The 57671-nt window shown below is 34.4% G+C and carries 52 protein-coding genes and 3 riboswitches (2 of these 55 only partly in view); of the genes, 12 read left to right on the forward strand and 40 right to left on the reverse strand.

Translation table 11 applies throughout. The features are described from left to right. The 4 genes from purK to BN1058_RS08040 form a co-directional block, all read right to left on the reverse strand. Nucleotides 1-914: the 5' portion of a 5-(carboxyamino)imidazole ribonucleotide synthase gene (gene purK, locus BN1058_RS08025; protein WP_090855393.1), read on the reverse strand. Its footprint begins 211 nt before the window's first position; 914 of the gene's 1125 nt are visible here — the first part of the coding sequence; its start codon is at nt 912-914; the stop codon falls past the left edge of the window. Next, nucleotides 901-1392 (reverse strand): 5-(carboxyamino)imidazole ribonucleotide mutase, encoded by a 492-nt coding sequence (purE, locus tag BN1058_RS08030; RefSeq protein WP_090855396.1) that lies wholly within the window; start codon nt 1390-1392, stop codon nt 901-903. The genes purK and purE overlap by 14 nt, the downstream gene beginning before the upstream one ends. Before the next feature lie 211 nt (nt 1393-1603). Next, a riboswitch (purine riboswitch) is annotated at nt 1604-1703 on the reverse strand. A gap of 81 nt (nt 1704-1784) precedes the next feature. Beyond that, complete coding sequence (locus tag BN1058_RS08035; protein ID WP_090855399.1) at nt 1785-2006, reverse strand: NETI motif-containing protein; 222 nt, start codon at nt 2004-2006, stop codon at nt 1785-1787. Continuing rightward, nucleotides 1966-2547, reverse strand: coding sequence for a DUF2179 domain-containing protein (locus BN1058_RS08040; protein ID WP_090855402.1), 582 nt, complete (start codon nt 2545-2547; stop codon nt 1966-1968). The genes BN1058_RS08035 and BN1058_RS08040 overlap by 41 nt, the downstream gene beginning before the upstream one ends. Nucleotides 2548-2744: 197 nt before the next feature. On the opposite strand from BN1058_RS08040, the gene BN1058_RS08045 reads away from it, so the two are divergent. Beyond that, nucleotides 2745-3179 (forward strand): Hsp20/alpha crystallin family protein, encoded by a 435-nt coding sequence (locus BN1058_RS08045; protein WP_090855405.1) that lies wholly within the window; start codon nt 2745-2747, stop codon nt 3177-3179. 245 nt (nt 3180-3424) lie between these two features. On the opposite strand, the gene BN1058_RS08050 is transcribed toward BN1058_RS08045, so the two are convergent. The 11 genes from BN1058_RS08050 to BN1058_RS08095 form a co-directional block, all read right to left on the reverse strand. Further along, a complete protein-coding gene (locus tag BN1058_RS08050) occupies nt 3425-4726 on the reverse strand; it encodes an NCS2 family permease (protein ID WP_090855408.1) in 1302 nt (433 codons plus the stop codon). Nucleotides 4727-4911: 185 nt separating this feature from the next. Then, nucleotides 4912-5012, reverse strand: a riboswitch (purine riboswitch). 258 nt (nt 5013-5270) lie between these two features. After that, nucleotides 5271-5723, reverse strand: a complete 453-nt coding sequence (locus BN1058_RS08055; RefSeq protein WP_090855411.1) for a NanQ anomerase/TabA/YiaL family protein — start codon at nt 5721-5723, stop codon at nt 5271-5273. 69 nt (nt 5724-5792) lie between these two features. Beyond that, the gene (locus BN1058_RS08060; protein ID WP_090855414.1) at nt 5793-6629 is read right to left on the reverse strand and encodes a MurR/RpiR family transcriptional regulator; all 837 of its coding nucleotides are present in this window, start codon (nt 6627-6629) and stop codon (nt 5793-5795) included. Between the two features lie 29 nt (nt 6630-6658). Then, nucleotides 6659-7555 (reverse strand): ROK family protein, encoded by an 897-nt coding sequence (locus tag BN1058_RS08065; protein ID WP_090855417.1) that lies wholly within the window; start codon nt 7553-7555, stop codon nt 6659-6661. 66 nt (nt 7556-7621) lie between these two features. Further along, nucleotides 7622-8902, reverse strand: coding sequence for a TRAP transporter large permease (locus BN1058_RS08070; RefSeq protein WP_218054210.1), 1281 nt, complete (start codon nt 8900-8902; stop codon nt 7622-7624). Continuing rightward, the gene (locus BN1058_RS14395; protein WP_218054211.1) at nt 8903-9370 is read right to left on the reverse strand and encodes a TRAP transporter small permease; all 468 of its coding nucleotides are present in this window, start codon (nt 9368-9370) and stop codon (nt 8903-8905) included. Between the two features lie 25 nt (nt 9371-9395). Continuing rightward, nucleotides 9396-10421: a sialic acid TRAP transporter substrate-binding protein SiaP gene (locus BN1058_RS08075; RefSeq protein WP_090855421.1), complete on the reverse strand. Its 1026-nt coding sequence runs from the start codon at nt 10419-10421 to the stop codon at nt 9396-9398. Between the two features lie 246 nt (nt 10422-10667). After that, nucleotides 10668-11534 carry an N-acetylneuraminate lyase gene (locus tag BN1058_RS08080; RefSeq protein ID WP_090855424.1) on the reverse strand — a complete coding sequence of 289 codons (867 nt, stop codon included), beginning with the start codon at nt 11532-11534 and terminating at the stop codon, nt 10668-10670. A gap of 39 nt (nt 11535-11573) precedes the next feature. Then, entirely contained in the window at nt 11574-12260 is a 687-nt protein-coding gene (locus BN1058_RS08085) for an N-acetylmannosamine-6-phosphate 2-epimerase (RefSeq protein ID WP_090855427.1), read from the reverse strand. Nucleotides 12261-12497: 237 nt separating this feature from the next. After that, nucleotides 12498-13928 (reverse strand): polysaccharide deacetylase family protein, encoded by a 1431-nt coding sequence (locus tag BN1058_RS08090; protein ID WP_090855430.1) that lies wholly within the window; start codon nt 13926-13928, stop codon nt 12498-12500. 244 nt (nt 13929-14172) lie between these two features. Then, a complete protein-coding gene (locus BN1058_RS08095) occupies nt 14173-16119 on the reverse strand; it encodes a DUF5107 domain-containing protein (RefSeq protein ID WP_090855433.1) in 1947 nt (648 codons plus the stop codon). A gap of 154 nt (nt 16120-16273) precedes the next feature. On the opposite strand from BN1058_RS08095, the gene BN1058_RS08100 reads away from it, so the two are divergent. Continuing rightward, the gene (locus BN1058_RS08100; protein WP_090855436.1) at nt 16274-17116 is read left to right on the forward strand and encodes an AraC family transcriptional regulator; all 843 of its coding nucleotides are present in this window, start codon (nt 16274-16276) and stop codon (nt 17114-17116) included. Nucleotides 17117-17399: 283 nt separating this feature from the next. Further along, nucleotides 17400-17567, forward strand: coding sequence for a hypothetical protein (locus BN1058_RS14320; protein WP_176694469.1), 168 nt, complete (start codon nt 17400-17402; stop codon nt 17565-17567). A gap of 803 nt (nt 17568-18370) precedes the next feature. On the opposite strand, the gene BN1058_RS08105 is transcribed toward BN1058_RS14320, so the two are convergent. From BN1058_RS08105 to BN1058_RS08135, 7 genes are all read right to left on the reverse strand, one after another. Next, nucleotides 18371-19183 carry a hypothetical protein gene (locus BN1058_RS08105; RefSeq protein WP_090855439.1) on the reverse strand — a complete coding sequence of 271 codons (813 nt, stop codon included), beginning with the start codon at nt 19181-19183 and terminating at the stop codon, nt 18371-18373. Between the two features lie 12 nt (nt 19184-19195). Beyond that, a complete protein-coding gene (locus BN1058_RS08110) occupies nt 19196-20104 on the reverse strand; it encodes an endonuclease/exonuclease/phosphatase family protein (protein WP_090855442.1) in 909 nt (302 codons plus the stop codon). A gap of 396 nt (nt 20105-20500) precedes the next feature. Beyond that, on the reverse strand, nt 20501-20977 hold the full coding sequence (locus BN1058_RS08115; RefSeq protein ID WP_090855444.1) for a hypothetical protein: 477 nt from the start codon (nt 20975-20977) through the stop codon (nt 20501-20503). A gap of 88 nt (nt 20978-21065) precedes the next feature. Continuing rightward, nucleotides 21066-22673 (reverse strand): TIGR04141 family sporadically distributed protein, encoded by a 1608-nt coding sequence (locus tag BN1058_RS08120; RefSeq protein WP_090855447.1) that lies wholly within the window; start codon nt 22671-22673, stop codon nt 21066-21068. 148 nt (nt 22674-22821) lie between these two features. After that, complete coding sequence (locus BN1058_RS08125; protein ID WP_090855450.1) at nt 22822-24483, reverse strand: AlwI family type II restriction endonuclease; 1662 nt, start codon at nt 24481-24483, stop codon at nt 22822-22824. Between the two features lie 15 nt (nt 24484-24498). After that, a complete protein-coding gene (locus BN1058_RS08130; protein WP_090855453.1) occupies nt 24499-26403 on the reverse strand; it encodes a Dam family site-specific DNA-(adenine-N6)-methyltransferase in 1905 nt (634 codons plus the stop codon). A 48-nt stretch (nt 26404-26451) separates the two neighbouring features. Next, nucleotides 26452-26670, reverse strand: coding sequence for a hypothetical protein (locus tag BN1058_RS08135; protein WP_090855456.1), 219 nt, complete (start codon nt 26668-26670; stop codon nt 26452-26454). Between the two features lie 311 nt (nt 26671-26981). Here BN1058_RS08135 and BN1058_RS08140 point away from each other — a divergent pair, with 311 nt between their 5' ends. The 7 genes from BN1058_RS08140 to BN1058_RS08170 all read left to right on the forward strand — a co-directional run bounded on the left by BN1058_RS08140 (nt 26982) and on the right by BN1058_RS08170 (nt 34400). After that, the gene (locus tag BN1058_RS08140; protein WP_090855459.1) at nt 26982-28052 is read left to right on the forward strand and encodes a hypothetical protein; all 1071 of its coding nucleotides are present in this window, start codon (nt 26982-26984) and stop codon (nt 28050-28052) included. A gap of 604 nt (nt 28053-28656) precedes the next feature. Next, nucleotides 28657-29286, forward strand: coding sequence for a hypothetical protein (locus BN1058_RS08145; RefSeq protein WP_090855462.1), 630 nt, complete (start codon nt 28657-28659; stop codon nt 29284-29286). Nucleotides 29287-29418: 132 nt separating this feature from the next. Beyond that, on the forward strand, nt 29419-30033 hold the full coding sequence (locus tag BN1058_RS08150; protein ID WP_090855465.1) for a recombinase family protein: 615 nt from the start codon (nt 29419-29421) through the stop codon (nt 30031-30033). An 860-nt stretch (nt 30034-30893) separates the two neighbouring features. Then, complete coding sequence (locus tag BN1058_RS08155; protein ID WP_090855468.1) at nt 30894-31391, forward strand: helix-turn-helix domain-containing protein; 498 nt, start codon at nt 30894-30896, stop codon at nt 31389-31391. Next, nucleotides 31388-32038, forward strand: a complete 651-nt coding sequence (locus BN1058_RS08160; protein WP_090855471.1) for a DNA-methyltransferase — start codon at nt 31388-31390, stop codon at nt 32036-32038. The genes BN1058_RS08155 and BN1058_RS08160 overlap by 4 nt, the downstream gene beginning before the upstream one ends. A gap of 723 nt (nt 32039-32761) precedes the next feature. After that, complete coding sequence (locus BN1058_RS08165; RefSeq protein WP_090855474.1) at nt 32762-33169, forward strand: DUF3173 family protein; 408 nt, start codon at nt 32762-32764, stop codon at nt 33167-33169. Between the two features lies 1 nt (nt 33170). After that, entirely contained in the window at nt 33171-34400 is a 1230-nt protein-coding gene (locus BN1058_RS08170) for a site-specific integrase (RefSeq protein ID WP_090855476.1), read from the forward strand. A gap of 81 nt (nt 34401-34481) precedes the next feature. On the opposite strand, the gene guaA is transcribed toward BN1058_RS08170, so the two are convergent. The 6 genes from guaA to BN1058_RS08200 all read right to left on the reverse strand — a co-directional run bounded on the left by guaA (nt 34482) and on the right by BN1058_RS08200 (nt 43094). Continuing rightward, nucleotides 34482-36002 (reverse strand): glutamine-hydrolyzing GMP synthase, encoded by a 1521-nt coding sequence (gene guaA, locus BN1058_RS08175; protein ID WP_090856091.1) that lies wholly within the window; start codon nt 36000-36002, stop codon nt 34482-34484. 102 nt (nt 36003-36104) lie between these two features. Continuing rightward, nucleotides 36105-36206, reverse strand: a riboswitch (purine riboswitch). Between the two features lie 158 nt (nt 36207-36364). Beyond that, nucleotides 36365-38569, reverse strand: a complete 2205-nt coding sequence (locus BN1058_RS08180) for a transglutaminase TgpA family protein (RefSeq protein WP_090855478.1) — start codon at nt 38567-38569, stop codon at nt 36365-36367. Further along, the gene (locus BN1058_RS08185) at nt 38569-39828 is read right to left on the reverse strand and encodes a DUF58 domain-containing protein (protein ID WP_090855481.1); all 1260 of its coding nucleotides are present in this window, start codon (nt 39826-39828) and stop codon (nt 38569-38571) included. Before BN1058_RS08185 ends, BN1058_RS08180 begins: the two co-directional genes overlap by 1 nt. Further along, nucleotides 39825-40787 (reverse strand): AAA family ATPase, encoded by a 963-nt coding sequence (locus BN1058_RS08190; protein ID WP_090855484.1) that lies wholly within the window; start codon nt 40785-40787, stop codon nt 39825-39827. The genes BN1058_RS08185 and BN1058_RS08190 overlap by 4 nt, the downstream gene beginning before the upstream one ends. A 231-nt stretch (nt 40788-41018) precedes the next feature. After that, nucleotides 41019-42386, reverse strand: coding sequence for a TrkH family potassium uptake protein (locus tag BN1058_RS08195; RefSeq protein ID WP_090855487.1), 1368 nt, complete (start codon nt 42384-42386; stop codon nt 41019-41021). Between the two features lie 267 nt (nt 42387-42653). After that, nucleotides 42654-43094: a Dps family protein gene (locus tag BN1058_RS08200; RefSeq protein ID WP_090855490.1), complete on the reverse strand. Its 441-nt coding sequence runs from the start codon at nt 43092-43094 to the stop codon at nt 42654-42656. A gap of 158 nt (nt 43095-43252) precedes the next feature. Between BN1058_RS08200 and BN1058_RS08205 the strand changes: the two genes are divergently transcribed. After that, on the forward strand, nt 43253-44029 hold the full coding sequence (locus BN1058_RS08205) for a YtvA family blue-light photoreceptor (protein ID WP_090855493.1): 777 nt from the start codon (nt 43253-43255) through the stop codon (nt 44027-44029). 86 nt (nt 44030-44115) lie between these two features. Here BN1058_RS08205 and BN1058_RS08210 read toward each other — a convergent pair whose 3' ends face one another. Together BN1058_RS08210 and gdhA are read right to left on the reverse strand one after the other, a co-directional pair. Further along, nucleotides 44116-44796 (reverse strand): uracil-DNA glycosylase, encoded by a 681-nt coding sequence (locus BN1058_RS08210; protein ID WP_090855495.1) that lies wholly within the window; start codon nt 44794-44796, stop codon nt 44116-44118. A gap of 170 nt (nt 44797-44966) precedes the next feature. Next, the gene (gene gdhA, locus BN1058_RS08215) at nt 44967-46340 is read right to left on the reverse strand and encodes an NADP-specific glutamate dehydrogenase (protein ID WP_090855498.1); all 1374 of its coding nucleotides are present in this window, start codon (nt 46338-46340) and stop codon (nt 44967-44969) included. A gap of 165 nt (nt 46341-46505) precedes the next feature. Between gdhA and BN1058_RS08220 the strand changes: the two genes are divergently transcribed. Next, nucleotides 46506-47411 carry a LysR family transcriptional regulator gene (locus tag BN1058_RS08220; protein ID WP_090855500.1) on the forward strand — a complete coding sequence of 302 codons (906 nt, stop codon included), beginning with the start codon at nt 46506-46508 and terminating at the stop codon, nt 47409-47411. Between the two features lie 184 nt (nt 47412-47595). On the opposite strand, the gene BN1058_RS08225 is transcribed toward BN1058_RS08220, so the two are convergent. The 10 genes from BN1058_RS08225 to BN1058_RS08270 all read right to left on the reverse strand — a co-directional run. Then, entirely contained in the window at nt 47596-49050 is a 1455-nt protein-coding gene (locus tag BN1058_RS08225) for an ABC transporter ATP-binding protein (RefSeq protein ID WP_090855503.1), read from the reverse strand. A 21-nt stretch (nt 49051-49071) separates the two neighbouring features. Continuing rightward, nucleotides 49072-49896, reverse strand: coding sequence for an ABC transporter permease (locus tag BN1058_RS08230; RefSeq protein WP_090855507.1), 825 nt, complete (start codon nt 49894-49896; stop codon nt 49072-49074). Then, nucleotides 49893-50882, reverse strand: coding sequence for an ABC transporter permease (locus BN1058_RS08235; protein ID WP_090856094.1), 990 nt, complete (start codon nt 50880-50882; stop codon nt 49893-49895). The genes BN1058_RS08230 and BN1058_RS08235 overlap by 4 nt, the downstream gene beginning before the upstream one ends. An 18-nt stretch (nt 50883-50900) precedes the next feature. Then, nucleotides 50901-52499, reverse strand: coding sequence for an ABC transporter substrate-binding protein (locus BN1058_RS08240; protein ID WP_090855510.1), 1599 nt, complete (start codon nt 52497-52499; stop codon nt 50901-50903). A 32-nt stretch (nt 52500-52531) separates the two neighbouring features. After that, nucleotides 52532-52996, reverse strand: coding sequence for a nickel pincer cofactor biosynthesis protein LarC2 (gene larC, locus BN1058_RS08245; RefSeq protein WP_090855513.1), 465 nt, complete (start codon nt 52994-52996; stop codon nt 52532-52534). Then, a complete protein-coding gene (gene larB, locus BN1058_RS08250) occupies nt 52971-53753 on the reverse strand; it encodes a nickel pincer cofactor biosynthesis protein LarB (RefSeq protein WP_090855516.1) in 783 nt (260 codons plus the stop codon). Before larB ends, larC begins: the two co-directional genes overlap by 26 nt. 67 nt (nt 53754-53820) lie before the next feature. After that, nucleotides 53821-54642, reverse strand: coding sequence for a nickel pincer cofactor biosynthesis protein LarC (locus tag BN1058_RS08255; protein ID WP_090855519.1), 822 nt, complete (start codon nt 54640-54642; stop codon nt 53821-53823). Between the two features lie 123 nt (nt 54643-54765). Continuing rightward, nucleotides 54766-55605 (reverse strand): ATP-dependent sacrificial sulfur transferase LarE, encoded by an 840-nt coding sequence (gene larE / locus BN1058_RS08260; protein WP_090855522.1) that lies wholly within the window; start codon nt 55603-55605, stop codon nt 54766-54768. Nucleotides 55606-55683: 78 nt separating this feature from the next. Continuing rightward, on the reverse strand, nt 55684-57168 hold the full coding sequence (locus BN1058_RS08265) for a lactate racemase domain-containing protein (protein ID WP_090855525.1): 1485 nt from the start codon (nt 57166-57168) through the stop codon (nt 55684-55686). A gap of 25 nt (nt 57169-57193) precedes the next feature. Beyond that, on the reverse strand, nt 57194-57671 hold the 3' portion of the coding sequence (locus BN1058_RS08270; protein WP_090855531.1) for a triose-phosphate isomerase family protein. Its footprint extends 359 nt past the window's final position; only the last 478 of its 837 coding nucleotides appear in the window; the start codon falls outside the window, past its right edge; its stop codon occupies nt 57194-57196.

The raw sequence follows: 57671 nt of genomic DNA on the forward strand, positions 1-57671 counted from the left end.
ACAGGAATTGGTGTCAATCCGCAAATTGCCCGAATGTGCTGTTCAAATTGTGATACATTACATGCTTCAATCGTATAATGACCGGAATTATGTGGACGAGGAGCTAATTCGTTCATATAAATCTCGTCTCCCTTAGCGAACATTTCAATCGTAAATGTTCCAATCACTCCAATTGTTTCTGCTATCGCTCGTGCAGCTTCTTTTGCCTCTTGAGTAAGCTCTGGTGAAACGCTTGCGGGTGCAACCGTCATGTATAAAATATGATCACGATGAATGTTCTCAGCAACAGGAAAAAAGCATATCTCTCCATTAGCGAAACGTGTAAATACAATAGAAATCTCTTTATCAAAAGGAATCCACTGCTCAACAATTAGCCGTTCTTGCTGATAAAGTAATTCAATTGCTTCTGCCCTGTCCTTTTCACCTTGTAACTTCACTTGTCCTTTTCCATCATATCCCCCACGACAAGTTTTAACTACACATGGATAACCTATATCAGCTAATGCTTGATCGAGTTCTTTCTCTGTATGAATAATAGCATATGGTGCAACACGTTGATTGCTTTTAACTATCGTACTTTTTTCTTTTTCTCGATCTTGTGTAATGGCTAGTGACTCTGCTCCTTGTGGTAATAACCCTTTTTTCTCTAGAAAGCGAGCCGCAGGTAGATCAACATTCTCAAATTCATACGTAATTACATCACATTTTTCTGATAGCTGTGTAATAGCATGTTCTTCGTCATAAGCTGCCACAATCTGTTCATCTGCCACTTGAGCTGTCGGACAATCAGGGGTAGGGTCTAGCACGATAATTCGATAACCCATATGCTTAGCAGCAGTTGCCATCATTCTGCCTAATTGTCCACCGCCAATAATACCAATGGTTGCTCCATAGAGATATCTATTTATTTGCAAGATCTTCCCTCATTTCTACTACCTTTTGTTTCAATTGTTTTTGATAGCTTTCTAATCGATTTGCCACATTTGTATCAAAGGTACCAATGATCTGCGCTGCTAATATGGCAGCATTCTTTGCTCCTGCTTTACCAATGGCAACAGTTGCAACAGGGACACCGCCAGGCATTTGTACAATAGATAAAAGAGAATCCATTCCATCTAACGCTTTGGATTCTACAGGAACACCAATCACCGGAAGGGTCGTTTTCGCTGCAACCATCCCAGGTAAATGCGCAGCACCTCCAGCTCCCGCAATAATAAGCTTCAATCCTTTATCACGTGCCGAATCGGCATAGTCAAACATGTCCTCTGGTGTTCGATGTGCTGATATGATTTGCTTTTCATAAGCTATGTTTAATTCATCTAACGTATCGCATGTGTGGCGCATGGTTTCCCAATCAGAAATACTTCCCATTATTACTCCGACGCTTGCCATGTTTCCCCCTCATTTCATTTTTAAATGTTGTTTTAGCAAATAAAAACCTATTCATCTCTCATTTGAGAGAAGATGAATAGGTTGATCGCATAGGAAAAACTACATCAGCATCCTTTAGTGTTTGTTATTTCTAAGGAGAAGATCTACCTATTCCATTTTAACTGAATAGTGGATTACTCATCCTTTTTAAACACCTACTAGTCTGAACGCATCATGTATCATCTTCCCTCATAGTCCGTCATTTACGGTGACAGGTAGAAACAGTCAGGCCTTATCCCTGAAATTATATGAGGTACTTTCATTCAATTGTTATATTTAATAATCTATGTTTAGCATAACAAGGAATGATTAAGACGTCAATATAAAATCGAACGTTTTTCTAACCAAAACATTTATTGTTCGTTTTTAGACAATATTGTATCAAACATGATTTCACGACCTACAGGTTCAATACCAGTCTGATTCTCCTTAAAAATTGGTTTCTCTGTCCGTCTGACTGGTTGGTAACCATTAGCTTTAATCCGTTCTAAACACTCTTGAATTGTTTCATTTTCTTGCACAACAAATCGCCTCTTATTCGGCTTTTTTCTCTGCTTCTTGTTGTTTTTTGGCACTTTTCAAAATTCGCCCCCTTCTTACTTGCTTCACCCAGAAGCCACCATGAATTTGTTTTGGCTCATAAGCAATAATAAATGCTTTAGGGTCTATTGATTTTATGGTTTCATAAAGGCTTAATTCATATTTTCTAGGCGTAAGGATTTGCATAGACAGTCGATCTCCGTCCATACCATAGGCGTACCAACTCGTAACACCATACCCTTTTTCTCTCAATTGTTTAGTAAATGAAATATCAGGATCAGATGAAATAACATTTACAGTAATATAACCTAGTGCTAGTTTATCCTCAATTTTCGAACCGACAATGACACCAATACCAAAACCTAATGCATAAGCAATTAAATTTTCAATTCGATCTAGATTATCCAACACTAACCCTAGACCTAGTACATAGATGGTTATCTCCATCATACCAATAATCGCAGCGATATAACGCCGCCCTTTTAAAGTTAAAATCATACGAATTGTTAAGAATGATACATAGCAAATATTAATTATTAGAATAATTGTTACCATCACTAAAGCATTATCTAACAACTTGCATCCTCCCTTTGTAACTGTTTTATCTTTTGCTCAAAAGATTCCACACCATTTTATTTCCTATAATACTATACTATTTGTTATGCGAACCTAATGATAAAAAAATACATATAGTGTAATACCTATATTAGCTGATTTTACTTCACATGAAAAAGAAAAAACAAGTAAGTTGATAAAAAAGTGAGGGATATGTGATGAATCCTTTTGAACAAATGCAAGGTTGGAAGCAAAATATGGATCATTTTTTTGGTGAAAACTTTTGGGATGGATTTGAAGACGTCTTAAAACCACCTATTCCACAAGTAAATATGTATCAACGAGAAAAAGAAATTATTTGTTATGTGAACTTGCCTGGTATTCAACAAATAAAGGATATTGATGTTCATGTTACCCCCTCGCACTTAGTTATTAGTGGAGAAATCAATCTTGAACATCATCATGGGCAAGTGATTAAAGAGGAGATTATTCATGGTACGTTCGATCGTAAGTTGGAGTTACCTTTCGCAGTACGCAAGGATAAAATAGATGCAACGTATCGCCATGGATTACTTGTGCTTCGCTTACATCGACAAATGCAAGAAAAGGAAGATAGAAGACGTATCGCTATTAAGCAATTAGATGAAGAATAAAATTGCATGGTAGGGAGTGGTTCGCCGGATTATTTGCGCGTTCGCCGGATTATTTGCGCGTTCGCCGGATTATTTGCGTGTTCGCCGGATTATTTGCGTGTTCGCCGGATTATTTGCGTGTTCGCCGGATTATTTGCGTGTTCGCCGGATTATTTGCGATCATCTCCAGCAAAGCTGTCGATGATCTATTTTTTTATTAAAAAAAAGTGTTGACGTGTAATAATCACACATCAACACTTTATCTACTAACTTAAGAAAATCAAATATAAAATAAACACGATAAATAAGAACCACATAATCGGATTAATTTCTTTCATTTTACCTTTTGCTACCATTGTAATTGGATAGAATACAAACCCTACCGCAATACCTGTTGCAATACTGTAAGTAAGTGGCATCATAATTAACGTTAAGAAAGCCGGTACTGCAATTTCAAATTGATCCCATTCAATCTCTTTTAATGAGCTTACCATCATCACACCAACAATAATTAATGCTGGAGCGGTAACTGCAGAAGTTACCACACCTAATAACGGCGAGAAGAATAATGCTAATAAGAACATAATCGCTGTTACAACAGCTGTAAAACCTGAACGACCACCTGCACTAACACCAGTAGTAGATTCTACATAAGAAGTCGTTGTAGATGTACCTAACGCCGCACCAACTACTGTCGCAGTGGAATCAGACATTAATGCTTTTCCTGCTTTCGGTAATTTATTATCTTTCATTAAACCAGCTTTTGTAGCAACTGCAACAAGTGTCCCAGCAGTATCGAAGAAGTCAACAAATAAGAACGTTAAGACAACACCGATCATTTGTACTGTAAAAACATCACCTAAATGTGTAAAAGCTTGCCCAATTGTTGGAGCTAAACTTGGTGGTGCATCAAAAATCATAGTTGGTGGGTCAATTAAACCTACAATTATTCCGGCAATTGACGTAATGATCATACCATAAAATACCCCACCCTTAATATTAAGCGTAATTAAAATAACCGTTACAAACACACCAAATATAGCAAGTAATGTATTCCCATTCGTCAAATCACCAAGCCCTACCAGTGTTGCTGGGTTAGATACTACAATTCCTGAATTTTGGAAACCGACAAATGCAATAAATAAACCAATACCTGCACCAACAGCCATTTTCAAGCTAGCGGGAATCGCATTAATAATTTTTTCACGCAAACCAGAAATGGTAAGTACGATAAAGAAAAGTCCTGAAACAAGCACACCACTTAACGCTGTTTCCCAAGGTATACCATAGCCAAGTACGACAGTATAAGCAAAGAATGCATTTAAGCCCATACCAGGTGCTAATGCAATTGGATACTTCGCTACCAATCCCATAATTAATGTACCAACAGCTGCAGCTATACCAGTTGCAGTAAATACTGCACCAGCATCCATGCCTGTGCCTTCAGCAGCCAATGTTGCTGGATTTACGAATAAAATATAAGCCATAGATAAGAACGTTGTGATTCCAGCAATTGTTTCTGTACGAAAATTTGTACCAAGTTTGTCAAATTCAAAAAACTTCTTCACTTTACTTCCCCCTCTTTCGTCTTGCCTTGCATAATTCTTGATTCAGCTAACAAAATACAAAAAACACCCTTACCTTTGATTGGCAAGAGTGTTCTATAACTAGTCAGAAGAGTAGAATGTATCTATTTGTTATCAATAACAAATAGATTTTACAAGAGAATAATAGATAGTCTTCTCCTATAAAAATAGTAATTATTCTTCTTCGTAGCCAGACCATTTACGGTGGTCAGTAGAAACTCTAGAGCCCTATTCTCAAGATTATACGACGAATTACCTATAAAATTATTTTTAATACATTTCTTATCATACAAGGGAATCAGGGAGCAGTCAAGCTAAAAACGAATGTTAATAATTTTTACACAATTATTGTTCGTTTTTGGGATTTATTTCCGATGTTGTTCGGTTCCTTTTTTATACATTAGCTTGCAATTAAATTAATATGTGTACGTAAAATACCAACAACTAAAACATAACAGGTTTAGAATAAAAAAATTCTTCCCCCTTTTCAGCGAGAAGAATTCTATATTTGTTTCCTAAGTATGTCCTAATCGATACGTACTTTTATTACCGCTTTCTTCACAGGCTTTGATTCTTGTACAATTAATGATGTCATATGTACATCTTGCGGGAAGAAAATCGCAAACATCCCTTTGTCTAAAGTGATTGAATCACCTTCACCGGAAAATAACCAACAATCGTCTTTCTCGTCGTATGGCTGACTCACTTTTAGTTTATCTATATTTGCAAAACCAATTAACTCTGAACCATCTATCATATAATGGATATCTATATATTTTTTATGTGCTTCCCAGACACCTTCTTGTATGTCTTTTGTATGATAGTTTTGAATGATCAAAAAGACATCATCGCCATCAATGTCATGTCTTCCCATTTCTAATTTACTAAGATCATTTTTTCCAATATAGTCCAAAGCCATTTTAATCTTACCATTTATAGCACCATATACATTTAGATTACTATAACTATCCAGAATCATATTCAATTCATCCCTTTCTACACTTCTATATGAAGAAACATCACTGTGTTGTGATGTAAAGTGTACGCTTTAATATAATTTTTTGGCTATATTTTTAGTTATTTCCATTCTCACTTTTTCTGAATTTTTATAATTGTTAATGGTTACGCCTGTACAAATAAGGTCAATCAAAAATAATTGCGTAACTTTAGATACTAGCGAACCACTATCTAATGGATTTTCCTTCGCTGAAGTAAGTAAAACATAATCAGCGTATTTCGTTAATGGTGATTTCACATAGTTTGTTAGTGCAATTACTGTTGCGCCTCTCTCTTTTGCAATGGATACAGTATCAACAATATCTTTTGTACCTCCCGTTAGACTAATAGCAATTACTACTGTGTTTTCATTCATTGAAGAAGCACGCATAGCCATAAAATGAGGGTCAATTGTGACATGAATATGTTTGCCTATTCGCATTAATCGTGTTTGCATATCCAATGCTGCTATACCTGAAGAACCTACTCCAAAAACAACCACATCTTCAGAAGAATTAATAGCATCTACAGATTTCTGTAATGTTTCTTCATCTATTATCTCGTAGGAATCCTCAACTGCATGCAAAATGTTATTTTTGATCTTCTCCATATACGTATTTTCATGATCATCTGTCGAAATGACCGAAACCTCTTGAGCAAGTAGGAATTTGAAATCTTGAAATCCTTTGAAACCAAGCTTTCTAAAAAAACGCAATACAGTTGCCTCGGCAACTTCACTCGCTTCCGATAATTCTGTTAAAGAGTGGTAAAGCACTTCTTGAATATGCTCTTTAATGTAATGATAGATCTTTTGTTCAGATTTCGTGAAATTTTGCTTATATTGTTCCATTAACAAGGTTGGTTTCATTCCGTTGTGTGGATTTAGCATAATCACACTTCCTTTTAAAACTTTTGACTTCATTCTACTATAAAATGTTTGATTGCACCCAGTAAATTAGCTTTATTTTCATATTCAGCCATTTTTATTGATAAATTACGTTGATGATTAGGCATTATTTTTTTAAATAAAGAATCGCGAATATAACTTAATAGAAAATCACCTTGAGCAGATATCCCACCACCAATCACAATCATTTCTGGATTAAACATGTGTACAAGTGATTGCAAGCCAGTGGTCAACTGATCCACCCATTTCTCTAAGACCTGTTTTGCTACTTCATCACCATTTCTTACATTATCAAAGAAAAGTTTTAAATCCTTTTTTTCATGAAACGCATCATTAACCATCTCTTCTAACGCTAAGCTAGAAGCATACCTTTCAAAACACCCTCGATTACCACATGTGCACGCTTTTCCATTTGGATACAAATTGATATGCCCAATCTCGCCAGCTGAAAATCTTGAACCTGTAAACAGTTGACCGTTTATAAATATTGCCCCACCAATTCCAGTTCCAATTGTTACACAAATAAAATTTTCCACATTTTTTGCCGCGCCTTTCCAATACTCACCGAGCGCAGTACAATTCACATCATTTTCAACTTTGACTGGTAAGCCAGTTGCAGAGCCAATGTTTTTGGAAATTTCCATCCCAGTATAACCTGGAATATTATCTGTTGCATAGACAACCACACCATTTTTGTTATCAATTTGACCAGCAGAACTTATGGTAATCCCTTCAATTTCCCAATTATCCTTTAATTCCAAATTTGTTGCAATTAATTTATCAATAATAGCCTTTCCACCTTGAGAAGCTTTTGTAGGATATGAATCTTGAAATAAAAAATTACCGTTATCATCGGAAACACCATATTTAATGGATGTTCCTCCAATATCAAAAACCGCAATTAACATAGATCTTTTTCTCCTTTACTGAAAGTTGAAGGAGAGAAAAACCGAACGGCTTTCCTCTCCTTCATTTTATGGACTAAAAAGACTTGGCAAGAATAGTACAACATCCGGAAATATCGTGATGATGATCAATGTTATAACTAACGGAATCCAAAATGGAATTACACCTCTTGTAATTGTGTGTATTGGTATATTACCAACTTTCGATACAACAAACAGTGCCATACCCATCGGTGGAGTTAAAATTCCAATCATTAAGTTTAGTATAACAATAATACCGAAATGTACTGGATCAACTCCCGCCGCAACAACAACTGGTACTAGAATCGGAATCAATAAAATTAGCAATGCTAAGGATTCGATAAAAGTTCCTAACAAAATAAGTAATAAGTTGATCATTAGAAGTAAGATGACAGGATCATTTGTTACAGCCAAGAAAAAGTCAGCTATAGTGATTGCTATTCTTTCGTGTGCAATCATTTGACCAAAGAACTCTACTGCCATAATCATAAGGACAGCGACACCTGTTAATTTTAATGAATCTACTACATTATCAAAAAACTTTTTCAATGTAAGTTCACGATATACAAAGAAACCTAAAATCATAGCATAAACAGTTGCAACAACTGCTGCTTCTGTCGGAGTAAATTCCCCTGAGAAGATCCCGCCAATAATAATAACCGGCGTTAACAATGCTAAGAATGCTTTCTTAAAATAATATACACGTTGTTTGAATGTAGCTTTCTCTTCTTTTGGAAAACCGCGCTTTTTAGCAAAGGAATAAGCAACAATCATTAAACTAATTGCCATAATCAACCCTGGAACAGCACCTGCTAAGAATAGTCTAGCAATTGACTGATCCGATACCACACCATAAATAATTAATGGAATACTAGGCGGAATGATTGGACCAATAATTGCAGATGCTGCAGTTAATCCACCAGCATAGTCATCATCATATTTTCCATCACGCATTGATTTGATTTCTAGTTGACCTAACCCACCAGCATCCGCTAAAGCTGAACCAGACATTCCAGAGAATAATACACTAGCCATGATATTTACATGACCAAGTCCACCTGTAAAATGGCCTACTAAAGATTTAGCGAAACTAAATATTCGTTCCGTAATACCCGAAGAATTCATCAGAGTTCCAGTTAGTATAAAAAACGGAACAGCAAGTAAGGAAAAGACATCAATACTATCAACCAATTTTGCACCTGTAAAGAATACTAAGTTCCAATCGTTGGTGATGAAATAAACGAATGTAGAGACCAACAGAGTAAATCCTACTGGCATTCCTAACAATAACAATACAATCCATAACAATAATATTAAGAATACATCCATTTATTTCACCTCCATCTTCTGTCTTATTTCTTTAATATTTCTTTCTATTAATCGATAAAGCATAAGAGTGGACAATACAGGCAACGCCATATAGAGATATAAATAAGAGATTCTTAAAGAAACTATCTCAACTGGTATTTTGCGAACGGACATTTCATAGCCTATATAGATAATTAATACGAGCACTATAGCAATTAATAGTTGAAAGATATAATAAATGACTGTACGTACTTTTGCAGGAAACTTATCAAAGAAATATTCTATTCTTACATGCCCATCATTCTTAATTTCAGAAGCTACCGCAAGATAGGCTACATAGACAAATAAAAATCTAGCTAGTTGTTCTGACCAAGTTATCGGACTATCTAAAATCTGTCTTGAGAAAATCTGTGCAACCAAAACAACTAGCATAACAATGAATAATGACCCACCGACGATCTCTTCAAAATTCTTCAGAAACTTTTTCATAGTTCTCACCTAAATTATTGTGATTTTATCGTGCGTCTTCTATTTGTTGTAAATATGCTTGTCCATCTCCTTCAATATCCTCTAGATATTTAGGGTAAGCTTCAGATACAGCTTCTCTGAATGGAGCTAAATCAGGCTCAGTAACTGTAACGCCTTCTTCTTCAAATTTAGATATTAAATTAGCTTCTTCTTCTTCAAATAATTTTGTGTGTTCTTCAGCAGCTTTATCCAATCCATCTTGTAAAATTGTTTGTAGATCTTCAGGAAGTGATTCCCAAGTATCTTTACTTACCACATAGTTAGCATCGTTAACCACATGATTCGTTAATGCTAGATAATCTTGTACTTCGTAAAATTTCTGTGCATCAATTGTTGATAACGGATTTTCTTGCCCATCAACAGAACCAGTTTGTAAAGCTAAGTAAACTTCAGTAAATGCCATTGGTGTTGGAGATGCTCCAGTAAATTTCGCATAATCCAGTAATGTATCCGCTTCCGGAACACGTAATTTTAAATCCTTCATATCTGCTAATTTTTCAATTGCACGATTAGAAGTCGTTTGTCTTGTACCATTATATGCAGTTGCAGCTATTTTCCAATTATGCTCATTTAATAATTCTTCATGTAATTCTTTACCAAAATCAGTTTCATAAATAGCACGTTTTAAGTGATCAAAATCTTCAACGATATAAGGTAATCCTAACAATGATGCACGTGGCACCCAGATACCAAAACGTCCGGACTCAGCAAGTGTAATATCTAACGTGTTTTCTCTTACCTGTTCAAGCATTGCGCGGTCATCACCTAATTGTGAATCAGCATAAATATCCAAAGTAAGTTGTCCATCACTCTCAGTTTCAATATAATCTGCTAATACTTCTGCTGCCTTATATTCATTTTGAGCAGTACCTGCAACCATACCAAATTTCAAATTGTAAGTTTTAGATTCATCTCCAGCATCATCACCAGATGCAGTATCATCGTTAGAGCAAGCAACCATTCCAATAAGTAAAGCTAGTAAAATCCCTACATATCCAAACTTCTTTTTCATAAAACAAACCCCTCTCTTGTTTATATATTAAAACCAGTTAGTTTTAATAATGAAATACTCCTACGATATTACATATACTTACTTAGACCTTTACCTAACACTCATCCTCTTGATTGATCCACCCCCCTAACAGAATAAAATATAAAGCGTTTTCATTAATGTAAGCATAAGATATCACGATGAGTGTTAGTAGTCAATATTTTTTTAAAAATGATTTTTAGTTGTCATTATTATTTTTAAGTTTTCTTACAAATATTTTTCAGAAATTTCCTTCGCAGTATGCACGCCATCTGATGTCAAAGCTTTCATTGGTTTTCTACATAGACCTGCGTCTACGCCTTTTGTTTTCAAAATTTCTTTTATCGTTTGATAAAGGCCATTTTCTAAGATTTCAGCAATTAAATCATTCGTTACTTTTTGTATTTCTCTTGCTTCATCAATTTTTCCAGCCTGTGATAGTTCAAAGATTTGCTTCGCTCTTTTCCCATTTACATTAAATGTACTTCCTATTGCTCCATCAACATTAAGCACGCTAGCGGATAGTAACATTTCATCAAATCCTGAATAAACAAGTTTTTCAGGGAAATAGTGTCTAATTCTTTCTAAAAGGAAGAAATCTGGTGCAGTAAATTTAACCCCAATAACTTTATCATTTTCAAACAATTCACCAAACTGTTCCAGATTCATATTCACTCCAGTTAGGGCAGGAATAGAATAAATGATCAAGTCATTATCTACACTTTCTAGAATGGTATTGTAGTAATCTTTAATTTCTTCAAAATCAAATTTATAATAGAATGGCGTAACTGCAGAAATTGCATCATAACCTAGATCTGTTGCAAACTTTGCTAGATCAACTGCCTCATCGATATTTAATGCCCCTACTTGTGCAATCAATTTAACTTGATCTCCCACTTCATCCTTAACAATTTCAAAAATCTGTTTTTTCTGATCTGTTGAAATTAAAAAGTTTTCTCCTGTACTTCCATTTACATACAATCCATCCATTTCAACAACATCAATATTGTAACGAATGATCTCTCTTAAGCCTTTTTCATTCACCTGTCCATGTTCATCAAAAGAACACATTAGTGCTGTAAATAATCCTCTCATACTATACCTCTCCTTTTACTCAGTTTAATAGTTTAATAGTTATTTGATTACTTCTTGCTTTATAGCTTCATTAAATTTCTTTGTTATCAATTGTGGTCGAGTAATAGCAGATCCAACTACGACTGCATGTGCCCCTAAATGCAATGCTTGTTTCACTTTTTCTGGTGTATCAAAGTTTCCTTCTGCAATAACTGGAATAGAAACATGTTTCACCAATTGTTCTAACAGATTCAATGGTATGGTTCCTTCAGAATACGGTGTGTAACCTGTTAATGTTGGCGCAACAATATCTACCCCCGCCTTTTCGGCAGCAATTCCTTCTTCAAGTGTTGACACATCGGCCATAAACAATTGATGTGGATACTTTTCTCTCACTTCAGTAAAGAACTCCAGAAAATTTTTCCCATCTGGTCGATCTTGTTTTGTTGCATCAAAAGCAATAATATCAACTTGTTCTTGGAAAAGTTCATCTACTTCCGACAAGGTTGGTGTGATAAAAACATTACTGCCTGGATAATCTTTTTTTATAATTCCTATAATAGGGAGGTCTACTTCATTTTTTATAGCCTTTATGTCTTTGACTGTATTTGCACGGATGCCAGATGCACCACCCTGAGCAGCTGCCAATGCCATTTTTGACATAATATAAGAATCATGAAGTGGTTCATCTGGCAAAGCTTGGCAGGAAACAATCAAGCGCTTTCTTATCTGTTCCAATGTACTCATAAATAATCTCCTCACTATTTATTTATAATTGAACTATAACAAAAGTGACAATCAATTGTCAACGCTTTCATAAAAATGATGACACAAAATCATCATTTTTATGAAAGCGTTGAGCAACAGAGGTTTATCATACCAAGGTTTATGAAGACTTCGATAAATTGATTAGAAAACAAACAAACCTCCATTAGCCTTTGCTAATAAAGGTTTGTTTATCTATAATAACTAATAAAGCGAAAATTACCCCTTGTCCTGCAAAACATCAGAAACACCTACAGAGGTGTAACCTTCACTTTCTAGATAATCAAGAACTAAAGCGACAGCCTCTACTGTTGTCTCATGAATATCATGCATAAGTATAATCGCATTTGGTTTAAGATTTGTTTTAACAACCTCAAGTACTTTGTTTGGATCATGACTTTTCCAATCTAATGTATCAATATTCCAAAGCACAGAAGGTACATGAAGTAATTCATCTACTAACGCATTTGATGCTCCATAAGGTGGACGAAATACGGTAGGTTTTTCACCTGTTATATCTTGAATCGCTTGATTCACTCGATTAATTTCTTCTTTTATATTCTCTTCACCGAGCTTAGTAAGTTGTTTATGATTCCATGTGTGATTCCCTATTTCATGCCCACGTTCTGAAACTTCCTTTACGATATCTTGGTAGAAATCAACACGGTTGCCTAGCATAAAAAAGGTAGCTGTTGCACCGTATTCATCTAATAATTCAAGAATTTTCAGGGTGTTTTCTGGATGAGGGCCATCATCAAAAGTTAAAGCAACTTTTTTATCATGCTCAGACGGTTTCTCTATTTCTCCCTTATCAGCATTGTCTTCTTCAGGTTTCTCTACATCTGGTTGTTCTGAATCTGTCTTATCTTCAACATCTAAGAGATCTAGCCACCTTGACTTAATAATATCTTTCGCATCACTAATTGGAATTGCAATTTCTGGTGAACCAGCAGCTCCTGCTGTAACTTCATATTTATCAAATTTAAAAACTAAATTTTCTTTTGTGATATATGTTTTCTCAAACGTTTGTTGTTCATCTTCTATCCATTTTTTCAATTCCTCTTCAAAGAAAAAATCCTTATATGTATCAGATTGTTGAAAAGCTTTTAATAGCAATTTGTGTATTTTACTTCGGCTAGCACTATTATCTATTAATAGTTCTTTTGAGCTAATAAAGGACTCATCTACTTTATTGACCATGAAAACTTTAGAGCTTTGTTTACCGTTCGCACCTGCAACATAACTTTCATCCATAAATACAATAGAATATATATTATCAGCAGCTTCATAAATATCAAAGCTTAAGTTATATGTTCCTGACCGATCTTTTTGTTTTAAAAATTCAAGATTATGTTCAATTTCATCAAAAAAGATTTTTTTCGATTGAGATATATACGCATTTATTGGCTTATTTAAAGACTTACTTTGTAGGTCGGGATAGTGAATTGCCATTTTATAAACTTCTTCTTCAATGACTACTGTTTTTATATCAATTCCTCGATACTCTGAAGGTTCTGTTGTACGCTCATGATCCTTCTTTTCATCTATTTCATTTTTGTTATTTTCAGACCAAAGTGGCTTAATAAAGAATATAGCAATTCCAATAATAATGAAAAGCAAAAGTAGATATGTAGATCGTGTAAGTTTCATAAAAAATACTCCCTATATTTCCCGTAAACAAGTTTATTTTCAAAGACGGACCAATTAACTAGTCTATCAAAAAAATGACAAGTTGACTATTTTCATGATTATTACTTCTGATTTTATTTTAACCTTCTCCCTACGAGAATAAGAAAAATCCTAAAAAATAAAAAAGATTTTTAGGATTTCTAACATTTGTGTATAGGTATAACAAGAGCATCTCATGACAACTTCATCTTATTAACTTCAATTATTATATTGCGGTAAAATCAAACTGGTATGGAATTTCTTTTATTTCGCCAAACAAATCTTTATGCATATCTCTCCATAATTCACCTATTCCAATTTCCCCCTCTCTAATATCCTCCACAACAAGACCACCATCTGCACATAGTAGGTCATAAGCTTTTTGCACTTGTCCTTTTTTATACAATGCGAATATATAATAAAATGTTAATCTACTATTATTTTGCTCTTTCTCATCCAAAGATTGATAAAGTTCAAGTGTTTTCTCATAGCCTTCACAGATAGATAGAATTCGGAAAGCCTCCTTGAGATATGACATATCTTTTTTACGCATTCGTATGCCTTTGGTAATGCTATCAATAGCTTTTTGCCAAACTTCTGTCATTACATATACCGAAGCAAGTCCATGGTATGCCCACGCATTCTCTTTTGTTAGATTAGACTGGCGAAGCTCTTGTTCTGCTGCAAGGTACTCTCCCTTTTGAAAGTAAAAAATACCAAGCTGATAATGTGCATACCAATTCTTCTGTGGATTTTCTTCCACTATTTTTTTGAGTTTCTCAAAAAATACTTCATCAACCATAAATGGAGGTGGTACAAGTGTACTGTCTGGTTCTTCTAAAACTCCGGTTTCTAAAAATGCACGCCAGATCTGTTCCTCATCACTAGCATGAAATTCCAAATGCTCGGATATGTTGCATTTTCCTTGTAGATTTCTCTCCGTATTTTTTAGTGCTCCAAAACCGCTTCCTTTTTGACAAAGTTTCGCATCTTGTTTTGCCATATCCTTTGTATTAGAAAGAACTCCTCCCATTTCTTGGAATGCTGGTTTACTTGCTACTGTTTTGGTTACTGTTTCTCTTGCTTCTTCAAATGATTTTTCTAAGTCTTTCTCCTCTAATTGAAAAGCACCGTATCGCTCAAGCCATTCCCATGATGTATTTGGTTCCATTGGAAGGCACCCGTATTGTGTTTTTCCAAGACCAGCTTGTATTTCAATATACCTTCCCGCATCGTCTGTCAAGAATTCCTGCCAGTGATCTGCTGCCTGTTTGCTACCCCATGTAAATAATTTTCTAGATTGCAGTCGACTAGTAGACATATGCAAAAGACCATATCCTTTTTCATCCATATGTGCAATATATTTTGGATCATCTTTTTGAATATCAAAGAAATAATCGACTGCTGCTGGGATATTATTATATTTAGTAATGTCCACACCATCTACAACTGGAATATCTACTTTATATACACCGCCTTCATGGAATGTATACGCCTGATCAGCAGGAACAACAATTCGACCATTTTCATGCTCAGGCACCGCAATATTACTCCACCAATACATCGGCACTACTTCTTCTCCAATATTAACAATTCGCATTCTAGCATTTAGAAACGCATCTTTCTCTCCTAACCAAAAGTCCATTTGATACGTAATACCGCGTATTCTTTCATATTCATACATACGCAAAATTGGTACCCCATCGTCTCCTTCTAATACCGCGGTATACAAAGGGGTTGTTGTAAATGGTGAATGCCCAATCACTCCAACGTTCCATTCTACGCCTCCACTAAACCAGGCATTTCGGATAGCTAAATTACTAAAGCGAATGACATCATTTGTATATAATAAATTTCGGTTTCTTTGCTTATCCCAAAGCGACCATAGCCTCCCCCCCAGCTCTGGTAAGAAAACAGCCTTTAAGTAATTATTTTCAAGTACAATTGTTTTTACAGAACTTTCTTCTAGTTTCCTAGAATAGCTGGAAAATTGTCGATAGGGATAGGAATTAACACATGTTCCATACCCTCCATAGATTTCATCTCCTTCGTCTAAATAAAATTCCAAATCATTTTGTAAGATCAATCCACCTATTAAATCCGGAACAGATGCTTCATTACCAAGTTTTCCTCTTTTTATATTTTGGTAACCATATTGAATAGTAGGTATCAATTTATTTCGTCACCCTTCCTTTAAAAATATAGCTTTATTATAACGAGTAAAAAACTTGGAAACATTGTATTTAATTGCTCATCCATTTTAAAAAATTGCTATTTTTATTTTTTTTGGTTAAGATGAAACCATATTTTACTTAGGAGAATTATTTATGATTGTAAACGATTCCAAGATATTGATAAATTCACATTACTATATCTATTCCCCAAGTATACTAGCAAAAAAACTTTATTTATACCCTATATCCATTGGTCACTTTTTCTATAAACCGCATTATTCTCTTACGCGTGATAAATTTGATAGTTTTCTTATTATGTTTATCATTAAAGGAACATGTGACATAACCAATGGTGCAAACCAATTCACTGCAAGAAGTGGTCAGTTTGTTTTGATAGACTGCTATTTACCACACAGTTATGAGAGCTCAGTATCATGGGAAGCGCTTTGGATGCACTTCGATGGTCCGCTTGCTCAAAATTATTTTCAGGAAATTAACAATCAGCATGGACATGTAATTACGCCTGAAGATGCTACAACCACATATCTCCATTTAGAACAAATCTATTCGTTATTTCATTCTACTTCTGCTATATCAGAGGCTAACATTTCAACTCTTATTACAGAGCTATTAAACGATCTACTACGAGGAAAACAAAATAAAATGCACGGGAACTACTCTGAGTCTGTAGCAAGAGCTGTTACATATATAAACCAAAATTTTAAGAAACAATTATCCATTAAAACATTAGCGAAAAAAGCAAATAGTAGCACCTATCATTTTATTCGTACTTTCACTAAAGAAACCGGAGTTACACCCTATCAGTATGTCATGAATACCCGAATTGCTGCTGCACGGTTTCTATTAAAAGCTTCCGATGCTTCGATAAAAGATATTGCTTTTTCAACGGGCTTTCAAAGTGAAAGTAGTTTTTGTACTTGTTTTAAAAAAATCGAACAGCTCACACCAAGTCAATATCGTAACAAACAAATATAATCAATTGAAAAGATTTCTGCAATAATTGAATCAGATTATTAATTAAAACAGTAACAAGGGTTAATATACCAATTTTAACATTGGGAAGTTAGTCCTCTATATATTTACATATAGTACAAAATATTGTTGATTTTTTAAAAACACTTGTAAAAAATGTATTTCCAATATATTATTGGTATGTATTGTAATTTGAGCGATTTAACGGAAAGGAATTTATGGTTATCTGGCAGCATATATATACTGACAAGATATTAAAACTAAAAAAATGTTAGGAGTGGAAAATATGACAAAAAAGCTAATTATAAACCTCATTGGATGGTTATTTTTCATTTTTCTAACAATAGGTGTAGTATTCTTTCCAGAACAATTTTCATGGTACACTACTAATATTGGTGGACTTATTTGTCTCCTCATTGGTATGGTTCTCATTTTTTATAAACCAAGAAAATAGGCTTAATAGTGTCAGTTAATTATGGATGTTACTTATCCTAGATTTAAATAATCATTAAATATAAGTTTCAAGAAACGGTAGTAACCTTTATAAACAAGGTAGCTACCGTTTTTTACATGTAATTGGAAGGCCACTCCACAACCGGATAACTATTTTCAACGCAAAAAACGCCTCCCTTACTTGTTCAAAGTAAAAGAGGCGCAACATTGTTTTAACGTTATATAGTTGCACGTTTATTATTATATTAGATGCGTCATGTGTTCTGAAAAGGCATAGCGTCAATATCTACGCCTATTTACCCGCACACAGAATTAACTGGTCTATTCCCACTCTTTTATTATTAACAGACTTATAGCACACGATCGTTGATTTATAGGGATTCCAGATTAAATATAGCCGAAATAACGAGGTTAGACGTGGTTACGATGGTGACATAGATGACTATCTTTAATCCATTTTAAACCTTTATAATTATATTTTCGTACCTATATCGTCTCCATTGATTACAGCAACAGTAATGTACCACTTCTGCCATGTTTTGTACCATCAGTTGCCACAGATTTTACCACTCTCTGTCAACACATTTACAAAAGAAATAATTTAGAGATATTGAATTTCAAAACCCTAATCCTCCTTTTTTATCGTGGGATTAGGATTTTAGATTTCTGGAATCGCAATATTTTAGTGAATATTAAGATGAATTAAAAATATTTGCTGATTGCATAGCAAGTATCAATTATAAAACAGGTACCGTTAATCTAACTAAAGATAAATAATGCATTAAACATACCATGTTATCTCTATTAAAGCTTACGGTTGGTATCTAATGGTTTTTCCACTGAACCTTTAAATGAAATTTTCCCATTGCTTTTATCTAATGAAAATTTAACTGTGTTTCCATATTTATCTCTAGCAATGACATCATCTTTTTGAATATAAACATTTGTCGCACGAAATCCCAATTTATTTTCAGTAAGAATTTTATTTACCTTTTTCAAGAAAGTCCGCTTATTATATTTTCTTTTCGCTGATGTTCCTCTAAGACCTCTTGCAGAAATGCTTTCTTTATATGGGGCTACATATTGAGTTTTCCTAGCAACCCATCGAGAAGGAATTGCATCCTTTGGTAGGTCTGAATACGAAAGATTTCCAGCAATCCTTGATCGAACTCTTACTATTCTCGGAGATACATATGAGGATATTCCTTCTTTTTTAGAACTACTTTCGTCATCAACTGGTTTAACTACATTACTATCCTCTTTATCGTTTAATATTTCTTGAATGTCGTAATTGGATATAATTTCACTTAAAATATCTTCTATGCACTCGCTGTTATTAACGATATACCTTTCCTCATTTGTTAACACCTCATAGTTTGAAGTGTTTATTCTAATTTTAAAGATATTAAACTCCCTTAAATAAGGTTTATTTGCAACAAGGTCAAGTAAGATAAGCCTTGGTGTGGACTGTTCTTCCTCTAACCCTATAACTTTAATATTTTTTTCTAGGGTAGTAGCAAATTCTTTTGTTGATTTTTGTATTACTTCAATAAACGAAGTAACAAGTTCCTGACCTTGAGAATCTTTTGAAAGTTGAAAATAATTTACAGATACCATAAATATCACTCCTTATTTTTTTATTTCTAATGTATAAGAGATTGGTAAATGGTCTGAGTAGTTTATTCGGTTAGGAATTAAATTTGTGTCGAGTAAATCAACCTTACTCCATCCAGTTAAGACTTCAAAAGAGTTTGTTCCTGTTGATGAAATATATGGACTTATTAACACTTGATCGAAAGCATGCCAGTAATCTACATATGTGTCCTTGTTTCGCGGGACATAATGAATAGTGCCTGGTGGTTTTCTTAATTTTCCAGTTAAGTCATTTGAAAAGATACTCCAAGACGGATTGAAAAAATAATCTTTTCCTTTGCTAACTGTTTTGGCGGTTTGTTTACAGTGAGTAGCTTTAAATGATAATTCACTTACCATCCCTCTATCAAAAGGGTTCATATTAAAATCTCCAATAATTAATACTTTCTTTACTGTGTAAGAATTTATATATGAGGCTATTAGAGAATATTCATCTCTGGAAATAACGTAACGATCTGATTCGTCAGGGAATGATACCGGTGAATCCAAGTGGACCCCGACCAACATATATTTATCACCACTAAAATTATAAATAATGATTGTAAATCTCTGATCTTCCTTAAAAAACAAAACTTCAGAGTCTTTATATTTATCGAAAAGTGCAACGCGGACATTTCCCTTTAACTGTGTGCGAGAACTAAAACCGAGAGGTTCTAATGCTTGATTAAGCGCATCCCTACTCTTTTGGGTAGTTTCACTAAAAAATAAAATATCAAATGACCTTTTTTCAACAAGATCTTTTATTACAGTAGATAAGTCCTTTTTCATAAGATTCCAAAAAAGGATGTTTGATGTGGTTACTTCAAAGGATGTTTTTACCTTTTTTGGTTTCTTTATTTTTTTTGCTATAATTGTATTTGACACGATTTCTACACCACGATTCATTAAGTTTATAACCTATATCTTACCATTACTTCTTAGCATTATGAAAGATTCTTATAGAATTCTTTAAAATAAACTACTTGCGAGACTAAGCAATATTTCATCAAGCCACTATAAAATGAAATCATTTGTTGCACAGTATAAGTCTACTGTGTCATATAAAGTTTGCCACACGATCAGTCCAGTATTGCTGGTATTATTGTAATTCAATCAAATTTCGAAAAACCTTGATACTCCACACTAGGGCTATATAACACCTTATAACACAAAAAAGTTTTCTGTGGTAAACACTTTTGTCTTTTCTTGGTACAATTCATGTAAATTGATGGTAGATACTATGGCAGAGGTGGTTCATTTCAATGGCTGTAATCATCCATTAAACAGATGTTATCAATCACTTTAAAACTCCCAATCTTCATTATTGCACCTATAAATAAATTCTTTTACGCAGTTATAGTAAACTTTCGTTTCTTTAATTGTATCTATATAATTTGTCTCACGAATAAATTCTAGAAGTAACTCCTGAATCTCACCAATACTATAATTTCTAGACAAAGTATGTAGGATGCAAATATCGCTATTATTTACTGGTGTTTTGTTAGAACCTTTCAACGACCTAGCAGCTTGTGCTCTGATTACGCTTTCATTAATACCTAAATTTTCAGCATATTCTTTTACTTCACAAAAAATAATACAGAAAACATCAATTCTATATTTCCCAAATTTAGATATATCTTTAACTGCTTTGCCTTTCTTAAATGTATTCATTTGGATATTCTCTCTGTATAACTTTAACTTTTGATAAAAATCCTTTTTAAATTCTTCACTTTTCATTAATTCTCTTAATTGGTTAAAAGAAAGATCTAACGACAACATATTATAACCACCATTTTCTTTTAAAGTAATTACGAAATTGAATCAAACTAAGTCTCACTGTTAAAACACAAGAAATGAATCTCAAAAACTAACTAATTTCCTGCTTTATCGATAGCAGTGAGTATTGGAAATTCATAGAGTCTAAAGTATCTAAAACTTGCGTTAAATTAACCATAGAAAAGAAAGGTAAAACATTTTCCATTTCTTCCTCTTTTTTATGAATAATTGCAAATATTATTTCAAAATCACTATTATTATCTTTTTCACTTAAAGGATCGACCAGTAGTTTTTCTTGTGCAATTCTATTAACATGAGCACGAAACTCATTTTCTATAGCTAAAATTCTAGAAGAAACCAGTGCTTGAGAAAAAAGGTGACTTAACTTTGAAGAAGATCCTCCTTTTTTGATGTGAATAAGTTGTTTATCTTTTGTAAATATGTCGCAAGGTTCTATCTTACTTAATCCGTATGCTTTGGGTTGATAATTTTTCTGATCCATTAACACATAACTTGGATTACTTTGTGCAACTCTTTCATTATATGTTCCTTCATGTTCTTTAAATTTGCATGACGGGAACTGTAAATTACTTTTATACACATTTTTTATTCTTTCTTTAATTTGGCTATAAAAGTTCTTATTAATTTCATACCAATCGCCGTAACATAATAGATAAAGTGAATTGTTAAGAGAAGTTTCAAAAATTATAGCTTCATAAATATTTGAAACCTTAAACTCCTCATTAGTGTTATTAATTGAGAACAAACCATCTCTTTTAAGTTTGCTAATAATATTAATCTCAGTTCTCTGATTAATATATTGAAAGTAATCAGTATAATTAATATCTATAGAAACTAGCTTGTCTTTACTTTTTCCTGTACCTGTAAAATAAAACCCAAATATATTTTCCCAATCAATTATTTTGTTTGGAGCAATAGAAAGTTTTGGGTTTAACGTTTTAATTCCATCAATTAATTTTTTATCTAATTCTTCAATTATTTGAGAATCTTTTTCTCTCTGTATGTTATCTAGCCAATCAAACCCATTTCTTTTATAATGATCTTCATTATACGTTTTAAAATAAAAAGTGATATCTGATTTAATTTTTTCAATATCCATTTTCCGAGTTATTGTTAATGAGTCAGTTCCTACAATAAATCTTGCAATTGATTCATTTGAGGAAGAACCTGATAATGTTTTTAAAATTTCTCTACTTTTATTTACTTGAAACAGTTCTTGATTAGCATATTCAGTAGACTGTTTTTGAGTATCGACAATGGTATCTTCTATTGTCATAGAATTAAGACTTCTAATCTTTTTTGAATCAATTAAATTAGCAGCAACAATTAACCCAAAATTTCTAACAATAGTAGAGTAATTCAACATCGACTTACCGTACCCATAAACAATGCTAAAAAAACGATTATTGTACTTTAGTATCATGATAGCTTTATTTGAAGCATTTTCTTTAATATCTATTTCTTCATTTGTCAGTTTTTCAATTACTTCTTTCCAATCAGGAGTATTTACTGTTGGGTGATGAACATAAATTTTACCTTCTAAACCTATTTCTTTTTTAACTACGTAAGTATCGACTGAATTCAAACTACTATCTTTTATACAATCTTCATAATCAGAAACGCTATCTTTATGAAGATATAATGATATTTTTTGTACTTTTAAATCATCATTAGTCAACGCATACTCCCCCTCTCAGATAATATAAACAATCAAGTATAATTTTAATAGCATATACGGATTTCAGAACTCGTCATACAAAAAATAGCTTAGTCAATTACATCTTACCAATATAGTTGCAACATAAGAACAGACTTTCTATTTATATTTAGTTTGCTAATAAATTTATTTTTCTTAAAACTTCATTATCAATATTATCTTTCCATATTGGAGCATGATTGTTACTTAATGATAAAAGCGTATTAAGGAGTTCTTTTATAATGTTTGGTGATTCTTTAACTTTATCTTCTTTAAAAATAACCTCAAATAAATCTGTAAATTGACTTAATGTTATAGGGACAATCTGCAATGACATTGAAGTGTCATCAGATCTATACCAAATACCAATTCTAAATGTTTCTGCTGTATTAGTATCAATATTATTGGCAAGGAAAATACCATAGACTCTTTTATACTTCATCTCATAATGTTCAACATATTGTGCAACATGTCTTCTAACAGGCTCTCCTTCTGCAGCCTCTTGACGAGAGCTACTAGTCAATGTTACCTCCATGACTACAACAAAATCTTCGTACTCAAATACCATATCAGGACCATTTCCTGGTGCATGCCTTATTGGTAAAAAACTACGATCAATTGTAAATCTTCTAGCCTCCCATGGCTTATTAACTAATGAATTTAACGCTAAGAATGCACGCCAAATACTCCATTCCAAATAAGTAGGTGCTTCACCAGAAGGTATTAATTTCGACTTTCTCGGTTTTTGTAGTGCTTTTAGATAATCTAAAATATTCTGCCATTCATTAGGTTGCTGATCAGCATACTTCTTTTCAAGAACATGGATCCATTTATTTTCCAAATTAATTCTTAATAACGATAACTCTTCAATAGACAAATTCACTAGACTAGGTAATTGGTTTATTGGTTCATTATTTTTCACAAACAAACTGTATAACTCTCTTATAGCCCTTATAGATTCATTTTCATCATCTGTCGGAAGGGAAGCACCTTTTCCCAAGATATCCTGGTAATCTTTGTCTAATATTGGTTGGTAAGGTGTACTTAAAATTTGCTCTACGATCACTTTCTTATGTATAGCAATACTTAGCTTTGAACCCTCTTCATTAAAAAGTCCGGTCAATTTAAGATATCTTATGTTCACATCAGCATAAAAGCGTAAGCTATCCGCTGAGACACTTTTTGGTCTTTTAGAGGCAGTCTCTCGAAATTTATTATCAAACTTCCTTTTATCTTTAGAATTATTCCTTTTCTTTCTATATGTGATTATTTCTGAGACTATTAAACTAATATCTTTCATACTATGCTTAAAAATTATAATGGAAGCCATTTCATTCTTTGTAATCTCAGGAATCTCTCCTAAACTGTCTAGTTGATCAATTATTTCTAGAACTAACCTTAGAGGCGAGAAAGGTTCAATTTTTTCCTTGGTAAGTAAATGTATTTTGGAAGGTAATTGATGAGCTAAAAGAGCTCTTAAAAAACACTCTTCCGCCTCTGGTAATGAAGTTGTATTAATTAATCTTCTTCCATTCTCAGTTATTATGTGCGTATCATCATTAATAAAACCTAGTCTAATTAAATTCAGACGCCACTTTCTAGAAATAGTATTATCACTGTTAGTTTTCAGGCTCACAACTCCTTCTTTATCAAGAAGGAGAGCCATACCCTCTTCATTTTCTTTGGAAAAGTTACCATGAAATGGTGAGTTTACTAGAACTTCAAGTCCATCTTTCAGTCTTTTTGGATTTCTAACTCCGTTATCTGCAATAAGCCAAGGTTTGATAGCCATAAAATATACCTCCTGTTAGTAACCTATGAATATAAACTCTTCTACCCTGTTGTTATTACTACCGACTTTATTTCTTTGATTACCAAAAGAATAAAGATGATCTACAGCAACAACATCAACATTCCTTTTATATCTTGCCAATAGTTCTAGCATTTCATCTTTTGTCGGCAGAGAATTAGAAGAATACGAAACTAATAAAATGCTATCCTGATGTTTTTTAAATAATAAATCGAAAGCACTGTATGCACCATTCCGAGTGCTAAATGGTGTAGGATAGCTTTTGAATTTCTTTGTTTTGGTGTGTTGCTGAATTTCTATACCTTTCCAATCAATCGCTAACCCCTCAACAAAATGATACCTTCTAATGTATTCATTATCAGAATGCGGGCTAAAATATGGTGGATCGATATAAACTAAGTCAGCTTTTTTTCTAACATTTAAAGCATCACCATGTCTTGACTTATTTTTTTTTCCATTATCAAATACTGCATCATTATATACCTTCACAGCATTCAAAAAGTGCTCTCGGAGATTTACTTTTAAGTCTTTACGACCATCATCATATTTATCCAATCCAGTGTAAGTAAAAATACCCCTCGGTCTTCTCTTCATACATGCTCTTATTAATGAAGACATCGCTAAGGCTTCTTTCTTTTTATTTCGTAACAATGGTATATTTGCTCTTAAATTATCAATAAAAAGGTTATCTTCATTACTGAAATAAATCCCTTCAAAGGTATTAGAAACAAAATCATCAGAATTCTCATTTACTCTGAGTAATTTATTTATATCACTTTCAGTTAGGATTGTATTATTGTTTTCAATTAGTGCCTTAGTAAAAACGGATGCCATCCCCATGTAATCATTACTTAAAACTTCTTTTCCTTGTGTCTTAAACATATAAGAAACTATACCACTTCCAGAGAACAAGTCCGCAACTGTCTCAAATTCAAAAACAGAAGCTACAGACCAAATGACATCAATTAGATTCCTTTTACTACCCATGAATCGGGTAGAGGGATATTTAGACACTTGATCAGGAAGAGTAATTTGATCAGGTACAACCTTAAAGTTTTTTTTAGGTTCTACTCTAACAAGTACATCTTCTCCTCGTCTTTTATTCCCTTTACTATTTATATTTCTCTTTGTCTGATGGACACTTATATCAAACTCACTATAAAGGTTATGGACTAGCTCATGGTTTGAATTAGTAAGAAGTACATGGCAACCTAATTCATGCAATCTCTTCACTTCCATCGCTAATTCTATATGATCTTCTTCATAAAACTGTTCCTTGGTATACCTTTTAAAATCTGAGTACTCACTTATAGGAAGGTAAGGAGGATCTAAAAAAATAAAATCTCCAGGATTTGCATATTTTTGCAATACAGATTTATAATCACCTTTAATAATTAACTTATTCTGCAACATTTCACTTACTGCTCTTAGATTTTCTTCATTACAAATATTTGGGTTTTTGTAATGACCATATGGAACGTTAAATTCACCTTTTCTGTTAACACGATATAATCCATTAAAACATGTTCTATTAAGATAGATTGTACGAGCAGCTCTCTCTATTTTAGAAAGTTTAGAAATGTCATTTTTTCTAACATTTAAGAAAAAATCATGTTCATTAGGCATACTCTTCAACAACTTAATAACTTCTTCCACATCAGAAGCAATTGATTTATAGAGATTAATGAGTTCTTCGTTCACATCTGCAATCACTGCATTTTGAGGCTCTAAGTCAAAAAACAATGCCCCTCCCCCAATAAAAGGTTCAATGTATTTATTAAATTGTCCTTTTTTAGGACTTGCATCTCTAAGGATATCTAGCATTTGTGTTTTTCCACCAGCCCACTTTAGAACTGGTTTTGCTTTTCGTAATTCTAAGTTGTCAAATAAAGTATTTTGCATTTTTCTAATATCTCCTTAACCAATTTTGAAACTATTGGTTCAATTTATCTATTCGATTTCCACACCTTGCTCTTGAAGGTATTTAATAATCAAACTTTCTACTAAGGTTGATTTGTTATAGTTATTATCCTTACAGTGACTAGCCAATATAGTCTTAATTCTATCATCCAAACTAAAAGTGACAGGTTTTCTTCTTTGACCAGATTTCACTTGAGTTGTTTCTTTTGTATGAACACTAAAAGTCTTACTATAACTCACTTCACTCATCCCCTTAACTCCCCAATCCATTTAAAAACATCTGAAGTTTAATATCTTAACTAGTTTAATTTATTCATTTTATACTTCTTACAATACATACTTCGACATTTTTAAAGAAATTCCTGTAATAAATTTAATAAACTTATTAAATTTATTTTGACAGATTTCAGGCTATTTTTGCAACTTTTTTTTTATTTAATGATTTTTTTTACTTATTTAATGGTAATATGGTAACATAAGTAAAGGAATATTATACCAAGTAAATATACAGCATTATATATTACCAAAAGTTAGATAAATAAACTCTCGGAGGCGATTTAGTGAAACGTCTTAATAAAAAAGCGGTCACCGCAACTGTTGCTTTAGTTGGAACATTAGTGTTAGGAAGTACAGTGTATGGATTAGCACAATCCAAACACTTACAAGAAACAAGAACAGCAATTGAGCAAGAACAGGAAAGTCTAGACAGTCTATCTGCAAAGTTAGAGAGTTACCAATCAAAAGACGGTTACTTATCTAAAGATTTAACTGTTGAAAAGTTAGATGAGATTAAAAACTCTTTGAACTTGGTAAAGGATTCTTACATTGACTTTCATATCGAGAAGGATGACCTAAAAGAGGATATAAAGGTCATCAAGATCGATAAGAAGGCTATTAAACAAGAATTAAAGGTATTAAACAGAAAGTTGATTGTACAAAAGGCGGTAAATAGTCTCTTTGAAGACGATGTTCTTATTGGTAACAAGGTGTCTAAGCAAGCAATTGCTCATCCTATAACTGAGGGTCAGATAAATTTAGTAAAGACTAAGTACATCGGTTCAGTTAGTGTGGGTTCTAAGTGGGAGAATGCTATTAAGTCTATTGTAGACGAAGCTACTTCACAGTTAAAACAGGTTAGAAAAGCTGAACAAGAGGTTATCAAAGCGTATAAGAATAACTCAGTGATAGAAGGGGTATCTAGAGACACTTATAAAAAAGCTAAGACGGAAGTGGATAAAGTAGTAAATCAAACTATTAAGGATACTTTATCAGGTAATTTAGGAAAAGTGTTAGAAGTGATTGAAGATAATGAAGCTGAGTCTGAAAGATTAGCTAAGGAAAAGGAACAAGCTGAGGCACAACAAGTTCAGAAACAGTCTACTAGTGGTACTAAGTCTAGTAGTAGCACTTCTACTAAGTCTAGTACTACTACAACTAAGAAGTCTACTAGTAGTAGCGGTACAACTACTAAAAAACCTTCTAGTGGCAACACTAGCGGTAGTAAGTCTGATGGGTCTTGGACTGCTGAGGATGTGGTTAAGACTGGCGAAGGTAGTATAAAAAACCATGGTGGTTCTCAAGAGGGGTCTAATACTTATGAGACTGGAACTTTCGTAATACCCTCTAATTAAGTAAAACTTATTTTACCTTTTCTGTTACTTAACTACTTAAATAGGTCTAAAGATGTTGATAACTTTTCAATATCTTTAGACCTTTTTATTTGTAGTGTAATATGAAGGGAGTGGTATATTAGTGAGAAGGAACAAGCAAAAGTTGTTATCTTTACTGGTGTTGACGTTTGTACTATTACAAACAATTTTTTCACCTTTTTCAGTTTTTGCTACTACGAGTTCTAACTCCGTTAGTTCTACAACTACAGCGCACTGCAAAATTCAATAAATCAATTAAACAGATGCGAACAAATTAGAACACTCCTACAAAAGCCACAAATATTTTCATTTCAAAAGACACCCACCCTCCCCTCACCAACAATTTATTTTCTCTAAACGGTTTATTATGGGACAGCGTTAATTGTTGTCCAGTCCACCATTTTCACTTTTTGTCGTGTGAAGAATAATAATATCCAATCATTTCTTACAAAAAATACTGAATATCATTAGTCCTTCTGCTTTTAAAGAAACTGTTACTATATTTTTTTTAGAAAAAGTAGAGGACAAAAAGTAGGTAGTTTGGACAGCTATTCGCTTACTTTTTCCGAAATAGGATGTGGTTAAAATGAAATTTTATCAAAGATTGAAAAATGTCATGCTGGAACTTTCAGTAGAAGAATCGACACAGGCAAATGAATATGGCAAAGAGGTAATCAAGGAGACATACGAGTATATTTTGAAAGGACGCTACACGAATATCAAACATAAGCAAATTATTCTCAACAACATTGAGCTGTCACCAAAAGAGATTGCTAAACAATATCATCAATCTGAGCAAGCTATCACTAAAGCAAGGTATAGAATTTTTAAAGATTTAGAATCAAGATTATCTAAAAATTATTTATCTTATCTTGAGCAAAGAGATTGGGTGAAAGCAGCTGACCTTCTCTTTCTAGCAAAATCACACAATTTAAGTCAAAACTATTTACTTGATAGTTTCCTAAAAGAATTGAATCAGTCAATAAGGAATCAAAATAAACTAGCCTACACATCCTATCAGCTTAAAGATTGTGCAAAAGAATTAAAACTTTTACGTCTCTATTCCTATCCAATGATGTCAGATTTATTATCGGAGTTTGATTCTAGCAGTCTACAAAAATTAGTCTTTTTAATATTACTATTAGATGGAAAAGTGGGTTCTTCTACTGATCGTCATCAGCTATTTCGCATTCTTGCCAACGGAAATCACCAATAGTGTAAAAGATAAGTATACCTTTGTTTACAGTTATGCCTTAAATAGAAAGCTTGGTATATCTCGTCTTATTAATATTCAAAATTGCATTTTAGAGTGATTTTTTAAGATACCTAAAGAAAGGAGTATTTCTATATGCTTATAGGTTATGCTCGGGTAAGCTCTCAAGGGCAAAATTTAGCCCGACAGGAGGAAAGTTTGGTTCTTGCTGGCTGTGATAAAATATTCAAAGAAAAAGCCTCTGGTGGTGATTTTAATCGCCCACAGTGGCAAGCTCTTTGTCGCTTTGTGCGGGAAGGGGATTGTGTAGTTGTCCATGACTTATCTCGTTTTGGTCGAAATGCAGAACAGATAAAGGTGGAGTGGGAAAGCCTTATAGAGAAAAAGGTAGATGTATGTGTTCTAAACATGCCAATCTTAAACACACAACAGTACAAAGATATGCACGGAGTTGGAAAGTTAATGATAACGATTGTATTTGAGCTAATGTCTTGGCTTGCTGAAGAAGAACGAAATCGAATTCGAGTTGCTCAGCAAGAGGGAATTAACAAAGCGAAAAAAGAAGGTAAATATAAAGGGAAACCTAAAAAATACACAAACACTTCTACTGGTCAAGACAAACTGATTTATGAAAAGGTAATACAGATGATAAAGAATAATCAATCCATTAACCATATTGCTAAAACAACAGGAATAAGTAGACCTACCGTTTATCGGATTAAAAATGAGCTACTTCTTCCCCATTCTTGATTATATTGCCATAGTCACACCCCTATTCTGAAAAAATAGAATATTTTTGTGTGTATCAACTATTTCAGTATTAAGAACGTTTTATTAGTATAATAAGAATAGAACAACAATGTTACCGTAGACTTAAGGGCAAAAAGGTTGACTGTGGTATAAGGCGTAAACTATCAGGATAGCGCCTTATACCTCCCTTCTTTCTATGCGAAACCATCCATTTAATCCACTAATAGATCATGCTAATTATGTAACCAAGTCTAAGACGTAGAAACGACTAAACTTGTAATATAAACTGCTCTAACAAATCTACTATATTCAAACGATGAATGAACATACAAATATCGAGAAGCGCATTATTGCAATAAAGAGCAAGCGGATGAACATATTTGTCATAAGATTAATCAAATTGATCTATTAAAGGACACAGATTTCTTAACCGATATAATAGATATCCATATTTTTATACATATAAAAGCACAACATTATCATTACCTTTCTTGATACACGCAGGTTCTGCAGAAGGACTTAAACCTTTTTATTACTGTTAGTGCATTTTTAGCAGTCTTTTCTAACAAAGACTGCGCATTAAAGCTATACTTGGATTTTTTGATTACATAAAACTGAAATATTCAAGGGGAATTTCACTGCTCATGTCAGAACGAATTATAAATGTAAAGAGAAGAAAGAGATAGTTCATATAGCCATAATTAATCAGTGATCAGACAAAGGATAACTTAGTAAACAAGGTATCGATTAAACCGATTACTGGTTCATTGTGGGGTAAACGTCTCTTCTTCTCTTAGTAACCTTTCTGAATATAGCCATACAATCTATCTTCAGCAGAAAACAGGAGGTGTTTTCATCTTATGGGGTATATTGATCGCAACAAATATGCAGTAGATGATTTAAACAAGCTGATAAATTACAAGACCAAGAGAGGTATCTCTTTAAGATGGCAATCAAGGGCTTACAGTTATTTAAACGCTTTTCGCAGAGGAGCAGGACTCTCTCCTATTCCCTTTCCGAACCATTTGATTGAAGTAGACGTATCTATCAAAGATAGCAATGAAAGGATCAGTAAAGACCTACGTATCACTCCTAAAATGGTTGAGAAGCTAAACTTACAAACATTGCGATTAGATGCAGAACAACATCGAAAAAGGCGCTACACAGCCAATAAAGGTCAGTCCTCTCGGAAGGGGTATATCATTAACTGCAGACATCATAGCCTACAACAACGTGCAGTAATTCAAACATTATTAGAAAAAGGCATAACAAAGACAGCAATTGCAAAACAATTGGGTATTAGTCGTAAACACGTACATTATTTACTTAATAAAGGGAAAGAAGGCACAAAATCATGATGATAAACAATAAAGATGGAAAACGTAGACTTTTCAATGCAGATTATCGAGAATCTCTAGGTCAAACGAGTAAAGCAGGATTAATAATTGCAGATCCTCCATACAACTTGGCATTAGAGGATTGGGATGTAGATTTTAACTTTGAAGAACTTCTAGCAGTTATTTCAGAAAAGCTTGACACTGGGGGTAGCGCATTAATCTTTAACATACTACCTAATGTACTTGAGATGCATCAGTTAGCTGAAAAGATGGGTTTACACGTTCAAGACTTACTAATTTGGATTAAACCTAACTTTCCAGTTAGGTATTTAAGAAAGAAAGGCTACGTCAACAAGAATCGAGAGTTCATTTTATGGGTAAGTAAATCTAAAATTCCGCACTTTCAACTTAAACCTGATGAAACCTATCACAAAGGGGTATTCGATTATCCAAGTCCTGCATTTACTTCTGATTCTGCAGTTTTTCCATACCAAAAACCTAGAGCATTGATTGATGACCTTATTCAAAGGCACAGTCAGCCCTTCGATTTGGTATTAGACTTATTTGCAGGCAGTGGTATTGTTGCCAAGAGCTGTAAACAGTGGAACAGACGATATATTGGATATGAAATTGATGAAAAGCAGTTTAACAAAATTGTATTAGATTAATATCGCTACAAGACCTTACCATTTAACATTGTGTAAGGTCTTTTCTTTTTGCCTTTCAGGGGTAGTTAAACATTTTAACAATTTTGTTCATTTGATAAAAGAAGTAATAACTATTCTTTAAGTAACCAAATGATGGGACGGTTTGGTAAGACCGCTAACTGCTAAAGACTAACTTTATCATCTCTCAACACCCTCCTCCACCTCCTCTATCCTTTAAATACATATAGGAATCTATTAAAAAGGAGCTGAACTTAAATAGCATTTGACTATTTGTTCACACGTTAAAAGATTTAAATAAATTTATGTAAATACATTAAACCCATACATTTCCAATCTAGTTAAAACAAGTTTAAACACATCTAACATTACCCTTTTCACTTCTTTTTAGATTTTAGTTCCTTAGTTACAAAAAGATCACTAAGAACAGAATTCTTAGGGAGAGAACTAATATAGCTTTTTGCATCGACTGCATATCATATATCTTTGAATCTCATTAGTTAAAAAAGGATGCGAGTTATTGGTCAAAACAAGTCATTAACTTTTTTTAGACCTGTAACTCATGGATAGCGTCATCCTTCCCATCGAATGATGTTTAAGGAAATTTTAAGGGTAGTTGATGTTTGATTTAAAGGACATAAATTTAAGGCTAGAAAAGGATGAATTTGCACTTGCCATTACTCCTATTTAACGCTAACATCACACTACTCAAAGGGGTATTTTACTATGAAAGGGAATTTTAGTTTTATTAAAAAAGTTGATTTAATGCAGGTTGGTTTTAATGAAAATACGGCTAGTGAGGTTATACGTTGCGTTAAAAGACAATTGGCTCAAGAAGGGTTGATGTTTTACGACAATCCGAGAACCGACTGTGTACTAACTGATCGCGTTATTGAGTTCCTCTTAGGGGTACCAGGCAATGAAGAAGCTTATCAAAATCCAATCAAATTTCTAACAAACGAATTAGTTCATCGTGATGAGTTAATTGCATGGGGTATACCTAAAGCAGTTGCTAGCGAGCTAATTAAAGAAGCACAGCAAATTATGGCAATGGATGGTTATATCTTTTATCAAAATACTAGAAGATGGTTTGCTCCATCAAGATTAATCAAACAATTATTAGGAGGAAAATAAAATGCCAAACTACGATATAATTCCAAACCTTAAAGAAATCAACGGTAAATGGACATTTACTGCAACACTTGGAACAGACCCTATTACAGGAAAAAAAGTTCAAAAGAGACGTGGTGGGTTTAATTTTAAAAAAGAAGCTTACGAAGCATACTTAAAGATTATAACAGACTGGGAAATTGAAAAACGTACCCTACAAGATAAATCTAGATTAAGTAACATTACATTTAAGACGTTTCTTGACGAATGGTTCATTCCTAATTATCGAAATAAGATTGCACCACAAACGTTTCGGACTAGGATGTCTATTTTACAGAATTATTATCATGCATTTTACTTAAAAGATCTGAAAGACATCAAAAAACGTGATACGACAAAATGGTATAATGATCTACTTGATGAAAGAAGGAGACAAGGAAAAACATCACACAATCATGTGCGTTTAGTAAAACAATTATTAGGTATGATTTTTGACTATGCGATAGAATTGGAATATTGTACAAACAATCCTGCAAGAGAAATTAAATCAGTAAAAAAGGACAGTACTAATATCACATTCTGGACAATTCAAGAATTTAAAAAAGTAATTAATACCTTTTTCATTGACGATTTTTATCAACATTTTGGTTTTGTTACACTCGATCTAATGTTTATGACAGGTATACGAATTGGCGAAGCTTCAGCTTTAAAGTGGGAAGATATAGATTTTAATAAGGGCATTATCGATATCAATAAAACGCTAATATACGAGAATGCACATCGTTATCATTTCGGAAAACCTAAAACAGGTTCCTCTAAACGCAAAATAGCGATTGATCAAGACACGTTAAATGTGCTGAAAGAATGGAAAGAGCGTCAGGAGAAGATCGCTCCTACAGCGTTTGTATTATCTTATAATAGCATTCCAACTAATAAGCATACTGTTAGTCACATACTGAAGCGTCATGCAAAGCTTGCAGGTGTCAAAAGAATTACACCACATGGGTTACGTCACTCCCATGCGAGTCTGTTAATCCATATGAAAGAAGATCCTCTGATTCTCAAAGAACGACTCGGGCATAGTGAAATTCTGATCACTCTTTCTACCTATGCGCATCTCTACCCCAATAGGGATTTTGAACTAGCTAATAGATTGAATAATGTTTTGGAAAGGAATTTCTCCAAAAACGATTTAACTCGCAATCAAGGAAATCAACACTTGAAGCTAAATAATCATTCAAAAAAAATACGGTGACATACCGATGACATAACGGTGACATAGATATTTTAAAGAACGCCAAGCCTTGATATACCTAGGCTTGGCGTTCTCCTGTTATTACTCCCACTCAATCGTAGCAGGTGGCTTACTCGTTACATCATACACAATGCGGTTGACATGATCGACTTCATTGACAATACGCGTGGAGATTTTTTCTAATACATCCCACGGAATTCTTGCCCAATCCGATGTCATTCCATCGATCGATGTTACTGCTCGTATACCAATAGTGTGATCATATGTTCTTGCATCTCCCATGACACCAACACTCTTGATATCAGGTAATACCGTAAAATACTGCCAGATGTCACGATCTAATCCAGCTAATTTGATTTCTTCACGTAAAATCGCATCCGATTCACGCACAATTTCAACCTTCTCAGGAGTAACTTCTCCTAAGACACGAATACCTAGTCCTGGACCTGGGAATGGTTGTCTCCAAACAATTGCTTCTGGCAAACCTAATTCCAATCCAAGCGCACGTACTTCATCTTTAAATAATGTATCTAATGGCTCTAGCAATTCGAACTGCATGTCCTCTGGCAAGCCACCAACATTATGGTGTGACTTGATGGTTTCCGCAGTTTCGGTTCCACTTTCTACAATATCGGTATAAAGTGTTCCTTGTGCTAGGAAGTCCATGTCTTTTAATTTTTCCGCTTCATCATCAAACACATAAATGAATTCATTTCCAATGATTTTACGTTTTTGCTCTGGATCTGTTACACCTTTTAGTTTACTTAAGAAACGATCTTGTGCATCGACCTTAATGATGTTCATATGGAAGCCATCACGGAAGGTTTCCATAACCATCTCGCCTTCATTTTTTCGAAGTAAACCATGGTCAACAAAAATACATGTTAGTTGGTCACCGATTGCTTTGTGAATAAGTGCCGCTACAACAGATGAATCTACGCCACCACTTAAAGCACATAATACTTTGCGATCGCCTACTTTTTCTTGAATTTTTTCTATTTCTTGTTCAACAAAGTTTGCCATCGTCCAATCGCCTTGACAATTACACACGCCGAAGACAAATTGTTTTAAAAGGTCATTTCCATAAATCGTATTACGGACTTCTGGATGGAATTGCACACCATATAATTGCTTTTCTTCATTACTCATTGCTGCAACTGGAGTAGATGTACTTGTTGCTTCTACAACAAAATCTGCTGGTGCTTCCATAATTTTATCGCTGTGGCTCATCCAAACCGTTTGTGTATTTGGTGTACCTGTAAAAAGCTTCGCCTTATCTGTGACATGAATATCTGCTTTTCCATATTCACGCTCATTTGCTCGCTGTACTGTTCCACCAAAATGATGTGTCATTAATTGCATCCCGTAACAAATCCCTAAGACAGGAATACCTAGATCAAATATTCCTTCATCACAACGAAAGCTGTCTTCACCATACACACTATGAGGACCACCAGAAAGAATAATTCCTTTTGGATTCATTGCTTTAATTTCTTCTAACGTTAAGCGATGTGAGTGAAGTTCACTATACACACCAAATTCTCTTATTCTTCTTGTAATTAATTGGTTATATTGACTACCAAAATCTAATACAAGAACCATTTCATTATTTACCTGCAAAGCCTGTCAACCCCTTCATCTAGCATTAACTTCCCTTATATATAACGAAAAATCCGTCTCCTTCATAGTAGAAGACAGATTTAAAAAGAGTAAATCTGCCTCCATAGTCGAGAAATTCACGGTATCTCGTTAGAAACTCCCGAACCATATTATCGAGATTATATCGAGGTAGTTTTATTATATATTTATCCCACATTATCTAGTAGTAATACCTAATTCACGACTTATGAAAAAGATAAACCACTAGTAAGTGGGATTGTTCACTTAACAATCAGTATTAAATGAAAAATGATACACGGATCGTAGTTATACTTTACTTATTCTATCAACGCCATCTATATCGGTCAAGAGAATATACGTTTTAACATATCTTCCCATAACTCATGCGCATGTTCATCCTGGTCAATAGAAACTTCATTACGGTACAAAATTCTTTCATACATCGTAGTTAACTGTTGCATTTTGTCTATACCTAGGTGTTGATCTACTCTAACAGCATACTCCCTTAGTGTCTCACCTGGCTTCTGCTTCATTCCTTTATAATTTAAAACACGTAGCAAATAATGATATGCATGTTCAAACACTTCAACACTAGCAAATGATGCATAACGATACATCATCAAACGATTTAACCATCGATAGCGATACAGATACAAGGTGACACCAACAATCATTATAAGAACGATTATTATCCAAGCATACCAACCAAAAGCATGAGCTGAATCATCATTTTCTGCTATATTATCGTTTGTTTCTTCTTGCTTTTTTGCTTCTTCTTGTTGTTGGTTTTCTTGTTGTTGTTCTTCAGTCATTGTATCTTCTTCCGTTTCTGTGTCTGTTGCTTCACCATTTGCTTCTTCATAGAAATCTGCACTACCAGAAAAACCAATGGTTGGTTCAAACGGAACCCATCCTACATTTGGAAAATAAACTTCAACCCATGAGTGTGCATTTCCATTGGTTACTTCATATGTGTTTTTTTCATTTCCAAATGTTTGGGCCTGATCCGTCAATTGCCCTCCAGTAAAACCTTTTGTCCAACGTGCAGGAATATCTAATGCACGTAACATAACAACCATAGACGTAGAAAAATTATCACAGTAACCTACTTGTGTATCAAATAAAAATTGATCGACATAATCTTCTTCGGCTTCAGGAATTGCTACGTCTTTTGTTTGATAAGTGAAATCTCCTTTATCAAAGTAGCCTTCAATCGCTTTCGTCTTATCATATCGATTCGTAGCATCCTTTGTAATCTCTTTAGCTAACTCTATGACTCGATTTGGTAGACTATTGGGTAATTGTAAATAATTGGACTGGATATCCATAGGATCATTTGGTTTTTCTTGCCTTAGTTGATTCAGTGCAAAAGCCGGATAGTCATATTGTACATTGTAGTCATTAAACAAAGCAGAATAATCATTACCTTCTATTTCTATCGTTCCAGTTTCTCGATCAAATAAATAATCTATTTGATCAGGCCCCATAATTTCATTCGTTCCGTATGGATATACTAATTTGGTGAAATTAACTTGATCGGTAAAAGTGATCGACGCATCAAGTCTCTTTGTTTTCACTTCTGGTGAAAACATTTCTAGATTAAATGAACCATTCGGTCGCAATTGAAAATCTAGGTTTGTTGAACGCTCCCAACCTTTTCCGGTATATCTATCTTTAGACTCAATTCTAAAGTAATGTCGCTGTTTAGAATCAACTATAAAAATAGGAGTATCATCTTGAATGAATGAACCACCAAGTTGGGTATCATCTTCACCATAACCGGCCTTTTGTATGGCATGGTTCCCACCTTCCTTGAATCCTGCATCTTCTGCTGTACTCGTGATATATGGTACTGGATCAGGCCAAATCGGCTCAAATTTTGGTGCGAGGAAACCAAATACAATTAAAATAGGTAATAAAACAAAAATTGGCATTAGACTTGAAGCAAACCATTTACCGAAAATAGGCCGAATTAATTCTCGGTTCATTTGATTTAAAAAGCTAGCTATTGCAAGTACAAATAAAGAAATAATAAACGTTCGAACAATCGCTGTATTTGCTTGATAAGCAGTGAACGTATCCAAGATTGTAATATATATAAAAGTAAATAACACAAAAGGAAAAACACGCTTCACAACAACAAACCAATAATACAGTAAGTAAGTCATTAACCAAAGAATGAACAAGAACAACATAGTCCTAAAAAAAGGGGTGAAATCTGTCCATATTTGATTTTGTATTAAGCCAATATTATAGTCTATTTGTGTAGCAAAGCGTTGAAACCATACATGAGTAGCTATTGTTTCTTGTAAAAACAACCCATCCAATATAATTACTATTGCTACTAATTTTAAAGGGATCGCAATCCATCTCGTCAAATTTAAATATGATAATAAAAAACAAAAACCCGCAAATACAACAAACACTTCTACATTTCCAGTGTCTGAAATGATTGCCAATGGTCGTAGCCATTCCCAAAATAACAGAAATCCACCTAAGTACAGTAATGTATGAAAAACCTTCGACTCCGTTTGATGATAATGAGTCATTAGACACTCACCTCTATGACCGCTTGTTTCAATTTATCCTCTGTTATTCGATTTAATGTGATGTCCATATAACGACATTGTTCTAAATACCAGTTATCTTCATCTGTCCATTCTTCCGACGCCTTGGTCATATAAACAACTACTCGATTCATTTTTTTACATAATTGTCCTAGCACTTGCATGCGTTCTTGTGTTAGGTTCGAAACGAAGACATGAACAATTAAATTAGGAGATAGTACGTTTACATTTTTTCTTAATTGTTCAGAAAACGATCCCTCACCTTCTGGTTGAACCATAGCAAGATGTTGTAAAATAGCATGCTTACCTCCTATTTGTATAGAAGAAAAATATTTTGTTTGTTCCCCAATACTTAATAAACTAAGATTAGTATTTTTCCCATCATACCCATTCAAAAAGGAGTGAACCAATTCCACATTTGCTTCAAATGCTACTGTATTTGTTCCTTGGTAGTACGAAGCATCTAAGATAAGTAATTGATCTGTATGCTTTTCTTGTTCAAATTCTTTTGTAATCATCTCTTGCTTCCTTGCGGTTGCCTTCCAATCAATCCAAGAAAATCTATCACCTGGCATATATTCACGTATGCCATTAACAACGTGTGTGTGTGAAGAATGTGTCGCATACCTAGGTGATGCACCCTCGTCTATATTATTTCTTGATTGCCTCATGGCTAACCGTCTTGTTTGCGGATACACGATTAACGTATTCTCCAACGGGAAACTATATTGCTTTTGAATGATTCCAAAGAAATCACTTGTTTTCACTCGAGTTGCTTGTAATTGGTGTAACCCACGAGGTAATGCATCTAACACATAACGATAAGTGATTATCCTTTTAAATAAAGGGAAGTGAATCTTCTTTTTAACACGATTCTTTCGAGTGACGTTTGGTTGATTTAGAAATTGATAGATTTCTCTTGAATAATAAGCGTTTTTTAATGATGGACCAAAACAATCCTCAATAATTATAAATGGTAAGGGTACACCTACCTTACGTGTTATTTCAACAGTTACTTCTACCTTACCTCCTGCATACCGCGTAGCATGTGATAGTGTTCGATTAATCTTCCATCTTGAAATAGGATAAAGAAGGAAAAGAATGAAATATAAAAATAACGGGACAAATGCATAAAAAAGAAACCAACTAACAAAGCCGCCTTGAAACATTGCATAAGAAAATAAAACACCAAACAAAACAATCAATTGTAATATTCTACTTATAAGATGAAACTGGTTCATTGATGTTGTTCCTTCCGTATGGGAACTTCTACTTGTTGGAGTATGTCATGGATAACACGCACTGATTCGACTCCCTCAAACTTTGCCTCTTGTGAAAGGATGATACGATGCCCCAATACATAAGGTGCTAGGTACTTCACATCATCTGGTAAGACATAGTCACGATTATGAATCAATGCATAGGCTTTAGCAGCTTTCATTAGTGCAATCGATCCTCGTGGACTAACACCTAAGTAAATAGAGGTATGTTCACGGGTTGCTGTTATTAATTGAATAATATAGCTTTGTATCATTTCATCAATAAACACGTGACAGACTTCTTTTTGTAACGATAATAGTTCAGTTTTATCCATTACTGCTTCAATTGTATCAATTGGATGCTTTTGTGATACTTTCCGAAGCATTTCTAATTCTTGTTCAACGGTTGGATAACCCATATTTAATTTAAGTAAAAACCGATCTAATTGAGCTTCTGGAAGTGGGTATGTTCCCTCATATTCAATTGGATTTTGTGTAGCCATTACAAAGAAAGGTTTTTTTAAATCAATGGTTTGCCCATCCACTGTTACATTCCCCTCTTCCATCGCTTCTAACAAGGAAGACTGTGTTTTAGGAGATGTTCGATTAATTTCATCAGCAAGTACAACATCCCCCATAATTGGGCCATTTCTAAATTCAAACTTCATCTCTTTTGGATTATAAATAGAAACTCCGGTAACATCTGAAGGTAATAAATCTGGGGTGAATTGAATTCGTTTGAAGTCACAGTCTAATGATTTAGCTAATGTTTTTACAAGCATGGTTTTTCCAACGCCTGGTACATCTTCTAGCAAAACATGCCCCTCAGACAGTAATGCGACTAAGCTTAACAGGCTTACTTCTTCTTTTCCGATAATCACGCGGTTTATATTATTGAGTACACTTCCTATTGTGGGATGATAATTAGCTGTTTTTGTCATGCGATCCTTGTTCCCCTTCCAATCTACAATAAAAATTAATTCATTATGTTAACTATACTACATGACCATATAGGGAACGCAAGCAAATACAAACAGAATATGAAGAATTAATGTGTTATTTTTTTTCACTAGTTTAATTACCAGATTCCCTAATTAAAAAAGCACCTATAGCAGAAACGCTTTTTTCAAGCGCTCCTCTATAGGTGCCTATTCACAAAATTATTTTTGTTGTTATCCAATAATAATTTTTTCTGTTGGATAGCGATAAACATCTTTTTTCTCTTTTCCTCTTATCATAAATAAGAAGGAGAAAATACCAATACGTCCAACGAACATTAAAAACATAATAATTAATTTACCAATCACACTTAAATCTGCTGTAATCCCCAGAGACAAACCAGTTGTTCCGAAGGCAGACGAAACCTCGAACAAAAGAGCAAGTGGCGAGAAATCTTCTGTAACACTTAATATTATGGTTGAAATAATACAAAGCATAGCAGCGGTCGTGATTACAATAAAAGACCGCAAGACATCTTCTTGTGAGATTTGTCTACTAAAGACTTTAATACTTGTATTACCTTTAGCATAATTTAAAATAGCTAACAGCATAATTGCAAAGGTCGTCGTTCGAATCCCACCACCAACACTACTAGGCGAAGCACCAATAAACATAAGGACACTCATCATTAATAATGTTGGAGCGGAAAAATTATTCATATCCATGGTTGCAAGCCCACCATTTCGAGTAGTTACAGACTGAAACAGACTATAAAATAATGTCTCGTGCCACGATTTATCCATAAAGAAATGGTTACGCTCAAATAAAAAGATGAAAACAGCACCAATCACAATCAAAGAAAAGAAAGTAATGGTTGTTAACTTTGTAAACAATGAAAATGAATGCTTTTCATGTATTCCATGATGTTTCCCTCTTAAAAGCTCTTGCACCTCAATTAATACTGGAAAACCAATTGCACCTAAAATAAGTAGTACCATATTGATGAATTGTACAAAATAATCATCGGCAAACGGAATTAAAGAATTCCCTGTAATATCAAAACCTGCGTTTGTCGTAGCACTAACTGCAGCAAAAAACCCCTGCTCCAAGGCTACAAACCAACTATCATAATAACTCAAAAAATATGTAGTTAAAATAATTGTTCCAAAAAGTTCGATAATCAAAACGATTTGTAAGATTTTCAGCATTAGTTTCACTAAACCTGAAAGTGTCGTTCTATTCTGATCAATTCGAATCAGCTGTCTTCCACGCAATCCAATTTTCTTACCAAATAAGATGTAAAGGAATGTTCCAAGTGTCATAATTCCAATCCCACCAAATTGCAAGATAAATGCTAGCGCTACATGCCCTGCTGTGTTAAAGGTATCTGCAGTAGACACAACAGTTAGTCCTGTTACACTAATTCCACTAATAGCAGTAAACATAGTATCAATAAAAGAGAGCGTAGCACCTTCTGTTCTAAAAAACGGCATACTTAATATAAGCGTTGAAACCGCTACAGCTGTTACGTAGAATAAAACAATCATTTGTACAGTAGAAATCTGTTTTGAGAGTTTAAACTGTCTAGAGAATAGTCGCATACAAAAGCTCCTTAAGCTATTAATAACAAAACTATTTGTTAGTGTACCATAATAATATATCCTTAGAAGGGTTTTTTCAAAAAAAGCCTTACATTTGTTAAAAACTGACGAATACATAATAAGAAATATACTATTTTATATTTTATACATTTTCTTTACGCCCAAAAAAAATCACTTTGAACCTTTATACGATTCAAAGTGAAGAAATGTTTTTTTATTCTATTTAAGTGAAGGACTTTTTAAAGCTATGCGAAGCTATAATAACGTTTAATTAAGATAGGCATTCATCATCCAAATGTGCTTCTGTAATGTTGCAGTTACTCCAATAAAAAAGTCAGCTGTTGGCTGATCTCCAAGTTCTTCCGCCATCTGTACAATTTCTTTTGATTCAGAAACAACACGCGTAAAATCTTCCTTAAGCTGTTGAACCATCTCTTTTGTTGATTCTTCCCCTGTCGCCTCTTCCAATGAACTATGCTTAAGGTATTCTTTCATTGAAGCGATTGGCTTGTCTCCTATTGTTAAGATACGTTCTGCTAATTCATCAATATATTCAGCAGCTTCGTTATACCATGCTTCAAATTTTTCATGTAAGACGAAAAAGTCTGGCCCAGTAACATACCAATGATAAGCATGAAGTTTAGTATCTAACACATTCCAGTTTGCTAGTTGCATATTCAATTCATCAACCAATTGTTTTTTGTTCATCTTTTCAGCCTCCTTTTATGCAAGTGTACCGATTACCTTTATCTCGTGATATGATAGTTATCACACCTATGACTAGCATGCATATTGATTTTATAACTTGAAAGTGAGATAATTTTTATAATTATTATCGTTAGGACGTTTTTTTTAGGGGGTAAGGGATGAAAAATATAGATAAAAAACATGACCTATTTAAAAAAGCGCTGGATCATACCAAAGTAGGTTTAATAATCACTGATCCATCATTGGACGATCATCCAATCATATTTATCAATCAAGGTTTCATTAATATGACAGGATATCAGGCAGAAGATATTATAGGAAAGAATTGTAGGTTTCTACAAGGTGAAGAAACCGATCAAATGACAATTGATCGTATCCGTGAAGCTATAAAAAAAGAAGAAGCAATTACGGTTCAGTTGTATAACTATAAAAAAGATGGTACTGGATTTTGGAATGAACTTGCAATTGATCCAATGTGGATTGAAGAAGAACAAAAGCTTTACTTCGTCGGCGTCCAAAAAGATGTGACAAGAGAGAAGGAAAAGGAACGTTTATTAGCAGAAGCGCTAGCAGAAATGGATCAATTATCAACACCCATCGTTCCCGTTGGAGAATCAATAGCTGTTCTTCCGTTAATTGGATCTCTCCATCATACAAGAATGGAAAAACTAACGAATGCTATCTCCAACTATTTAAGTGCCTCAAAAGATGAATATCTAATTTTAGACTTATCAGGTTTGTATGAGGTTGATACATACGTTGCTTCCTCCATCTTAAAATTATTTGATTTGACATCTTTGATTGGCACACAACTTGTTCTAACAGGAATTCGTCCCGAACTTGCAATCAAGACAACCGAAATTGGTGAAAAACTTAGATTGATGAAAACATACATGACAGTTAAAGACGCAATGAAGGTTTTGCAATTCAAATAAAGCCTAGAATAAAGATAAAAAATAGTAACAGCCGAACTATAGTAATAGTTCGGCTGTTACTATTTAGATTAAAACATTCACACTTGTTATATACTCTTAATTTCCCAATCAATTGTCTCTTTACCGACTTGTTTTAATAGTTCATTCGTTTTGGAGAAAGGCTTGCTACCAAAGAATCCTCTATATGCTGATAATGGACTTGGGTGAGTTGAACGAACAATAAAATGTTTTGACGTATCAATTAACTTTATTTTCTTTTGTGCGGCTGCTCCCCATAAAATATATACAACTGGCGTTTCTTTTTGATTTAATACGTCAATCACTCGATCAGTAAACTGTTCCCAACCCATTCCTCGGTGTGAATGTGCTTGACCTGCTCGAACAGTCAATACATTATTTAACAATAGCACTCCTTGTTCTGCCCATTTTACTAAATTACCATGGTTAGGAATCGCACAACCTAGATCTGCATGTAGTTCTTTATAAATGTTACGTAATGATGGCGGGATAACTACTTCTGGCTTTACAGAAAAGCTTAAACCATGTGCTTGTTTCGGCCCATGGTAAGGATCTTGGCCTAGAATAACTACTTTCACATTATTAAAAGTAGTATAATGTAATGCGTTAAAGATATCATGCATCTCTGGGTAAATCGTTTGTGTTTGATATTCTTTTTTTAAAAACTCTCTTAATTTTAAATAATAATCTTTCTTAAACTCATCTTCCAACATTAGACCCCAGTCATTGTTTAGAATTTGCTTTTGCATCTGTCAACCAACCTTATTATAGTATCGTTATTGCCTATCGTTTAGATTATCATGAAAAAACGATCACTGCCAAAGTGAATCATTTTAAACGCACGTATCTATTTTTAATAAAAAAACATTAGGTACCTTTTAATGAAAGGTCCTAATGTTTTTCGCATCAATTATAATTTTTAGATAACCCCTTGTGCAATCATTGCATCAGCCACTTTTGTAAATCCAGCGATATTAGCACCTACCACTAAATTACCTGTAGCTCCATTTTGTTCAGAGGCTTTAACACTTGCTTGATAAATATCCTTCATTATCTCTTGTAGCTTACCATCTACTTCTTCAGCAGTCCAAGCTAGTCTTGCACTATTCTGTGCCATTTCTAACGCTGAAACAGCAACTCCGCCTGCATTGGCTGCTTTAGCTGGTCCAAATAACACATTATTTTCTATGAATGCATTAACAGCATCATACGTAGATGGCATATTAGCACCTTCGCCAATTGCTTTAACGCCATTTGAAATCAATGTATCTGCAGCCTCTTTGTTAAGTTCATTTTGTGTTGCACATGGTAATGCAATATCACAAGGAATAGTCCAGATTTTTGAAAAATCATCTACAAAAGTCGCTTCTGGATGAGTATCTACATATTCATAAATACGTTTACTTTCTACCTCTTTTAACTGTTTAACTGTATCTAATTGAATACCATTTGGATCGTAAATATAACCACTTGAGTCACTACATGCAACTACTTTTGCACCAAGCTCCATTGCTTTTTCCATTGCATAAATAGATACATTTCCTGAGCCTGAAACGACAACAGTACTTCCATTAAAGCTTAAACCTTTATCTTTTAACATTTCGTCAACAAAATATACTGTTCCATATCCTGTTGCCTCTTTACGTCCAAGACTACCACCATAACCAATTGCTTTTCCTGTTAACACACCAGCTTCATATGCTCCGCGTAATTTTTTATATTGACCAAACATATAGCCAATCTCTCTCGCTCCAACACCAATATCACCTGCAGGAACGTCTGTATCTGGTCCAATATAACGGCTCAACTCTGTCATGAAGCTTTGACAGAAACGCATGATTTCTAGATCAGATTTACCTTTTGGATCAAAGTCTGATCCACCTTTTCCTGCTCCTATTGGTTGACCAGTTAATGAATTTTTAAACATTTGTTCAAAACCTAAGAATTTGATGATACTAGCATTAACAGATGGGTGGAATCTTAATCCACCTTTGTAAGGACCAATCGCACTATTGAATTGTACTCGGAATCCTCGGTTAACCTGGACATTACCTTCATCGTCTACCCAAGGTACTCTAAATGTAAGCAATCTTTCTGGTTCGACCATTCTATCTAAAACTGCTTCTTTCATATACGCTGGGTTTTGTGCAATTGCCGGAACCAATGAATCTAAAACTTCTTTTACTGCCTGATGGAATTCTTCTTCACCAGGATTTTTTTCTACAACTTTGTCAAATAATTTTTCCACATAATCTTTTGCAACTTGTAATTGCTGATTATCTACTTGCGTCATCGGAACATCTCCCAACTATGTTTTTATTTACCTATTTTATGTTTTTTATTCTGTATTTCTATTTTACAATTTTTTCACTAATAGCTACAATATCAATATTAGATTATATTAATGCGTTTAACGCATTCCTTATAAATAAAAATGAAAAATTATTGGAGTGATTTGATGGAAACACGACAAATACAATATTTTCTAGAAGTAGCGAAGCGAGAACATATGACCGAAGCTGCAATACATTTACATGTTGCTCAATCATCTGTTAGTAGACAAATTGTTAATTTAGAAAACGAACTAGGGGTCGATCTATTCATCCGAGAAGGCCGGAGAGTTAAATTAACACCAATAGGTAAAGTTTTCTTCGAAAGAATGAATCATATTAAATATCTGATGGACGAAGCAAAGCGTGAAGTGAACGAACATCTAAATCCAGAGAAAGGAACAGTACGGATTGGGTATCCAACTAGTATGGCTGCATACACATTACCATCTAATATCTATGCATTTCGGGAACAATATCCAGAGGCTAAATTTCATATGAGTAATGCATTACATGATGATTTAATTGAAGGGATTATTGATGGTGATTTTAACTTAGCAATGATTGCACCAATGCCAGATAAAGCGTCTAAAAATAAAATTGATGGGACCATCCTATTTTCTGAAGATATTGTAGCACTACTACCAATCAATCACTCCTTAGCAAACAAAAATTCTATTAAATTAGAGACCTTAAAGGAAGAACCCTTTTTAGTTCTTCCGGAAGGACTAGTATTTAGAGACCAAGTCATACAAGCGTGTAATAAAGTTGGATTCTCCCCAAATATTGCTTTCGAAGGTAAAGATATTGACGCACTAAAGGGATTAGTATCTGCTGGTTTAGGGGTTGCCTTAATGCCTGAGATGACGTTAGTTGATAATACACCACAGTCCACTGTTGTGATTCCAATTTCCGATTCAACTTTAACACGTACGGTTGGCGTTATCTATCCAACACAAAGAAGCCTATTACCTACTGAATCATTGTTTTATCAATTTTTAGTTAATACTTATACGAAAAAGGTTAAAGCGTAAAAGAAGTATGAACTGGATTGTTAAGCAACTATATATGGTGAAATCATTTCCTTGGAAATGATTTCACCATATATAAACACATACGTAGTTTCCTTTTCGTTACTTGTAACAAATTCGCACAACCGAGTAAATCCCATCTTACTAACCTATTATTACGAACTATGATAATAGGTTAGTATACAAATCACCCATGACAAATTGATGAAAAATCAATTACTCGATCGCTAATACGGCTTAAAAGATAACTATCATGGCTAATTGCAAGTATCCCTATTTGACGTTCTCTGGCTACTTGACATACCACTTCCCACAGCCTTGCTTGTGTAATCGAATCTAACATGGTTGTCATTTCATCGGCAATTAGAAATTTTGTCTCAGCATTTAGGGCACGAGCAATACAAAATCGTTGTAACTCGCCACCGGATAATTCACTAGGCCAACGAGATAACCAATTCTCCTGAATACCAAGTTTATTAAGAAGTGAATCTGACTGCATGTCACTCTCTGCAAGTACTTTCTTCATCTTCCAACGTGGATTAATTGCTTTCTCCGGATGCTGCCAAACAAGCTGAACAGGATAAACACCTACCCTATTTCCTTTCTCTCCACTTATGTTCACATAGCCAGACGATGGTTTCACATAACCAGCTAAGATTTTGGCTAAAGTTGTTTTTCCTGCACCACTATAGCCTTGTAATCCAACAATTTCACCTGGTGTAATGGTTAGAGATAGATTGTCAAACAGAGGCTCCGCTCCCTTATAATGATAGCTTAGCTTAACAGCCCGTAATGCATTTCCTTTTACACATTTATTTGTAGATGAAGATGAAGCATAGGTTTTAACTGAACTAAAATCATTCTCTGGGAGCGCATTCCATAGTTTTTTTGTATAAGCATGCGCTAAACATTCCCCTTCTTTAGTGAATGCTTCTACTTTTGCCTCCTCTATTGTTTCACCCTGTTTAAAAACAACCACTCGATCGGCAATTGATAAAGCTGTCCGAATATCATGACTAATAAACATAACGCCTTTGCCTACTTTAGAAAGCTGTTTCAACATTTGAGTAGTTTCTTTTAAAATTACAGGGTCTAAGCCTGGTGTTGGTTCATCCGCAATAATTAAATTTGCAGGACTTATCATAGCTATAGCACCCATTATACTTCTTTGCATTCCTCCTGAAAGTTCAAATGGATATTGATCAGCTATTCTGGAAGGCAAGCCAATTCGACTAATTATATTATTTCTTATCATTTTTTTATCTTTCGAGAAAACAGCCTCCTCTACCTGTTTACCAACTTTCATAAGTGGATTTAAAGCATGTGTTGATTGAGGAATTAAAATAATTTCTTTCCCACGTAAATGCTTTAGCTCTTTCTCAGTTAAATTTTTCCCTTTATACTTTAGTTCTCCTGTCCATTTTGCATGTGACGGTAAAATACCGAGGATTGCATTTGCTAGCAAACTTTTCCCAGATCCACTTGCACCAACAACAGCTACAATCTCCCCCTCATAAATGGTAAGATTTAATTTTTTTATCACTTCTAATTTGGTTTCTATCATACCTCTTTGATATGCACGAAAGGACAAAGAAAAATCTTTTACTTCTAATAGTGGTAGATTGTGTTTATTTTGATCCATACCGATTGCTCCTTACGATTGTTAACTATGAAAAGGATCTATAAATACTCGCAGATTTTTTCCTAAAGCATCAAATAGGGTAACCATTATTACTAATGAAAACCCTGGGAATAAAGCTAACCACCACATACCAACAGATAAATAACGCATCGATTCAGCTAAAATGATCCCTATAGCTGGTTGTTCAGGTGGAAGACCAAACCCTAAAAATGTAATTGCTGCCTCGTGTAAAATGGCATGTGGAAACAATAATAAGAAACCAACAAACATTTGTGGTAGCACATGTGGAATGAAATGATGCATAATAATCCATAACTTCTTTTTGCCTAAACGATAAGAAATAGTCACAAATTCCTTGGATTTTATTTGTAACAATTCTGAACGAAGCAGTCTCGTTAAGGAAGGCCAATGGGTTAGTGAAAGCCCGATAATTACACCTTTATAGCCACCACCAAAAACAAATGAAAGAAGTAATAACATGACAATATGGGGTACACTTAGAAATAAATCAATTAAACTAGTAACCATACGATCTAGCGTTTTGTTTAAAATAGACAGTATACTTAATGCAAAAGCGATTATTGTACTAGCAAATGCCGCAAGTACACCAATCCCCATACTTATCGTTAGACCTTTCACTGTTCTAACTAACATATCTCTTCCTAACCAATCCGTTCCAAAAGGATGTTCCAAAGAAGGAGCTTGGTGCTTACTTGCTAATTGTATTGCCATTCTTTCCTCACCTATAAGTGAACCTGTCACTATAATAGCTGCCAATATCAATACAGAAAAAAGGATAGATACAATGACACGTTGTCTTTTTGAAAGAGGAAGTATTTTGCTCATATACTGTCCTCCCTACGTATACGAGGATCTACTACTACATATAAAACGTCTGCAAGTGTATTTCCAAAAAAGACAAAAATAGTACTAAACAGTACAATTCCTAAGAGTAATGGAACATCTCCATTTAAACCCGCTTGAACAACTGCTTGTCCTAATCCAGGATAGGAAAAGACTTGTTCAGCTAAAATAGCCCCTCCAAAAATCTCTCCAAATGAAGCAAAATGTAGGGAGATAGCTGGGAGTGAGATATTTCTTAATGCATGCCGAAACAGAAGTGCATGTCCCTTTATCCCCTTAGCTACTGCATAGCGAATAAAATCACTGTTATATGTATCTATAAGCTTTTGCCGTGTATGTAAGGCAATGTTAGACACACCAATAATACTTAATGTCAGAACTGGTAGGATTAAATGATTTAATTTATCAGAAATGGAAACATCCTCTGCCAAAATGCCCGCTGGTGAAGCTAATCCTATCGGAAACCAGCCCAGCCAAACTGAAAATAACATTAACATCATTAATCCTAACCAGAAGGTAGGAGTGGAGGCTAACAAGTAACAGTAACCTTTTAATAGTTTATCTACCCATGTCCCTTGCTTTATTCCAGCTATAATACCTATCACAAAGCCAACTAGACCCGATAGAATCCATGCTAGCCCCATTAATGTTAAGGACGCTAAAAAGCGTTCACCTATGACGTGTAATACAGGAGCACGATATATTGCGGACGTGCCGAAATCACCTTGAAGTAAAGACAAGCCCCAGCTAGCAAGGCGATCAACTATTGGTTCGTTTAACCCCCAATATTCAGCAATTGCCGCTCGTTGCTCCGGTCCAACCCTTGTCATATCTGCTCCAATATAAGATTGAACTGGATCAATTGGTGAATAGGAGAGTAATAGATATGAAAAGACACTAACTACAATTAGTAACGATACGAGTTTTATGCCTTTTTTAACTATAAATTTCACTATTTGTTGTACTATCACGCGATTGCCCCTTTTCTATTCTTTCCAATGCCAGTCTGATATAAAATCTGTAATTGGCCAACCATGACCGTGTGGCTGTATTTTTTGCTTTCCAATGTCTAATTTTTCATTAACAAAATATAAATGATCTACATTGACCAACCAGATCCAAGGTGCATCACCTTTAGCGGAAAAACCAGTTTCTCCATCCCATTGTGCTTTTTTCCACCACTTCATTGCTTCTCCTTGTGAAGTAGTACGTAATGCCTTATTCATATAGTTATCTACATTGGCATTAGAATAATAGTTAGCATTATAATATCCAATTCCTTTGGTTGAACTACTATATAGATGATACATTTCAAGAGGACTATGACTACCCCACCCCATCATTACTGGCTGGGAATACATCACTTTCTCTATCTCATTCCAACTTTTACCTTTTGGTGTAACTTTGACACCTAGTGGCTCAACCATCTCAGCAAAGGCAAGTGACAGTGATTGACGAATTTGATCCCCTGCAGGATAAACTAAAGAAATAGAAGCTTCTATTCCATCTTTTGCTCTTATTCCATTATCTTGGAGCTTCCAGCCTGCTTTCTCTAAAGTGAACTTCGCTTCTTCTACACGATTATCCTCAATTACGGTAACTTCATTCCACCATGGTAAACCATCAGCAACCGAATAAGCTGGTGTTCCGAAACCGTTTAAGATACCATCAACTAGCAATTGCCTATCAATTGCCATATTCATCGCTTTTCGGATAGCTATATCTGCTGTTACATCATTCCCAATCGGAAAATGATCCTCTGTCTCTCCACTAGAGACTACATAAGGTAACATAACTCCTCGATTGTCTACCGATTTTAACTGAATTAACCGCATGCCTTCTATTTTTGATTCGCCTGAAGCGGCTGGTACAGAAACCACGTCAACCTGACCTGCTTTCGCTGCAGCAAAAGCAGCATCTTCAGATAGGAAAAGAAAAGTAAGCTTTTGAAAATAGGGTTGTTTCCGATAATAATTCGGATTCGCTTTTACAATTATTTGCTGTCCCTTCTCCCATTGTACTAGTTGATAAGGTCCAGATCCTATCGGATTTTCCTTGTATGTATTACTATAAGCATGTTCCGGTACAATACCCGTTGTTGCCAGCGTATAAATAAAAGTAGAATCTGGTTCTTGTAGTGTTATTTGTATTGTAAATTCATCTTTTGCTTCTATTTTCTTCATATTATTTAAATCAACAACAGAAGCACTGTTTTTTGTTTTGTTAAATGTAAAAACAACATCTTTCGCATCAAGTAGTTCTCCATCAGCAAAAAGAACATCTTGTCGAATTTTAATTGTCCATTCTAAACCATCACGACTCACTTCATACGATTCTGCCAAATCATATTTTATTTGAAAATCAGCATCATAGGTAAATAAGGTACTTTGGAAAAGCGGATTACCATATCTCCCCCACCCTAAAGTTGGATCAAAACCATCCTCCGGTTCACTTCCAATAGCGAGTATTAATTCATTTTTTCTAGCTTCTGCTGTTTGTTTATCTGCATTTGTTTCATCCAGTTGTTTCGAGCAAGCTACTAATAATAAAAACAACACAAGTGCTATACCAATTAATTTTTTCATATGCTTACCCCTTTTAACTCTAACCACTTAATTCATAACAATTTCCATATATAGTGGTAGACTTGTTTTAAAGGAATGCCATGTTTCGTTGCTATTTCACGGCACTCTTCATACTCTGGAGAACTTTGAAAAACGATGCCATCTTTCATCCCTTGCTTCACTGTTACCGGTCCCCATTCTGTTTCTAAAGTTATAAATTTTCTTTCCATCCGGTGAACTGTCAATGGATAATAACGAATACCAAGTGTCGTTGTTTCTGCTAATAAAATATTCTTTATTTTGTCCATTGAAGAGATAGAACACAAAAGCTGTAGCAATATACCAGGACGATTCTTTTTCATATAGATAGGAGAATAAAACACATCATTTGCTCCGGCTTCTAATAAACGATCCATCACAAAACCCAGCCATTCTCCAGACATATCATCTAAATTCACTTCCATCTTAACCATCTGCTCGTCGATATGCTCCTCATTCGGAGGATGTTGGATTGACAAAATAGTTAACCTCCTTATTATGAGTTTGGGAAAGTGAATCAATTAAAACAGCACTATACGCTCCACCAAAGCCGTTATCAATATTGACAACACTAATTCCACTTGCACATGAGTTCAGCATAGTTAATAATGCTGATAAACCTTGAAAATTAGCACCATAACCAACACTAGTTGGTACAGCTATAACTGGATGAGATACCAGACCACCAACAACGCTTGGCAATGCACCTTCCATTCCCGCCACCACGATGGAAGTCGTTGCTTCTTGTATCTCTTTTGCTTGGTCCAGTAAGCGATGAATTCCAGCGACTCCGACATCATAAAAACGACGAACATTACTTCCAAGCAATTCAGCCGTAACAGCTGCTTCTTCCGCTACAGGTAAATCGGATGTACCAGCACATACAACCGCAATATAACCAGCGTGTTTTTGTCTAATTGTATCTGCTTTCCAATACAGAATACGAGCAATTTCTTGATAGGTTAGCTCAGGGTGAAATTTAAGAATCTCATTCGCTTTTCTTTTATTTATCCTTGTAATAAGTACATCATTATTTTTCGCTTGAATTGCTTCCATTATGGATATAATATGTTCAACAGTTTTACCTTCACCGTAGATTATTTCCGGAAAACCTTGACGTTTTTTTCGATGATGATCTACTTTTGCATAACCTAGATCTTCATATGTAGCTAATTTTTGTTTTGCCTCTTCTACACTTAATGTTCCCTCTTGAACACGCCTTAATATCTCTTCCATGCTTCATCACTCCCTACAATTTGGGGCATTTCCATCTTTAATACGTTATCCGACTTAGATTACCAACTCAAAGTTCACCAATTACAATCCGTAATACATTTGGATGGTTAGGGAATGTCTTGGTACCAGCACCATATCCAATTTGTTCAACTTTCATCGAAGGTAAAGTACAGTAATCAGATGCTAGAACGGCGACAATTGCTGCACCAGTAGGTGTTGTCAATTCAGCGTTTCGATTACTTTGAGCAATCGGAATGTTGCGTAAAACCTCTAAAGTTGCTGGGGCTGGAACGGGATATATGCCATGATCAATATGAATGTGGCCGGAACCAGTCGGAACAGGGGATGATTTTACTACATCGACTGCCAACTGCTCTACTAAAATAGCTGTTCCAACGATATCAATAATCGAATCCACAGCCCCTACCTCATGAAAATGTACCTCTTCTAAAGGTTTGCCATGGATCTTTCCTTCTGCTTTCCCGATAATCTCAAACATTTGTAATGAAACATTTTTCACCTTATCCGATAAGTCAGATTCTTTAATAAGCTTGACAATATCTGAATAAGCGCGATGATGATGTGCGTGTCCATGAGAATGGGAGTGAATATGTTCATGTGTATGTTGATGATCAGTATGTGTCTCCAAGTCTGTTTCATGTGTATGATGATGTAAATCAACCGTATTTTCTTCTAACAGTACATCAAATTTTGTACTAGCTATCCCATTCTTTACGACTTTTTGTATATTTAGTTGATATTCTCCTTCAATATGTAATTTTTTTAATTCTGCTACTAAATGTTCAAAATCTCCACCTGCGTCTAATAGTGCACCTATAGTCATATCTCCACTAATTCCTGAAAAACAATCTAAATAAAGAATTTTCATTGGTTATACTCCTTTATCTTTAACATTTTCGGAATATCCGCTTTGTTTCATCAACAGTATCATAAGACAGCAGTTTTCATTTACTTAAAAATCTAAAACTGCTGTCTTATTGTTCTTTCACTTTTATGCTTGTGCTGCTAGTTTCGATTTTGTAGACGATTCGGGCAAAACTTCATTCATACTACCTGTGCGATAGCCACGAAGATCAACAGAAACATAATCAAAGCCTAAGTGGATCAGTTTATTTTGTATTTCTTCTCGTCTTCCTAATAGTTCCACCATTTTTTCACGAGCAACTTCAATCCGAGCTACATTGTCATGATAGCGTACACGCACTTCATCAAAGCCTAGCTCTTTTAAATAAACTTCCGCATCATCTACTTGTTTTATCAACATTTCATTTAGTTCAATTCCATATGGAAAACGAGAAGCCAAACTACAGGATGCTATCTTATTCCAAACAGGCAGATTCAACTCTTTTGCAAGCTTACGCACATCTGATTTATACATCTCTGCCTCTTGTAATACACTACGAATCTCTTCTTCCGTTCTAGCTGTTAAACCAGGACGAAAATCTTCTTCATCATCCATGATCATACCATCTAGAACGTATGGATAATTCATCTCTTTTGCAAGCTGGTTTAAATGTGAATAAAGTAGTTTTTTGCTATAATACCAGCTATCCGGAATGTTTTTTACAATCTCGGGATGTTCTAATTCCTTTATTTCTGTTTGATAAACTTGCACACCAATTTTTTCTGCTAAAGCAACTGCTGCATCAAACTCAGAATCACGGAACAATTCGGAGTTAACAATAACTGCTAGCACATTGTCTCCCAATTCTTCTTTGGCTCTCTTTAATACAACAGTGCTGTCTACCCCTCCAGAAAAAGCAACCATCACGCGTCCCATATTGTTTAAAATAGTCCCTAATTGTTGATTTTTTTCCTCTAATCTACGCATTTCTTCACCCCATTTTCCTTGTACAGGAATATTTTGAATCAAACGATTTAACTATTACTACGTTTAAAAAACACATAATTACATATGCATATGCCCATGATGGTGTATTTCCTCACCATTATAGACTTCATCTTCCATCATCAAATGGACAGAAGCTGTTTTAAACGTCCTCGGTAATGCTAGGATATTTGGATTTTTTCCAACAATTTTTCGTTTCGCATCTTCCAAAGCTTCTTCAAATGTTGCACGGGTTTTCAGTCCCATCCCTCGAGCAAACCCTGGTTGTTCTGCCCCTACTACATAAACAGCAGCAGCATTCTTCTCAGCAATATGCGCACTAGAAATCATTGAAAAACCATGGAATGGATGATAAGCAAAAGCATGCCGATACTTACGAATGTAGGCTTCATCCGTTGCAAAATATTCGCCATAACGATTCATATCTGGCAATGTCTGCATACCGTCTTTCTGAAACATGTCATACATTTCTCTTGTATATGGCCATATTTCATCATGGAAATCCCCATTACAAATACTTGAACATATAATGACACAATTATCACTCATCACTCTGCGATGACGTACGATTTGGGCTGAAATAGCTTGCATCATCATAATTGGATTCGTACCCATTCCATCACCATAGTGAAAGGATTTTGGTAATCCAAAAACAAGCACGTCATATTTTTCCTTTGCGTAGGGTACAAATGTGCGCTTATTTGCTGCTTTCCAAGATAATTGTTGCATTTCTTTTGCATATCCACTGAATATCTCAATTTGACGCGCTTTTGTATCTAGCACCGCATCACAACAAAAGAACTTCTTACCCATCTTCTCTTCCATATGCATGCTAATCTCATCAAACTTTGTTCGCATTAACGAATGTGTAGTAACAGGTACAAAGTCTTTTCGATGCATTACCTTTGGGACATGATGCGTTGCAATTGATTTCCAATGATTGATCCCTGTTGCACTATGTTTATATCCTCCAGAATAACCACCGTATGGATTTCCTAATGTATGACCAATCAAAATTGCTACATCACTGTCATAAACATATTTGTTGATATATACTGGATCTCCGCTTTCCGTCATTCCTAAATCTACTAAATGATCATAGTCTTCACTATCATGGTTAATAATTTGATTGGTAAACCAAAAATCGTGAAAAATCTCTTTACCTAAAATATTTCTAATTTCCTTATCCGTATTTTTTCGATGAAGTCCATTTGAACATATGAAAATGATGTCTTTCTTTTCTACACCGACATCATATAGTTCCTTCAAAATAAGTTTAATGGAAACTTTTCGGTGTGCTGTTTCATGTTCTCCACCTTTTACTCGGTCAGGGAAAATGATACTTACTTTTGAACCCTTTTTTGCTAGGTTTGTAAGTGGCTCCATTCCAATCGGATTTCGAATTGATTCTAATGTTCTTGCTTCTATTTCATCTGTTGGTATATGGGGAGGATCAGGAACCGTTTCCCCTGGTATAAATACATCTGTGTCATCTGGTAATTCTGCATCCATCAGCCCATGGCCATATTCAAACGATAGTTTCATAAAATCCCCTTCCTCTTACATGACTTTAATTGCCTAAATATTTTTGAACAATAGTTAAATACTCATCTGGATAAAAACCAATTTCACCTTGGAATCGAGTGAGTGCTATTAAACCGCCATCTATTTCTGGGATAGAAGCAAGCATCTCTGCATTGTCTTCCTTTAATCCTCCACCATAGATAACTGGTAAATTATCCGTTTCTTCTTTAATAAAGGTAGCTACCTTTTGAATATACGCTTTTCCTGGTGGTGTTTTCCCTGGACCGATTGCCCATACTGGTTCATAAGCTATAGTGATATTCTCATGTTCTAAATCTCTTAGCCCTTCGTTTAATTGATTCTTTAAAACACACTGCCAATTGTCATGCTCTTCTTCCTTTTCTCCTATACAATAAAGAACAGATAAACCGGCTGCTTTTGCTGCCTTTATTTCTTTATTCAACATAAGATTAATAGCTTTTTCATCTTTTACATTTGCCGTATTTAACATGTCTGCCTTATCG

Source organism: Paraliobacillus sp. PM-2 (assembly GCF_001368815.1).
Classification (GTDB): domain Bacteria; phylum Bacillota; class Bacilli; order Bacillales; family Amphibacillaceae; genus Paraliobacillus.

Excerpts from the sequence above, each read along its gene's own strand:
- BN1058_RS08115 (WP_090855444.1), bottom strand. The coding sequence starts at position 20,977 with ATGTTGTCGTTAGATCTTTCTTTTAACCAATTAAGAGAATTAATGAAA.
- BN1058_RS08255 (WP_090855519.1), bottom strand. The coding sequence starts at position 54,642 with ATGAAAATTCTTTATTTAGATTGTTTTTCAGGAATTAGTGGAGATATG.
- BN1058_RS08265 (WP_090855525.1), bottom strand. The coding sequence starts at position 57,168 with ATGAAACTATCGTTTGAATATGGCCATGGGCTGATGGATGCAGAATTA.
- BN1058_RS08125 (WP_090855450.1), bottom strand. The coding sequence starts at position 24,483 with ATGGCTATCAAACCTTGGCTTATTGCAGATAACGGAGTTAGAAATCCA.
- BN1058_RS08220 (WP_090855500.1), top strand. The coding sequence starts at position 46,506 with ATGGAAACACGACAAATACAATATTTTCTAGAAGTAGCGAAGCGAGAA.
- BN1058_RS08205 (WP_090855493.1), top strand. The coding sequence starts at position 43,253 with ATGAAAAATATAGATAAAAAACATGACCTATTTAAAAAAGCGCTGGAT.
- BN1058_RS08230 (WP_090855507.1), bottom strand. The coding sequence starts at position 49,896 with ATGAGCAAAATACTTCCTCTTTCAAAAAGACAACGTGTCATTGTATCT.
- BN1058_RS08190 (WP_090855484.1), bottom strand. The coding sequence starts at position 40,787 with ATGACAAAAACAGCTAATTATCATCCCACAATAGGAAGTGTACTCAAT.
- BN1058_RS08145 (WP_090855462.1), top strand. The coding sequence starts at position 28,657 with ATGAAATTTTATCAAAGATTGAAAAATGTCATGCTGGAACTTTCAGTA.
- BN1058_RS08045 (WP_090855405.1), top strand. The coding sequence starts at position 2,745 with ATGAATCCTTTTGAACAAATGCAAGGTTGGAAGCAAAATATGGATCAT.
- BN1058_RS08055 (WP_090855411.1), bottom strand. The coding sequence starts at position 5,723 with ATGATTCTGGATAGTTATAGTAATCTAAATGTATATGGTGCTATAAAT.
- BN1058_RS08155 (WP_090855468.1), top strand. The coding sequence starts at position 30,894 with ATGGGGTATATTGATCGCAACAAATATGCAGTAGATGATTTAAACAAG.
- guaA (WP_090856091.1), bottom strand. The coding sequence starts at position 36,002 with ATGGTTCTTGTATTAGATTTTGGTAGTCAATATAACCAATTAATTACA.
- BN1058_RS08130 (WP_090855453.1), bottom strand. The coding sequence starts at position 26,403 with ATGCAAAATACTTTATTTGACAACTTAGAATTACGAAAAGCAAAACCA.
- BN1058_RS08100 (WP_090855436.1), top strand. The coding sequence starts at position 16,274 with ATGATTGTAAACGATTCCAAGATATTGATAAATTCACATTACTATATC.
- BN1058_RS08225 (WP_090855503.1), bottom strand. The coding sequence starts at position 49,050 with ATGGATCAAAATAAACACAATCTACCACTATTAGAAGTAAAAGATTTT.
- BN1058_RS08080 (WP_090855424.1), bottom strand. The coding sequence starts at position 11,534 with ATGAGAGGATTATTTACAGCACTAATGTGTTCTTTTGATGAACATGGA.
- BN1058_RS08185 (WP_090855481.1), bottom strand. The coding sequence starts at position 39,828 with ATGAACCAGTTTCATCTTATAAGTAGAATATTACAATTGATTGTTTTG.
- BN1058_RS08210 (WP_090855495.1), bottom strand. The coding sequence starts at position 44,796 with ATGCAAAAGCAAATTCTAAACAATGACTGGGGTCTAATGTTGGAAGAT.
- BN1058_RS08165 (WP_090855474.1), top strand. The coding sequence starts at position 32,762 with ATGAAAGGGAATTTTAGTTTTATTAAAAAAGTTGATTTAATGCAGGTT.
- BN1058_RS08240 (WP_090855510.1), bottom strand. The coding sequence starts at position 52,499 with ATGAAAAAATTAATTGGTATAGCACTTGTGTTGTTTTTATTATTAGTA.
- BN1058_RS08110 (WP_090855442.1), bottom strand. The coding sequence starts at position 20,104 with ATGAATCGTGGTGTAGAAATCGTGTCAAATACAATTATAGCAAAAAAA.
- BN1058_RS08170 (WP_090855476.1), top strand. The coding sequence starts at position 33,171 with ATGCCAAACTACGATATAATTCCAAACCTTAAAGAAATCAACGGTAAA.
- BN1058_RS08090 (WP_090855430.1), bottom strand. The coding sequence starts at position 13,928 with ATGAAACTTACACGATCTACATATCTACTTTTGCTTTTCATTATTATT.
- larE (WP_090855522.1), bottom strand. The coding sequence starts at position 55,605 with ATGCGTAGATTAGAGGAAAAAAATCAACAATTAGGGACTATTTTAAAC.
- BN1058_RS08070 (WP_218054210.1), bottom strand. The coding sequence starts at position 8,902 with ATGGATGTATTCTTAATATTATTGTTATGGATTGTATTGTTATTGTTA.
- BN1058_RS08105 (WP_090855439.1), bottom strand. The coding sequence starts at position 19,183 with ATGGTATCTGTAAATTATTTTCAACTTTCAAAAGATTCTCAAGGTCAG.
- BN1058_RS08085 (WP_090855427.1), bottom strand. The coding sequence starts at position 12,260 with ATGAGTACATTGGAACAGATAAGAAAGCGCTTGATTGTTTCCTGCCAA.
- larB (WP_090855516.1), bottom strand. The coding sequence starts at position 53,753 with ATGGAAGAGATATTAAGGCGTGTTCAAGAGGGAACATTAAGTGTAGAA.
- BN1058_RS08195 (WP_090855487.1), bottom strand. The coding sequence starts at position 42,386 with ATGCGACTATTCTCTAGACAGTTTAAACTCTCAAAACAGATTTCTACT.
- BN1058_RS08160 (WP_090855471.1), top strand. The coding sequence starts at position 31,388 with ATGATGATAAACAATAAAGATGGAAAACGTAGACTTTTCAATGCAGAT.
- BN1058_RS14395 (WP_218054211.1), bottom strand. The coding sequence starts at position 9,370 with ATGAAAAAGTTTCTGAAGAATTTTGAAGAGATCGTCGGTGGGTCATTA.
- purE (WP_090855396.1), bottom strand. The coding sequence starts at position 1,392 with ATGGCAAGCGTCGGAGTAATAATGGGAAGTATTTCTGATTGGGAAACC.
- gdhA (WP_090855498.1), bottom strand. The coding sequence starts at position 46,340 with ATGACGCAAGTAGATAATCAGCAATTACAAGTTGCAAAAGATTATGTG.
- BN1058_RS08075 (WP_090855421.1), bottom strand. The coding sequence starts at position 10,421 with ATGAAAAAGAAGTTTGGATATGTAGGGATTTTACTAGCTTTACTTATT.
- BN1058_RS08065 (WP_090855417.1), bottom strand. The coding sequence starts at position 7,555 with ATGTTAATTGCGGTTTTTGATATTGGAGGAACATCCATTAAATATGGT.
- BN1058_RS08180 (WP_090855478.1), bottom strand. The coding sequence starts at position 38,569 with ATGACTCATTATCATCAAACGGAGTCGAAGGTTTTTCATACATTACTG.
- BN1058_RS14320 (WP_176694469.1), top strand. The coding sequence starts at position 17,400 with ATGACAAAAAAGCTAATTATAAACCTCATTGGATGGTTATTTTTCATT.
- BN1058_RS08200 (WP_090855490.1), bottom strand. The coding sequence starts at position 43,094 with ATGAACAAAAAACAATTGGTTGATGAATTGAATATGCAACTAGCAAAC.
- BN1058_RS08135 (WP_090855456.1), bottom strand. The coding sequence starts at position 26,670 with ATGAGTGAAGTGAGTTATAGTAAGACTTTTAGTGTTCATACAAAAGAA.
- BN1058_RS08060 (WP_090855414.1), bottom strand. The coding sequence starts at position 6,629 with ATGCTAAATCCACACAACGGAATGAAACCAACCTTGTTAATGGAACAA.
- BN1058_RS08150 (WP_090855465.1), top strand. The coding sequence starts at position 29,419 with ATGCTTATAGGTTATGCTCGGGTAAGCTCTCAAGGGCAAAATTTAGCC.